Raw genomic sequence first — 57,158 nt, forward strand, 5'->3', positions numbered from 1 at the left:
CCACCTTCTCCCCTTGTGGGAGAAGGTGGATTGGCGCGCAGCGCCGAGACGGATGAGGCGTGCTGGAAGGAATGAGACGCCGGCGCTCCCTGGAACACCGCTCATCCGATCGAGCTTCGCTCGGCCACCTTCTCCCACAAGGGGAGAAGGAGAGGTTGGCGCCCTACTTCCCACGTGCCCGCTCCTCGGCCTGCGCTGCCAGGATCTTCTTCACCTCGGCGAGCAGCTCGCTCTCCGCCACCGTGACCTGCGCCGGGCGCGCGGCGCGCCATTCCGCGTTATCGGTGATCTCGGCCGACAGGCGCGCGCCTTCGATCAGGTCCTTGATCTGCACCTCGCCCTTGACGCGCTCGTCGCCGCCCTGGATGACGGCGACCGGGCTGCCGCGGCGGTCGGCGTATTTCAGCTGCGCCTTCATGCCGGCACCGCCGAGATACATTTCCGAGCGAATGCCGGCGGCGCGCAGATCGGCGACCATCTTCTGGTAGCGGCCGAGGCTTTCCGTATCCTTGTCCATGACCAGAACCACGACCGGAGCAACGACGTCGGAAGTGTCGAGCTTGCCGAGGTTCTTCAGCGCCGTCATCAGCCGCGAGACGCCGATCGAGAAGCCGGTCGCCGGTACCGGCTCGCCGCGGAAGCGCGAGACCAGCCCGTCATAGCGGCCGCCGCCGCCGACCGAGCCGAAGCGCACGATCTGGCCGTCCTCGTTGGGGATCTCGGCCAGCAGCTCGGCCTCGAAGACCGGGCCGGTGTAATATTCGAGGCCGCGCACGACGGAGCGGTCCATCGCAACGCGGTCCTCGCCATATCCTGCAGCCCTGACCAGAGCTTCAATCGTTGCAAGTTCGCCGACGCCTTCCTGATACACAAGGTTGGCACCGACGGTGGAATCCTGGCCAGCCTGTCCCTTCCTTGCCGTTGCGAGAAGAACCGCTTCGGCCTGCGCGTCATTCAGCCCCGCGCCCTTTGCGAAATCGCCTTCGCCTTCCTTGCCGCCATCCCATCGTCCCGGGCCAAGCAGCAGCCTCACGCCTTCCGGCCCGAGCTTGTCCAGCTTGTCGATGGCGCGCAGCACCGTCAGCCTGCGCCCGGCATTCTCCTCACCGCCAAGCCCAATCGCCTCCAGCACACCGTCCAGCACCTTGCGGTTGTTGACGCGGATGACGTAGTCGCCGCGCTTGATGCCAAGCGCCTCCATCACGTCGGCCATCATCATCGCCATCTCGGCGTCGGCGGCGACGCCCGGCGCGCCGATGGTGTCGGCGTCGAACTGCATGAACTGGCGGAAGCGGCCGGGGCCCGGCTTCTCATTGCGGAACACCCAGCCGGACCGGTAGCTGCGATAGGGTTTCGGCAGGCGGTCGTAATTCTCGGCGACGAAACGCGCCGTCGGAGCCGTCAGGTCGTAGCGCAGCGACAGCCACTGGTCGTCATCGTCCTGGAACGAGAAGACGCCTTCGTTCGGGCGGTCCTGGTCGGGCAGGAATTTGCCCAAAGCATCGGTATATTCGATCATCGGCTGGTCGACCGGCTCGAAACCGTAAAGCTCATAGACCGACCGTATGGTAGCCATCATCTTCTCGACGGCGCGAATGTCTTCTGCGCTGCGGTCGGCAAAACCGCGCGGCAGGCGCGCTTTCGTCTTTTCCGATTTGTCGGCCATGGATGGGTCTTTTCGCTGTCTGAACGCTGACTTATTTCGAGCGGGCGTGTCCTAGACGATACCGCCTTGGGCGGCAAGGGTTGGGGCCTTTCCCTTCTCCTTGTGCGAGAAGGAAAGGCCGCGCCTTCGAAACAAAACGACGCCAAGAACGAAACAATTGCGTCACCGGCGCGGCATGCTGCCGACACAATCGAGGACCACAAAGCGCGCCGAAACAAGGGGTTCGGGCCATGACGACCACGGAAGACATCATCGAGAGCAAGCCGGTTGCCAAGCTCCGGCCGGCCGGCAGCGCCACCCCCAAGCCGGCGCAGCAGCCGGCAGGGCCGTTCGAGGTCGTGGCGGAAGCCCACAAGCCGACGGTGCGCGACGCGCTGGTGACCGGACTGCTGGTGATCTACCCGGCCTTTGCTGCCGTGGCGGCCATCATCGCCGGGCTGTTTCTGACAAGCGCCGGTAGCCTCTGATCTTCCGCACCCTACAATCTGAGGACGCGTAGCGTCGGAGGCGATGAGCTCGGTTTTGCGACCCGACCCGCGCCTTCGGCGCGACCTGCCCACAAGGGGCCATAAGGGGCGGGTAGAGGTGACGCTATTTCGGTCTCCTGAACCTCTGCCGCTCGGCCTCCACCTCTGCCCGGCAGACACAGCCTTCGAGATGGTCGTTGACCAAGCCCATCGCTTGCATAAAGGCGTAGACGGTCGTCGGGCCGACGAAGCTCCAGCCGCGCTTCTTCAGTTCCTTCGAGATCCGGACCGAGACCGCCGTCGTCGGATTGGCGCGCAGATGCGCAAGGTCGACAACCGTCGGCCGCTCGTCAGGCCCCGGCTCGAACTTCCAGAACCAGGCGGCCAGCGAGCCGAATTCATCTGCCATTTCACGGGCGCGGCTAGCGTTGTTGATGGTCGAGACGATCTTGCCGCGATGGCGGATGATGGCGACATTGCCGAGCAGACGCTCGACATCCTTGTCGGTGAACGCCGCCACCTTGTCGAAGTCGAAATTGGCGAAAGCCTCGCGGAAATTCTCGCGCTTGCGCAGGATGGTCAGCCAGGAGAGACCGGACTGGAAGCCTTCGAGGCAGATCTTTTCGAAGAGCCGGCGATCGTCCGCCACGGGCCGGCCCCATTCATGGTCGTGATAGTGCAGATAGTCCGGCAGATTGCCGTGCCAGAAGCAGCGCGTGATACCGTCGGGGCCGTCGAGCAGGCCGGCATGTTCTTGTTCCATTGTCGGAAATCCGTCCGTTAATGCGCCAAAGCGTCGGTTTTACGGTGGCTTTACCAGATTCCTGAACCGGCCGGTAACCACACCACAAAGTTTACTGACAAGTCGGCATTTTACGCATTTCGATTCATGTTTTGCTTGCCGCTCAGCGCCAAGGATCGCGACGCCGAGGCCTCTTCCCTGCCCTCGGACGAGTTCGACGATCAAGGTGCGTTCCGATGAAGACAGCGTTCACTTTCGTGCTCGGCGCAGCCGCGGTGCTTGCCGCCGGCGCGACGACCTCTTTCGCCAATGACCGTTATGCCGACAGGCCGCCCGTGATGGTGAGCCCGGACCTTTCAGCGCCTTGGGTGCTGCAGCTCGGCCATGCGCCAGGGATCGTGCGCCCGAGCCGCCAGGCGACCCAGCAGCCGCTGCGACGGCTTTTCCAGGCGCAGCCCGACCAGCGGCGCACCGCAGCCGTGCGGCAGCCTGCCAAGCGCATGGTGATGCGGCCACAGATCAACCCGATCTACCTGCCTCAGGAAGTCGCCTATGACGGGCCGCAGAAGCCGGGCACGATCGTCATCGATACCCACCAGAACTTCCTTTATCTGGTCGAGAAGGACGGCAAGGCGCGCCGTTACGGCGTCGGCACCGGCAAGCCCGGTTTCGAATGGTCGGGCACGCACAAGATCACCGACAAGAAAGTGTGGCCGGACTGGCGCCCGCCGGCGGCAATGATCGCCCGCGAGGCGGCCAAGGGCCGCTACCTGCCGACCTATCTGGCCGGCGGCATCGAGAACCCGCTCGGCGCGCGCGCGCTCTATCTCGGCACCACGGAATACCGCATCCACGGCACCAACCAGCCCTGGACGATCGGCGGCGCGGTGTCCTCCGGCTGCATCCGCATGCGCAACGAGGATGTTGTCGACCTCTACGAGCGCGTCAATGTCGGAACAACCGTCGAGGTGATATAGTAATTGCGAATCAGCCGGTTAGGCGGCGCTGAGCAGTTTTGGCGGTTGCTGTTGCCCCCAAGCCATAGCGCGGTTTGGCGAGACATGCTTAGACTGGCATCGAGCTAACGGGGGACGGGCCGTGTGGGGATACGGTCAGTCACGAAGGGCAGCACGGGAGACCGCGCTGCCCTTTTCGTTTCAAGCCCGTCAACGGGTCGCCCCGGAAGCAGCATGTTTCGCATTCGGGGCTGATTTCCCAGCGCACCTCTGCTATTGCAGCGCACAATCTTGGTTTTACGCAATTCCGGACGGAAAACCGCCCTTCTGGAGTTGCTCCAGAAGGCAGAGGTCCACCTATGACCCGGTCCGACGACAGCCGCTATCTCAGGGGCGGTCCGGTCGCCCAGCGCATCATCGCTTCGGTACGCGAGGAAGCGGCCATCGCCACAGCGGAAGGCTTCCCGCCGAAGCTGGTCTCGATCACCGTCGGCGACACCGACGCGGTCGACGTCTATGTGCGCAACCAGCGCGCCAAGGCCAGGCTTGCCGGCATCGGCTTCGAGGAACGGCGCTTTGCCGCCGACATCACGGCGGGCGAGCTGGAAGCCGCCATTCACGGCCTCAACGCCGATCCGCGCGTCACCGGTATCATCATCCAGCGGCCGGTGCCGGCGCATATCCCGATCAAGACGCTGCAGGCGGCGGTGCACCCGCTGAAGGACGTCGAGGGCATGCATCCGGCCTCGATCGGCAACATCGTCTACAACCAGCTCGATCTCGCGCCCTGCACGGCGGCCGCATCGGTCGAGCTTCTCAAGGAGACCCGCCTGGACCTCAAGGGGCTCGAGGTGGTGGTGGTCGGCCATTCCGAGATCGTCGGCAAGCCGATCGCCTTCCTGCTGATGAGCGAGGGCGCGACGGTGACGGTGTGCCATCACATGACGCGCTCGGTGGCCGCGCATGCGCGGCGCGCGGACGCGCTGTTCGTCGCCGTCGGCAGGCCGCGACTGATCAAAGCCGAGATGGTGAAGCCCGGCGCCTGCGTCATCGACATCGGCATCAATTCGGAAATCGGCCCGGACGGCGAGAGCCGCATCGTCGGCGATGTCGACACCGAGAGCGTCAAGGAGGTCGCCTCCTGGATCACGCCGGTGCCGGGCGGCGTCGGCCCGCTGACGGTGGCGATCCTGCTGCGCAACACCATGGTGGCGCTCAGCCGTCAGCGCGCGCTCTACCGCGCGACCTACGGTGTGGCGGACCAGCTGGCGGCTGAGTAGCTATTCCGCGCCACCCAGGCTGTTCTCGGAAACGCCATCGGGCTTCGGGCCGCCATAGGCCCAGTCGAGCAATTTTATCGTGTGCACCACCGGCAGCTTCGCCGCGGACGCGATCTGCGTGATGCAGCCGATATTGCCGGTGGCGACGATCTCGGCGCCGGTCGCTTCGATATTTTTCACCTTGCGGTCGCGCAGCTTGGCCGAAATGTCGGGCTGCAGGATGTTGTAGGTGCCGGCCGAGCCGCAGCAGAGATGCCCCTCGCGCGGCTCGCGCACGACGAAGCCCGCCTTGGCCAAAAGCTCCTTCGGCTGACGGGTGATCTTCTGGCCGTGCTGCATCGAGCAGGCGGAATGATAGGCGACGATCGTGCCCGGCTTGCGCACCGGCTCAGGCAGGTCCAGGGCAGCGAGATATTCGGTGATATCCTTAGCCACCGCCGAGACACGAGCCGCCTTTTCCGCATAGGCCGGATCGAGACGCAGCATGAAGCCGTAATCCTTGATGGTGGTGCCGCAGCCGGACGCGGTGATGATGATGGTGTCGAGCCCGCCCTGGTCTATCGCGCGCGTCCAGGCGTCGACATTTTGCCTAGCCGACGCAAGGGCCTGATCCTCGCGGCCCATGTGGTGCACCAGCGCGCCGCAGCAGCCCTCGCCTTCCGGCACCACGACCTCGACGCCGAGCCGCGTCAGCAGCGAGACGGCCGCCTCGTTGATGGCGGGATCGAGCACCGACTGGGCGCAACCGGTGAGGATGGCGACGCGGCCGCGTTTCGTGCCCTGCCCCGCATGCACCCCGGGCGAGGCGATCGGCGATGCCGGCGGGGTCGACGACGGCGCAAGCTTCAGCATGGCGGCGAGCGGCTTCAGGGTCGGCAGCTTTTCCAACAGGCCGATGAGCGGCCGGCCGAGCTGGGCGAGCTTCAGCGCGGCGCGGAAGCGGCCCGGATAGGGGAGCACGAAAGCCAGCATGGCGCGGGTCAGCCGGTCGAGCAGCGGCCGTCTGTAGGTCTGCTCGATGTGGGCGCGGGCATGGTCGACCAGATGCATGTAATTCACGCCTGACGGGCATGTCGTCATGCAGGCAAGACAGGAGAGGCAGCGGTCGATATGGGTGACGATCTCCGTGTCCGCCGGCCGGCCGTTCTCCAGCATATCCTTGATGAGATAGATGCGGCCGCGCGGCGAATCCAACTCGTTGCCGAGCGTTACATAGGTCGGGCAAGTCGCGGTGCAGAAGCCGCAATGCACGCATTTGCGCAGGATCTTCTCCGATTCCGCGACATGCGGGTCAGCGAGCTGCGCGGCTGAAAAATTGGTCTGCACGAAAAATGTCCTTATCGTCTAAGCATGATCTTTTCCGCAAACCAGTTTCCACTTTGCTGGATCATGCTCTCATTGACCGAGAAGCCAGCTTTGCGGGTCCCTGATCGGCTCGCCACGCTGCAGCGCCTGCAGGCCGAGAATGCAGCGGACGATGAACCAGACGGCAACCGCAAACATCAGCAGGAAGCCGATCGCGAGCATCATCAGGACCACCGAGATCAGCGCGTAGAGAAGGCCGATCCAGAACGTCCTGATCAGGAATGTGTAGTGGCTTTCGACATAGCCGCCCGCCTTGCCGCGATTGATGTAGGCAAGCACGAATCCGATAATGCCGGTGACGCCGACCACAAGGCTGGCGAGATAGAGAATGTAGATGACCAGCGCGTTGGTCTGGCCCGGCTCAAGCCAGCGATCGGTCTGGCGCGAGCCGCTGCCCGGGCCTGGATTGGCATTGCTCATGGTGCTGCTCCCTCCGTTGACTGAGGAAGAGTAGCAGAGCTGGAAGTAGGCGCCATGCGGCCGGGGTTGAGAATGTGCTTCGGGTCAAACTCGGCCTTGACCCGCGCGGAAAGCGCCGCCAGATGCGGCGGTTGCGGTTCGAAAACGGGGAGCGCCGCGCGATGCGAGGCAGACGCGCGCGCCAGCGTGGCGTGGCCGCCGCCATATTTGCGAATAAGACCGCGCAGCAGTTCCGCCTCTGGGTCGTCCTCGCGCATCGAAAGCCACACCAGCCCGCCCTGCCAATCATAGAAGGCATCGACCGCCGCCTGCATGCGCAGCGCCATCACCATGTGATGCGCCTCAGACGGCGGCATCGAGACGCGCCAGACCGGCCCTGCGCCGCCATCGGCAAAAGGCACACAGTCGCGGATGTCGCGCCAGATCGCCTTCGACGCTTCGCCGGCAATTTCCTGCAGCGGGCCGGCCTTGCTGAGCAGGTTTCGCAATGCCTCGGTACGGTAGACGACCGAGGGGCCAAAGCCTTCGACGCGCAGCAGCGTCGCGGCATCGCTGCCGAGATGGCCGGCGGCGACGCGCGCGGTGATCCGCTCGGGCAGGTGCGCGGCGCTCGAGACCTCGGCGCTGGAGCCCAGCGCCAGCGCCATAGCCGCAACGGCAGCATCGTCGAGCAGGCCTCGAATGGCCAAAGTCACCTCGGTTTCCGCCGCCGGCAGCACCTTGAAGGTGACGTCGGTCAGCACGGCAAGCGTGCCCCAGCTCCCCGCCATCAGCTTGGAAAGGTCGTAGCCGGTGACGTTCTTGACGACCCGGCCGCCGGACTTGAAGGCTTCGCCGCGGCCGGAAACCGCCGATATGCCGAGAATGTGGTCGCGTGCCGCACCCGCCTTGAGCCGGCGCGGACCGGATAGGTTCGAAGCCAGCACGCCGCCCAGCGTTCCCTTACCCGGCTCGCCGCCGAGCAGCGGCCCGTAATCCATCGGCTCGAAGGCGAATTGCTGGCCGTTCTCGGCAAGCAGTTTTTCGACTTCGGCGAGTGGCGTGCCGGCGCGTGCCGAAAGCACCAGCTCGGCCGGCTCGTAGAGCGTGACGCCGGTGAGCGTCGACAGGTCGAGCGTATGCTCGGTCTGCAGCGGCCGGCCAATGCCGCGCTTGGAGCCATGGCCGAGGATTTCGAGCGGGCTTTCCTCCGCGGCGGCCCATTGGATGGTGGAGAGGACTTCGGCGGGGTTGGATGGGGTGAAGGTGGTCATTGCAATCTCCGGTTCCTCCCCCCGCGAAGCGGGGGCGAGGAACCCAGGTTCTGAGACGTTCCCATCAAAACCTCGGAATGTCCGGAAACGCCACCTGGCCCCGATGCACGTGCATGCGGCCGAGCTCGGCGCAGCGGCGGAGCTGCGGGAAGACCTTGCCGGGGTTGAGCAGATGGCTGGGATCGAAGGCGCATTTGACGCGCATTTGCTGCTCGAGATCGGTCTGGTTGAACATTTCGGGCATCAGATCGCGCTTCTCGACGCCGACGCCATGCTCGCCGGTGAGCACGCCGCCGACCTCGACACACAGCCGCAATATGTCGGCGCCGAAACTCTCGGCCTTGTCGAGCTCCCCCGGCACGTTGGCGTCGTAGAGGATCAGCGGGTGCAAATTGCCGTCTCCGGCGTGGAAGACATTGGCGACCCCCAACCCGTATTTTTCGGAGAGATCGCGCATGCCGGCGAGCACCCTCGGCAGCTCCTTGCGCGGGATGGTGCCGTCCATGCAGTAATAGTCGGGCGAGATGCGGCCGACGGCCGGGAAGGCCGCCTTGCGTCCGGCCCAGAAGCTCAGCCGCTCCTGCTCCGACTGCGATATCCGGCAGGTGGTCGAGCCATTGCGGTAAGCGATCGCCTCTACGAGACCGATCAGATGATCGACCTCGACGCTCGGCCCGTCGAGCTCGACGATCAGCAGCGCCTCGACATCCAGCGGATAGCCGGCATGGACGAAATCCTCGGCCGCGTGGATCGCCGGGCGATCCATCATCTCCATGCCGCCCGGGATGATGCCGGCGCCGATGATGTCGGCGACGCATTGGCCGCCCTGCTCGCTGGTCGGAAAGCCGATCAACAGCGCGCGTGCCGTCTCCGGCTTCTTCAGGACGCGCACCGTCACCTCGGTGACGACGCCGAGCAGGCCTTCCGAACCGGTCATGACGCCGAGCAGGTCATAGCCTTCCTGATCGAGATGGCTGCCGCCGAGCCGCACCACCTCGCCATTTATCAGCACCATCTGGATGCCCAGCACATTGTTGGCGGTAAGCCCGTATTTCAGGCAATGCACGCCGCCGGAATTTTCCGCGACATTGCCGCCGATCGAGCAGGCGATCTGGGAGGATGGATCGGGGGCATAGTAAAAGCCCTCGTGCTCGACGGCGGCGGTGATGCCGAGATTGGTGACGCCCGGCTGGGCGACGACGACACGGTTCGGATAGTCGATCGCGAGGATGCGGTTGAAGCGGCTCATCACCAGAAGCACGGCATCTTCGAGCGGCAGCGCGCCGCCCGACAGCGACGTGCCGGAACCGCGCGGCACGACGCGGATATTCCGCTCGTTGCAATATTTCAGCACGCGGGAGACCTGCGCCACCGTCTCGGGCAGCACGACGACCAGCGGCAGTTGCCGATAGGCGGTCAGGCCGTCGCTCTCGAAGGCGCGCATCTCGGTGGCCGTGTCGACAACGCCCTCGCCCGGAACGATGATGCGCATGTCGGCGACGATCTCGGCGCGCCTGCGCAGCGTCCCGGCATCTGGCTTGGGCATGGCAAGGCCGGACATCGAAGCCTCCTCCACTCGACTGGTCAAAATCTTTTACCAGCCGGGAGCATTCCTTGCAAACGCTGCTTTGGTCGAAATCGGATGGCGAACGACGGCCGAGCTTTCGCAGCGGCAATCTGCCGCTGGCTTTCTCCCGCTTGAGGGACCCTCGAGGGGTGATGGCCGCGAAGCGGTCAGGGGGGTCGCCTCACGTAACCGCCGGCTCGTCTGGCGTCGAGGACGATCCTGGAGCTTCTCGCGCCGCGGCCCTCTCTGTGGTCTTCGGGAAATCTCCCGGTCGAGGGGAAGTTCACTCGCCCGGATGCTTGGCCGGCTCGGAGTGCATCTTCCGCACGCGGCGCACGCCCCACCAGACGAGCAGGATGGCGACCGGCACCGAAGCCGCGGTGACGACTTCCGGCGCGAAGGCATGGCCGAAGCTCGACGCGCCTTTGGCGACATAGCCGATGAGGCCGACGACATAATAAGAGACGGCAGCGACGGAGAGGCCTTCGACCGTCTGCTGCAGGCGCAACTGCAGCCTGGCGCGATTGTTCATCGAGGCCAGCAGGTCGCGGTTCTGCTTCTCGACGTCGACATCGACCCAGGTGCGCAGCAACGTGGTGGCGCGGGTGAGTTTTCGCGAGAGGTTCGCCTGGCGCTCCTCCACCGAGCGACAGGTTCGCATCGCCGGCGCCATGCGCCGCTGCAGGAAGCCTGCCCAGGTGTCGTAGCCCTGTACCGACTCCTCATCCAGCGCCTCCAGGCGCTCGCTGACGATGCCGTCATAGGCGCGGCTGGCGCCGAAACGGTAGAGGCTGGATGCCGCATCGGCCTCCAATTCGGCGGCAAGTTCGGTGAGGTCGGCGAGCAAGGTCTGGCTATCGCGGGTCTCGACCGCCTTCATTTCAAGCGTCGTCTGCGCCAGCCGGTCCTCGATGCGGCGGGCGCGCCCAGACAGCGTCAGCGCCAGCGGCAGGCCAAGCATGGCGAGCGTCCGGTAGGTCTCGATGTCGATCAGCCGTTGCGACAAGGCGCCGGTGCTGGCCGGCGTCAGGCCGCGGTCGAGCACCAGCATGCGGGTCAGCCCGTCACCATCCTGGCGAAAGTCGGTGACGATGGCCGCCGCACCGCGCTCGACCAGCGAATAGCAGAGGCTGGTCGGATCGAAGCCGGCGATCAGCTTCTCGCTCGCCTGCGTCCATTTGCGGATTTCGAGCCGGATGCCGGAGATCACCGTTCCCGGCGGCGAGAAGCCGTTGCCGAAAGGCGAGTCCTCCTGGCCCCGGCTGCTTTCGGCCAGCGGCCCTTCCCAGAGATAGGTCGAGAACTCCGTGTGCCGTTCCCAGCGCAAGGTGCCCTTGCCCCATTTCATGGCATGGTGGCGGGCATGGCGTTCGGGCGCTGCGATGCCCAAGCGCCGCGACAGGTCCGACAGCACGGCAAGGTCGACGGCCGAGCCGCCTTCGGTCATGAACGAGAGTTGGATGAGCACGCGCGGCTTCTCGACCAGCGGGTGCGGACGAGCATGGACCTCGCCTAGCGCGCCGGGGCGACCCTCATGGGCCGGAAAGCCCATGACGCTGCCCTGGGCACGCGGCTGAGATTCGAGATTGGCGTCCGACACGGCTGGTCCCCCTGGTTTCGACCCTTCGTGCAATCGCGTTGTCTTGCGGCAATCGGCAGGGGCCGTAAATAGCAAATTTCAGCTGCAGCCGATTCACAGAGCCGCCGAGGAGTCGACCTGATTCGGCGAATTGGATAAATAATTTGACCAGTTGGCGACGGAGGCTTAGATCTGCGCGACATCCATTCCGTTTCCAGGCGCGCTTCCATTGAGCGATATCTTCTCCAGGATCGAGCATTCGCGCACCGCCGACGAGGTGGTGCAGCAGATCGAGAGCCTGATCCTCGAGGGCGTGCTGCGCACCGGCGACCGGCTGCCGGGCGAGCGCGAGCTGGCGCGTCAGTTCGACGTGTCGCGGCCGATCCTGCGCGACGCGCTGAAGGCGCTGGAAGGACGCGGGCTGCTGACCACCAGACCGGGCGGCGGCACGCATGTCGCCGACGTCATCGGCCAGCTTTTCACCAAGCCGGTGACCGATCTGATCTCGATGCACCGCAAGGCGGTGACCGATTATCTGGAATACCGGCGCGAAGTCGAGGCAATCGCGGCCGAATACGCGGCGCGGCGAGCGACGCCCGAGGATCTGGCGCTGCTCGACCGCATCATGGCGCGCATGGACGAGGCGCACCGTACCGGCGACTTCGACGACGAGGCGGAAATCGATGTCGAATTCCACCACGCGGTCTGCGAATGCGCGCACAACATCATCCTCCTGCACACGCTGCGCTCCTGCTACCGGCTGCTCTCCGAGGGCGTGTTCCAGAACCGGTTGCTGGTCTTCACCGTGCCCGGCGCGCGCGAGGCGTTGCTTGAGCAGCACCGGGCAATCCACGCCGCGATCAAGGCGGCGGATCCTGCCGCAGCCCGCAAGGCGGCGATGGACCACATTACCTATGTCGAGCGCTCCATGGCTGAGGCCGAGCGCAGCGGCGACTGGCAGCGCGTGTCACGGCTGAGGCTCAGGCAGCGCTCGGAAGCCGGCGACATCGAACCGACACGCAAACGCTCCTAAGCACTGATCACGCGGGGACTACCATGAGCGACATCCTCACCATCGCCGACCTCAAGGACATGGCGCGCCGCAAGGTGCCGAAGATGTTCTTCGACTATGCCGATTCCGGCGCCTGGACGGAGAGCACCTACCGCGCCAACGAGGAGGACTTCGGCAAGATAAAATTCCGCCAGCGCGTGCTGGTCGACATGAGCAACCGCTCGCTGGAATCGACCATGATCGGTGAGAAGGTGGCGATGCCGGTGGCGTTGGCACCGACCGGGCTGACCGGCATGCAGCATGCCGACGGCGAGATGCTCGCGGCGCAGGCGGCTGAGGAATTCGGCGTGCCGTTCACGCTCTCGACCATGAGCATCTGTTCGATCGAGGATGTCGCCTCGGTGACCAAGAAGCCGTTCTGGTTCCAACTCTACGTGCTGCGCGACAAGGATTTCGTCGTCGATCTCATCGACCGCGCTAAGGCGGCGAAATGCTCGGCGCTGGTGCTGACGCTTGACCTGCAGATCCTCGGTCAGCGTCACAAGGACGTGCGCAACGGGCTGTCGGCACCGCCCAAGATGACGCTCGCCAACATTATCGATCTCGCCCTCAAGCCGCGCTGGTGCCTGGGGATAGCGGGCACGCCGCGCCGCACCTTCCGCAACATCGTCGGCCACGCCAAGGGTGTCGGCGACGTTTCTTCGCTGTCGTCCTGGACGACGGAGCAGTTCGACCCGCAGCTGTCCTGGAAGGATGTCGCCTGGATCAAGGAGCGCTGGGGCGGCAAGCTGATCCTGAAGGGCATCCTCGACAAGGAGGATGCGTTGATGGCGGCCGAGACGGGAGCCGACGCGATCATCGTGTCCAATCATGGCGGGCGGCAGCTCGACGGCGCCGCCTCCTCGATCTCAGTGCTGGAAGAGATCGCCGACGCTGTCGGCGATCGGATCGAGGTGCATATGGATGGCGGCATTCGCTCGGGTCAGGACGTGCTCAAGGCGCTCTGCCTCGGCGCCAGGGGCACCTATATCGGCCGGCCGTTCCTTTACGGACTCGGCGCGATGGGCAAGGCGGGCGTCACCAAGGCGCTGGAGATCATCCGCAAGGAGATGGACATCACGCTGGCGCTGTGCGGTAAGCGTCTGGTAACCGACATGGGCAAGGACCAGCTGCGGCGCTAGGGGCTTATTCACCGATCCGCCCTAGTTTCCCGTGATGACAGACACGGGAAGACGTCGCCTTGACTGAAGCCGGCATCCACTATCTCGACGCGCGCGGGCCGAAAGGCATACGCATCTATGCCATCGGCGACGTGCATGGCCGTCATGACCTGCTCGCCGCCATGCACAGCCGGATAGCAAGCGATCTGGAGTACGGACCAAAGTCCGATTGGCGCATCATCCATCTCGGCGATTATGTCGACCGCGGACCGGACTCGAGGAACGTCATCGAATTCCTAATTGAGGCGCGGAGCCGTGATCCCCGCAACATCATGCTTGCCGGCAACCATGACATCGGCATGCTCGATTTCCTTGCCAAACCCGATCCGGAGGGTCTGTTCATGCGCTATGGCGGCGTCCAGACGGCGGCGTCATACGGGGTGAAGCTCTCGACCGGCAGCAGCTGGTTCGGCAGGTCGGACGAGGCGCTGGCGCACGGACACGCGGCCTTGGTCGAAGCAGTGCCGCAAGCCCATGTCGACTTCCTGCGCTCGCTGTCTTTTTCAGCGTGCTTCGGCGACTTCTTCTTCTGCCATGCCGGCATCCGGCCGGGGGTGCCGCTCGAAAGCCAGAACGAGCAGGACCTGATCTGGATTCGCGACGTCTTCCACAATTACCCGGGGCTGTATCCCAAAGTGATCGTGCACGGGCATACGCCGGTGCCGGACGTCGAGGTAATGGCCAACCGCGTCAATCTCGACACGCTCGCCTGGCAGGCGGGAACGCTCAGCGCACTTGCCGTCGACGGCGCTGAAAAGCGCATTCTGACGGTCGAGGGAATGGCGTTCTGGCCATGACCCCAAGTGTGGGATCAGCTTTCCCTTTGTCGGGAAGGATCAGGCTCTAGCGAAGCGCGGCGGTGACGCCGTAGCCGTCGACGGCCTGGTGATTGTTTGCAGCGTCGGCAGAATAAATGCCGAGGCCGCAAACGACGATGGCAGACAGCATTACAAAGGACAAAAGCGCTGCTTTCACGGACGTCATCTCTGGTTGAGCTTTCTGCATCTGTGCACGAGGCGGTTACCAATGCGTTGAAACGATAAAATGCGTCTCAATGTTTCGACGATTTCGCGCTTCTAAGCAGATTCTGTATCGCCGGTGTGTCGCTTGGATCACACAACAGGTTCATCGCGGTTGCACGGACGATACAGAGGGCGCCCTCTTAGGCGGGCGGCCGGACACAAACCAAGAATGAAGTGCGTTTTCCCCAGGCGGAACTGCCGCCGCGTGCCAATTATGTCACGCTCCGCGGCGGTGCGACGGTCAGATCGTCGCCACCCAGGCACGCGCGATCGCGAGCCCTGCGGCGTCGGCGTGCGGTCCGTTGCTAGCCATCTCGTAGTCGAGCCTGCCGGTCCAGTCGGGATGGCGCTCGGCGATCAGCGCCGCGAAGGAGGTGCTCCAGTCGCGCACCAGCGGGCGATCCGCCTCGAAATGGAACTGGAAGCCATAGACGGCGCGGCCAATACGAAAAGCCTGGTTCGCCGCGACATCATTGCCCGCAAGACGCACGGCCTTCTCGGGTAGGTCGAACGTATCGTCGTGCCATTGGAAAGTCGGGAACTTTTCCGGCAAGGTGCCGAGAACAGGGTCGTGCTTGGCTTCGGCCGTCACCGACACCCCGCACCAGCCGAATTCAACCGCACCGCCGATGTGGTTGTCGGCGCCAAAGGCGCGGGCGACGAGCTGGCCGCCGAGGCAGATGCCAAGCACCGATCGGTCCTTGCCGGCGAAATCGCGCGTCAATTCGAGCAAGGCGGGAAAATAGGGATAGTCGTCGTCGGCCAGCGCATTCTGCCCCCCGCCCAGAACCACCATGGCATCGTGACCGTTCGCGTCCCGGGGCAGCGGATCGCCTTGGTAGGGGCGGCGCAAGTCAAGCTCGGCGCCAGCCTCCGCGAGAGCGGCGCCGACTTGGCCGAGGCCGGTATTGTCGTAGTTCTGGACCACCAGCACCCGCATCCCCGAATCCCTGCTGACATGAAAATGACGGTGGGAGCGATATCATGCCGCCTCGGTTTCAGCCAAGCCGCGCGCCGGAGAGAAAGCTATGCCACTGCAGAACCGGGTCGATCCGTTCGGCGTCATCCATGCCGTGCCCGAGCGCGGCCTCTTCACCGGTAATCGCGGTATCGTCCATGACCCCGAGACTAAAACGCTTCTGAGGAAGCGTTGGGCGCTGCCGGCCTGGATCATCTGCGTCTGCCAATTCCGCGGCGTGCGACGCGAGCCGATGGGCCGCAATCGGCCTGGAGGAAAGGCCGGCTGGACCGAACTGTTCTTTCTCGACGAGGTGACGGCGCTCGCGGCCGGTCACCGGCCCTGCTTCTACTGCCGGCGCGACCAAGCGAGAGATTTCGTGCGGCGCTTCGGAAAGGTCTTCGGCATTGCCGAACCGCGCGCGCCGATGGTCGACAAGCGGCTGCACAAGGAGCGGCTGGCCTCCGGCGGGCGTCCGCCGACCGTCTCATCGGACGAACTCGCCGGTTTGCCGGATGGAGCAGTCGTGGCCGAGGGTGAGACCGCCTACGCGCTCCGCGCCAGCAAGGCGCTCGAATGGTCCTTCGCAGGCTATGCCGAGCCCGTCTTGTTCAATCGCCTCGCCGGGCGATCGCTGCGACTGCTCACGCCTGCCACAAGTGTTTCGGTGCTGAGACATGGTTACGCGCCGGTCTGGCATCCGTCCGCCGATACTTGACGACAACCCGCGCCTCGCCCATTGCTCGGCCATGCGCGCCAACTACAAAATGCAGCGGCTGTTCGTGCCGGACGATCTCGGACCGGGCTTCGAATTCGATGCTGGACAGCAGCAGAGCCACTATCTCGCGCATGTGATGCGGCTCGGCGAAGGCGCGAAGGTCCTGCTCTTCAACAGCCGCGACGGCGAGTGGTCGGCTTCGATCGCCGCCAAGACCAAGAAAGCCGTGCGGCTCAAGGTGCTTACCCTGCAGCGGCCGCAGCCGCCGCTGCCCGATCTCGTCTATTGCTTCGCCCCGCTAAAGCAGGGCCGGCTCGACTATCTGGTGCAGAAAGCGGTCGAAATGGGCGCCGGCATCCTGCAACCGGTCATCACCCAGCACACACAAGTGGCCAAGCCTGGCATCGATCGGCTGCGCGCCAATGTCGTCGAAGCGGCCGAGCAATGCGGCATCCTGGCGGTGCCAAAGGTGTGCGAAGCAGAGAAGCTGGAGCGGCTGCTCGGCGGCTGGGACAAGGAACGGCGGCTGATCTTCTGCGACGAGGATGCCTCGACCAACAATCCACTGCCAGCCTTGCAGAAGGTAAGCGAGAAGAAACTCGCGCTGCTGGTGGGGCCGGAGGGCGGCTTTTCCGATGACGAGCGCAGGATGCTGCGGGCGCTGCCCTTCGTCAGCGCCATTCCGCTCGGGCCGCGCATCCTGCGCGCCGACACGGCGGCGGTCGCGGCGCTCGCGGTGATGCAGGCGACGATCGGCGACTGGTGATCAAATCCAGTTGAGGCGTGGCTCAGGATTTTTCGCTTGATCGGCTACTGACATTTCGTCCATCTAGCGCCCGGCGGCTAGCTGACGGCTGCGGAGGGCTTTCTTATGGCGCGCGACACAACCGATATCCAGCCCATCGAAGGCATCGACGAACTCGTCGGCTATCTGGCGGCGGGCAACAAGCCGCGCGACAAATGGCGGATCGGCACCGAGCACGAGAAGTTTCCCTTCTATGTCGATGGCAACGCGCCGGTGCCCTATGGCGGCGAGCGCGGCATCCGCGCCATCCTGGAAGGCATGCAGGAAAAGCTCGGCTGGGATCCGATCATGGATGCCGGCCGCATCATCGGCCTGGTCGAGCCGACCGGCCAGGGCGCGATCTCGCTGGAGCCGGGCGGGCAGTTCGAGCTCTCCGGCGCGCCGCTGGAGACGATCCACCAGATCTGCCGCGAGGGCAACGCGCATCTGGCGCAGGTGCGCGAGATCGCCGAGCCGCTCGGCATCCGCTTCCTCGGCCTCGGCGGCAGCCCAAAATGGTCGCTTGCCGAAACGCCGAAAATGCCGAAGTCGCGCTACGAGATCATGACTCGCTACATGCCGAAGGTCGGCTCCAAGGGCCTCGACATGATGTATCGCACCTGCACGATCCAGGTGAATCTCGACTTCGAAAGCGAATTTGACATGCGCCGCAAGATGCAGGTGTCGCTGAAGCTGCAGCCGCTGTCGACGGCGCTGTTCGCCAATTCGCCCTTCACCGAGAGCCGGCCGAACGGGCTGCAGAGCTGGCGCGGCGACATTTGGCGCGACACCGACAACCAGCGCTCCGGCATGCTCGAATTCTGCTTCGCGCCGGATTTCGGGTTTGCCGACTATGTCGAATGGGCGCTCGACGTGCCGATGTATTTCGTCATCCGCGACGGGCAGTATCACGACATGACGCGCTACACCTTCCGCCAGTTCATGGCGGGTGCCGCGCGCACGCAAGTGCCCGACGGCCTGCCGACGATGGGCGACTGGGCGAACCACCTCTCCACCCTCTTCCCCGATGTGCGGCTGAAGCGCTTCCTCGAGATGCGGGGCGCCGACGGCGGACCGTGGCGGCGCATCTGCGCGCTGCCGGCTTTCTGGGTCGGCCTGCTCTATGACGAGCAGGCACTCGACGCCGCGGAGACGCTGACCTCGAGCTGGACCTACGAAGAAGCGCTGGCGATGCGCAACGCCGTGCCGGAGCACGGGATTTCGGCGCCATTCCGCAACGCCACCTTGCGCGAGGTTGCCCGCGACGTGCTGGCCATCGCCCGCACGGGTCTGAAGAACCGCGCCAAGAAGAACCGCGACGGCTATGACGAGACCTCGTTTCTCAACACGCTCGACGAGGTCGTGGCGCGCGGCACCACCAGCGCCGAGGAGATGCTTTCGGCATATCACACGCGCTGGGGCGGCTCGATCGAGCCGGTGTTCATGGAATATGCCTACTGACCGTTCGCCGGCCACCTGAGCCGTGGCTCGGCAAAAGCTGCTTCAATCGGTGATGGAAACGCAATAGGCTCCTCCGTGAGGATATTGCGGAGGAGATCTCATGCCTTCCCTGTTCGATATTTTTTTGCAAGCCCAGAACGGCGCCGGCATGCAGGCGCTGGCCCAGCAGTTTGGCCTTTCGATGCAGCAGGCGCAGGCCGCGGTGCAGGCGCTGCTGCCGGCCTTCTCACAGGGGCTTCAGCGCAACACCGCCGATCCCTATGGAATGGGCGCTTTCATGACGGCGATGGCGAGCGGCCAGCACGCCAAGTATTTCGAGGACGCGACCCGGGCCTTCACGCCGCAAGGCATCGATGACGGCAACGGCATTCTCGGCCATCTGTTCGGCTCGAAGGACCTGTCACGCGCTGTCGCGGCCCAGGCCGCGCAGGCGACCGGCCTTAGCCAGCAGGTGCTGCAGCAGATGCTGCCGGCGATGGCGTCGATGATGATGGGCGGATTGTTCAAGCAGACCAACAGCCAGATGCAGGCCGCCGGCGGCTTCGGTGGCGGCGGCAATCCTTTCGGCGAGATCATCAAGGAGATGATGCGGCAGGCGGGAGGCGGCGCGCAGGCCCCGCAGCCGGCGCCAAATCCCTATGGCGACAATCCGCTCGGCAAGGTGCTGCAAGACATGTTCGGCGGCGGCGCCCAACAGCCGCAAAGCCAACCGCAGCAGGCGCCGAACCCTTACGGCGACAATCCGCTGGGCAAGATGTTCGAGGAAATGCTGCGGCAAGGCGGCGGTTTCGGCACGCCAGACGGACAGCAGGCGCCGCAGCAATCCCAGCCGCAGCCGCAAACCAATCCGAGCGGCCGGCCGAGAAATCCATTCGACGACATCTTCGGCAGGATGTTCGAGAGCGGCGCGCAGCAGCGCGAGGAATATCAGAAGGGCATGGAGACGATCTTCGACCAGTTCAAGCGCGGGATGGACCGACGGTAGGGCGCTCAACTCAAAAGAAAAATGCCCGGTCCTGGAGGGGAACCGGGCAATGTGCAGGCAGGCCGGCGGGGAACCGGCAGGGAGTGTGCGAGCCTGCATGAAACTTGGTCGCGCCGAGCCCTCGAAAGGTTCAGCGCGAGGGCAAACGCAGCCGGCGACGCCGCTCAGGCGACCTTGCGGGCAAGATCCTCGATCATATCGGCGCGCTCTTCTGCGATTGCGCGCAGCTTCACCGTCGGATCGCGGCCGAAAGGCACGCTGACGGCGACGTGGAGGTCGGCGCGGGTCAGGCCGATATCCGCAAGCTCGGCATCCGACATCTCGCCAAGGCGATAAAAGGCGCGGCGGTTTTTCCACGCGCGAAAGGCATCGGCGACCGCATTGAGCACGCGGGTCGCAACGGCCGGACGCGTGGTGATGCGCGGGGTCTCGGAGGCGAATTCGATCGTGGTCATGTCAGTCTCTCCTTCGGAGTCGAGCGGACGAAACCATGCAATCGGCGCCTGGGAGGAGCGCCGTTGCGGTCTCGATACAGTTAACGTGACGCATGTCGTTGCCCCCAACACCGGGAGGCCACTTTTGGGCGACATGCTGTGCCTTCATGTGGACAATGGCAATTTGCCACGCCGCGATTGATTAATCCAACGAATGTTTCTAATCTTTATCATCAACACGAATGATGGATTGGACCGATGAAAGCGCCGCTCGATCTCGATCAGTTGCAGACCTTCATCTCGATTGCCGACACCGGCAGCTTCACGCGGGCTGCCGAGGAGGTGCACCGGACACAGTCTGCGGTGTCGATGCAGATGCGCCGGCTGGAGGAGCGGATCGGCAAGCCGCTGTTCGAAAAGGATGGTCGCACCAACAAGCTGACTGAGGAAGGCGAGAGGCTGCTTTCCTATGCAAGGCGGCTGATCTACCTCAACCGCGAGACTTTGGCGGCCTTCGACGACCAGCGGCTCGAAGGCACGATCCGCATCGGCACGCCGGATGACTATGCGGACCGCTTCCTGCCCGAGATCATGGCGCGCTTCTCGCGCTCCAACCCGCGTGTGGAGCTTACCGTCATCTGCGAGCCGACGCCGGGGCTGGTCGAGCACATCAAGCGCGGCAATCTCGATCTCGCGCTGGTGACGCATAACGACACGCGCGGGCAGTCGGAGGTGGTGCGCCGCGAGCCGCTTCTATGGGTCACCTCGGCCAACCACGCCACGCATGAGCAGGAAATCCTGCCGATGGCGTTCGGCCGGCCGAACTGCATCTGGCGGCGCGCGGCGGTCGACGTGCTCGACCGGCAGAACCGCGAATACCGCGTGCTCTTCTCCAGCTTCTCGGCGACCGTGATCACCGCCGCCGTGCTTTCCGGCCTCGCCATCTCGGTGCTGCCGGAATGCGCGCTCAGGCCCGGCATGCGCGTGCTCGGCGAGGCCGACGGGTTCGACGCGCTGCCGGATTGCCGCATCGGCATCATGCGCGGCCAGACCTCGCAGCCGGAGATCGTCGATGCTCTGGCCCGCCATATCGCGGAAAGCCTGGACAATATTTCCGTGCCGGTCAGCGAAGAGACGGGAAGCTTCGACTTCGCGGCACTCGCCTTCGCCAAGATGAAGCGGACCAAGGCAAACCAGATCCTGCCTGGATGGTAGGGGTTCAGGCGCGAGCGGCGGCGGGCTGAATCTCGTCCGGCGAAGCTAGGCCAGAAAGGCCGAGCAGTTGGACCGGCTCAAGCGGCGGCGACAAGAAATAGCCCTGGAGTTGCCGGCAGCCCATTGCGACCAGCAGCATCTTCTGCGCCTCGGTCTCCACGCCCTCGGCGGTGACGTCGACCCCGAGCGCCATGGCAAGATCGATCAGGGCCTTGACGATCGCGGCCGAGTTGCCGTCGCCATCGAGAAGCCGCACGAAGGAGCGGTCTATCTTGAGCTTATCGATGGCGTGGCGACGCAAGTAGCTGAGCGATGAATAGCCGGTCCCGAAATCGTCCAGAACGATGCCGACGCCCAACTGCCGCAAGGTGGTCAGAGCCGCCCTCGAAGCATCGCTGTTGTCCAGAAGCACGCTTTCGGTGATCTCGAACTGCAGGCGCTGCGGCGCCAGCCCGGTGTCGGCAAGGATCGACGCGACCTGTTCGGGAAAGCCGGCGTCGCGCAACTGCAGCGGTGATACGTTTACGGCGAGCCACGGCAGGTCGGTTCGCACGGCGAAACGGCAGGCCTCCTGCAGCACCCACGCGCCGAGTTGGCCGATCATGCCGCGCTCCTCGGCGATGGCAATGAATTGCGCCGCCGGCAATGCGCCATGCACGTCATGCCCCCAGCGGATCAGCGCCTCCGCGCCGAGGATCGTCTTGCCGTTCGCCGCGAACACCGGCTGGTAGGCGAGCCTGATGCCGGAGCCGCCGTCGAGAGCCTTGCGAAGCTCGGTCTCGACTGTGCGCTTGCGCAAGAGCAGATCGTCCATGTCGCCGGCGAAGACCTGGTGCCGGCCCCGGCCGTTCTTCTTGGCTTCGTAAAGCGCGATGTCGGCCTTGCGCAGCAGATCGTCGGCATCCGTTTCGCCGCCGTCCGATAGCGCGATGCCGATCGAGGCGCTGACGAAGACCTGATCTTCCATGAGCTTGAACGGCTCCTGCAACTTCTGCAGCAGCCGCTCGGCGATATCCTCGGCGGCACGGATATCGCGGATGTCGACGAGGATCAGCGCGAACTCGTCGCCGCCCAGCCGCGCCACGGTATCCACCTCGCGAACGGTGTGCTGGAGCCTGGCCGCTGTCTGACGCACAAGCTCATCGCCTGCCGGATGGCCGAGCGTGTCATTGATGTGCTTGAAGCGGTCGAGATCGAGATAAAGCAGCGCCACCCTTCCCATCTCATGAACCGCCATATCCTGGCTGGTCCTGAGCAGGGCCCGCCGCAAGCGGTCCTCGAACAAAGCCCGGTTGGGCAGGCCGGTGAGCGTGTCGTGGAAAGCGAGAAATTGCGCCTCGTCCTGGCTTGTCTGCAGTGCGGACGAGGCGCGGCGGAGCCTGCGCAGCAGAAACGCCAGAACGCCGGCCGCGACAAGCAGCGCCAAGGCCAGCGCCGGGGCCATCTTGCGCACCAGCGTGAGACCTGGCCGTTCCTGGTCCCAGCCGACATAACCGAGGATGATACCGCGGGAATCGACCAGAGGCACCGCAGCGGCTCCGACCGATTGCGACAGCGGCACGAGACGCGCGCCGTCGAGCAGATATTTTTTGGCGATCTTGCCGATGACCGCGTCGTTGATGAACTCCACCGAAACGTGCAGATATTCGGTTCCGGGCGCCTGCGTGACCCGGTCCGTACTCGGCACCAGCGCCATGACGCTCAGGATCGCCGGTTTTCCCTGGAGCGACACAAGGTCCTCCGCGACCATCTTGGCCGGCTGGCCGGAAGCGTCCGCCTTCTGTGGCTCAGCCAGCATGCGGCGCAGCTTCTCGATGGATGGCTGCAAGGCAGGCTTGTCATCGCCATAGGCGGACGCATCGACCACCTTACCTTCCTGCATGGCATGGACCGGACGATTGGCGGCATCGAGAATGTAGACCCGGTTGTGACCGTAATAGGTATACATCCAGACGCTGAGGTTCTCCTCGATCCAGGTCCAATTGCCGGCCCTGACATTGGCGACCGCGTCATCCCAGACCGCAACGCTTTCCTGCTCACGCTGAACAGACGCAATCTGGTCCTTCAAACCCTCGTCGATGAATATCTTCTGCCGTTCGAGCGAGGCGTTGTCAGCCTGAGCCGCCGCGTAGATGCCGAAGCCGACGACCATGGCCAGCGCGAAGACGGCCAACGTCAGCACGGTCAGCGTCACCTGATGCGTCAAAGGTCTGGTGTTGGCGGTTGCGCTCATGTGTTTCCGGCTGGCTCTTGCTACCGCCAGTCAAAGCAAATCGGGCTTAAGATCGCGTTATAATATTAGCGAGATTTCAGCTCTGCCTTGACGCCGCCCGATAAGCGTTCCCCAATCAGAGCATGAGCGAAGCAGCAACCGAATCACGCAGCAATGCCACCGAATATACGGTGAGCGAGATTTCCGGCGCGTTGAAGCGCACGGTCGAGGATGCTTTCGGCAATGTGCGGGTGCGCGGCGAGATTTCCGGCTACCGCGGCCCGCATTCCTCCGGACACGCCTATTTCGCGTTGAAGGACGACCGTGCGCGGATCGAGGCCGTGGTCTGGAAGACCACGATGGCGCGGCTGAAATTCCGCCCCGAGGAAGGGATGGAAGTGATCGCCAGCGGCAGGCTGACGACCTATCCCGGAAAATCCAACTACCAGATCGTCATCGACAATCTGGAGCCGGCCGGCGCCGGCGCGCTGATGGCGCTGCTGGAAGAGCGCAAGCGGCGGCTGCAGGCCGAAGGCCTGTTCGATGCCGGCCGCAAGCGGCGGCTGCCATTCATGCCGCGCGTCATCGGCGTCATCACCTCGCCCACGGGCTCGGTGATCCGCGACATCATCCATCGCATCAAGGACCGTTTTCCGCTCACTGTGCTGGTGTGGCCGGTCCGGGTCCAGGGCGACACGACCGCAAAGGAAGTGACCGCAGCCGTCAACGGCTTCAACGCACTGACCTGGGACGGCGCAATCCGCCAGCCCGATCTCCTGATCGTGGCGCGCGGCGGCGGCAGCCTCGAGGACCTTTGGGGTTTCAACGACGAAGGGCTGGCGCGCGCCGTCGCCGCCTCGCGCATCCCGATCATCTCGGCCGTCGGACACGAGACCGATTGGACGTTGGTCGACTTCGTCGCCGACATGCGGGCGCCGACGCCGACGGGCGCCGCCGAGATGGCAGTGCCGGTCAAGGCGGAGCTCGAAGCGACACTGGCAAATCTCGGCGCGCGGCTTAGTGCCTGCACCTCGCGGCACCTGGATCGCAAGCGCCAGGCGGTGCGCGCCGCGGCGCGGGCGCTCCCCTCACCCGACCAGCTGCTGGCGTTGCCGCGCAGGCGCTTCGACGAAGCGACGAGCCGGCTCGGCCGCGGGCTGACGGTGAGCATCGAACGCAAGCGCGCAAGGCTGGAACGGCAGCGGCTGACGCCGGCCACCTTGTCGCGCCGCCTCAATGAGACGCGCAGGCTGACAGGCCGCGACATCGCCCGCGCGCGGGCCGCGTTCTTCGCAATCGTGCGGCAAAGCCGGGCGCGCTTTCAGCGCAACTCGGCAAGGCTGTCGCCGGCGCCGGTCGTCAGGCGCCAGAAGCTGCAGGCCGACACGCTGGCCGGACTGACCCGCCGCCAAGAGCAGGCGATGGCGCGGCGGCTTGACCGCCTGCGTGCCGCTCTTACCCAGGCCGACCGGCTGCTCACCACGCTGTCGCACAAGGCCGTGCTGGCGCGCGGCTTCGCGCTGGTCAAGGACGCCGATGGGACCGTCGTCAAGCGCGTCGCGGAGCTGGCGCCGGGTGCGGCGCTGCAGCTGGAGTTCGCCGACGGCAATGCAGAGGCCATCGCCACCAGCGGCGGCGCGCGGCCGAAGTTGGCCGCCAAGCCCTCGGGCAAGGCCAAGGAGCCGGGCAACCAGGGCTCGTTGTTCTGAAATGAGCAGGAGCGACCCGCATCTGCGCACGCCGTCGGGCAAGCCGCGCCTGCGCTCGTTCAACATCGCACTGGACGGCACGCCCGGCCGCTTCAACGCCATCACCGACGTGCCGGGCGTCGCGGTCGGCTATACGACGCTGATTGCTGGCGGGGGCCCGCTGCAAGTCGGGATAGGACCGGCGCGCACCGGCGTGACTGCGATCCTGCCGAGACCTGTCGGCGAACTGGCGACGCCGGTGTTTGCCGGCGTGTTCAGCCAGAACGGCAATGGCGAGCTGACCGGCACGCATATCATCGAGGAGACCGGCGCCTTCAACCTGCCGGTTACCATCACCAACACCCATTCCTGCGGCCTTACGCGCGACGGAACGCTGCGTTGGATGAGCCGGGTGCTGCCGGCGGCGCTCGACAGCGCCTGGGGCCTGCCGGTGGCGGCGGAGACCTATGACGGCTTCCTCAACGACATCAACGGCCACCATGTGAGCTTCGAGCATGTCGCCTCGGCGCTCGACGGCGCGACGGACGGCGCGATCGAGGAAGGAAGCGTCGGCGGCGGCACCGGCATGATCTCGTTCGGCTTCAAGGCCGGGTCAGGCACCGCCTCGCGCATCGTCGAATGGCAAGACAGAAGCTACACGCTCGGCGTGTTCGTGCAGGCGAATTTCGGCAAGCGGCGCAACTTCACCATTCGCGGCCGGAACGTCGGGCCGGAACTCACCGAACCGGCGATCGGCGAAGCCACGCCGCGCGCCGAAAAGGGCTCGATCATCGCCGTCGTCGCTACGGATGCGCCATTCCTGCCGCACCAGATGAAGCGCCTCGCCAGGCGCGTGCCGCTCGGCATCGCCCTGGCCGGCGGCTACGGCTACCACAGCTCGGGCGATATCTTTCTTGCCTTTTCGACCGCCAATCCCGAGGCCGCGCTGGCGGCTTCAGGCCGCGTCGCCCGCGCGGAGTTCATTCCGGATGTCGATATCGACCCGTTCTTCGACGCTGTGGTGCAAGGGGTGGAGGAGGCGATCCTCAACGCGCTCGTCGCCAACGAGGATATGACCGGGCGCGACGGCAACTTCGTGCCGGCGCTGCCAAAGGTGTGGCTGAAGGACAATTTCAGCTAAGCCGGTCGCCCGGCTGAGGTCAGACAAACCGCCCTCGCGGTATCTTATTCGGACGGCTTGTCCGACGTCGTCTGTTGCTCGCTCTCCTCGGCGACTTCCTCAAGGCGCGAAGCGATCAGTTCCTGGATGTCGCCGACCTCTTCCTGGATGTCTTCCAGAAGGATGCCTTCCTCGGCGGCCTTGGCGCAGCACTCCTTGGCGAGAGTTTCGGCCTGCTCGTCGATCTTCACCGGCGAATGCTGGCATTGGACCTTTTCGCCAATCCATCCGCGCAAGAACTCGATCGCATGTTCACTCATACTGCTTTTCCCTAGCGGCAATGCCGGTTGGTAGTCATGAACGCTCGCGTCCCGCCACGGGACGCAGGCCCATTCGAGCCGAGTCGGCCTCTGCCGGCAAGACGTCTTGCCAATGGGACAAGATGCCTTGCCCATGGGACAAGATGTCTTGCTCAGGGTCCGCGGAGCCGAAGGACTGGAAAGGTTCGAGGGACACGTTCAGATTGTTGAGGATGATGCTTTGGCCAGGACCGTCAAAGATCCGCTCTGTTGTTTTTACTTGCTTTCTTCCGGTTTTTCAGACCGATTTCCGTCACAACACCACGCATTTACGGCGATCTCGCAGGCGCAGCCAAGGTGCGAGAAACCGAAAGCCGCCGCTATATAGTGATATCCCCATACAATGTCGACTCTGATCGTCGTGCCTGCTTCTTTCCGCCGCGTCAGGCAGGTGGCGGCCAGCCTTCGGGGAAAGGTCTCGGCACCCCTGCTGCGCATCTGGGCATGACGCTGCGCCATACTTGGCAGGTGGCGATGACCATCGCCTCGACTTTCGTTGCCGCGACGCTGCAGCTTCTCATTCCACATTCGTTGCGGCGCGCCATCGACCAGGCGCAGGGCGTTATGGTTGCGGGCGGCGGGACGGCTGCCGAACAGGCGCTTCGGAACACGGCCCTGACACTGCTTGCAGTCAGTGTCGTGCAGGTCTTTTCACGATGGCGCAGAACGAGGCCGTCGGCCATCAGACCGGCTATGAGCTGCGCCTGGCCTTCTGCGAGGTGCGCGGGCTGCTCAGCCTGAGCTGCCCTTCGTCGCCCGGCGATGCTTCGTCACCCATTAGAGGAATGGGACGCGGCGGCCGGAAAAGCGACGTGACCGCCAGGAAATCGATGGTACCGTTGGCTGGGCTCGAACCAGCGACCCCCAGATCCACAATCTGGTGCTCTAACCAACTGAGCTACAACGGCACATCCGCCTGAGCGCAATCCGAGGAGAAAATCATTCCCCGTGTCCGCTCCGTCGTCGGCGATGCGTCCAATACGGATTATCGGAGTCTAATTCAAGGCCTTTGATGAGGCAAAGATCCGATGAACGAACCCGCGCAGTCCTGATTGGGCAAAAGAAAAGGCCGGCGGGAGGAGGTGCCGGCCTTTTCCTGTTACGAGCCAGCGGGAGGAGGAGCTGGCTGGTCACCCCGGAGAGCAAAGGGAGGAGGTTTCACACTCCGGGTATTCATCTCATCAATTCATCGCACATCTATTTGTCTGACGAAATGCGACGTTTTGATGCATCGTTGAGTTGCGCCTGAAATCAGGCCGCCTTGATGTCCTTGAACGCCTTCTCGAAAGCGGTCTTCACCGGCTTCGAGACGTCCTCGACAGCCTTGGAGGCGACGGCCTGAAAGTCCTTGGCCTGCTCGACGGCCATCTCAGCGCGCTTGCGCAGGAAGGCAGTCTGCAGCTCGACGACTTCCGACAGCGTCTTGGCGCCGACCAGGGCTTCAAGGTGCGAGAAGCTGGCCTCGGCATTGGCGCGAAGGATGGCAATGGTCTTCAGCGAGACATCGCCGGAAACGGTCTTGGCGGTCTCGTAGGTCGACTCCAGAACCTTCTGGGTCTCCTCGGCGCCGTTCTTCAGTTTGGTGTAGGCCTCTTTCGACTGCTCGACGCCCTTCTCGGCGAAGGCGCGGATCTGGTCGGTGGCTTTGGAAGCGTCAAAGCTCGGGAATTCAACGTTCTCGATGGTCTCGGTCTTGGCAGTCTTGGACATTTTCCAACCTTTCAAGGGCAGCGGCTTTGACGGAAAGCCGTCTCGTTCATGTATGATGGCAATATAAAGGCAAGTTTTGTGCATTGCAATATCTTTGTTGCACTGCACCATAAAAAATCGCCCCGCCATTAACCAAGAGCCCAGAGATTTCGGCCGATACACGGCATGGCTTGTGGACCTTGGTCCCGTACGCTTTTATTAACAAAGCGTTAACTCAAAAAGCCCACCTGGAAGGTCTGCCAGCGCATGCCGCCTGAAAACTACTCCTTCCTCGACGTCGCCGTGCTCGACGCGGTGCGCCAGCGCTTCGCCGCCGGCGACGCGCTTGCCATACTGTCGGCCGATCTCGAGCAGGTGATCTGGGCCAACGGGCCAGGTGCCGCGGTATTCGGCTATCCGGAAATCGAAGCAATCATCGGCGCTTCCGCGCGGCTGCCGCTAATTGCCAGGCGGCAGATCATGGCGACCAGCGGCTTTCCGGATATCGGCAGCGACCGCGCCGTCACCGTGCGGCTGGCGACCGGCATGGTCAGCCGCGCCGTCGGCTTGCTCGCCAGCGCGGTAACGATGCCGGACGGCGAAAAGGCGATCATGCTGGCGATGCCCGCGGCGCAGACCGGCTCGCGCGGCGCCGCCGAAATAGCCAGCCGCGCCATTGGCGGCTTCACCGAGGCCGGACATTTCATCGCCTTCGTCGACGCCCAAGGCCATGTCGAGGCGGCTTCGGAGGGATTTGCCGCGCTCGGCATCAGGCCGGAGACGCTCGCTGCCCTGGTCGCGGACGTGGCAAGTGCTGGAGACCGCATCGTCAAGCGGCTTGTTCCCGGCGCAAGCACCTCGTACCCGGCCGGGCTTGCGCGCTTGACCGACGCGCGCCATCTCCTGGTGGTGATCGACGAAGACCAGCTCGACGGCGAGCGGAACGACCAGCCCGACGCCGGTAAGTCGGCAGCGCCGGAAGGCGCGCCCACCGTCTCCGAAGACAAAAACACCACAGTCATCGCCGAGCCGAGCCGAGAGAACAATACCCAGTCTCCGGCCGCGGCAAAGGGCGAAAAGGCAGACGCGGTCCCGGCAGCGGCCACGGATGACGCCCAGCCAACGCAAGGGACCGCGGCCACGGCCGACCACGCGCCGGATGCTGCGCTGGCAGGCGGTGCCGGCCCGGCGCAGCATGACCATTGGTATTTCAATGCCGGCGGCGACGACGTGAAGGGGCCGGAGAGGCCGCCACAGATCGGACCGGCGGAGGTCGCGGCCGGAAGCCGGCAGCACACCGCCGGAACGGCGGCGGCCGAGCCGAGCGCGGCGCGCAAAATCGACCGTTCGGCGCCGCCGCTGCGTTTCGTCTGGCGGACCGACGCCGAAGGCAAGTTCAGCGCGCTGTCGCCGGAATTCGCCGATATCGTCGGCAAACCCGCCGCCGATGTGATCGGTCGCCGCTTCAGGGATGTCGCGACGACTTTCGGCCTCGACGCATCGGGCGAGATCGCCACTCTGCTCGAGCGGCGCGATACCTGGTCGGGACGCTCGGTGCTGTGGCCGGTGGCGGGGACGGACCTGAAGATCCCCGTCGATCTTGCGGCGCTGCCGGTCTATGGCCGCAGCCGCGCCTTCGAAGGCTTCCGCGGCTTCGGCGTCGCGCGCAGCGCCGACGCCGTTGTCGACCCGGAAGCGCTCGGCATTGCGCTGGTGCCCAATGGCGCCGCTCCGACAGAACCCGAACCTGCCGCCGGGCAACCCGCGGCCGAGCCGGCGAAACCTGCCGACCCGTTCCTGGGCGAAGTGCCGGCGCTGACCATCGTGCCCAAGCCGGAGCGCCGCTATGCCGACAAGGTGATCCGGCTGGCCGAGCACAGGCAGCCGGCCAACGACAAGCAGCCGGGAAATGACAGGCCGGCGAGTGAGAAAGGGCTGTCGATCCTCGAGCGCAGCGCCTTTCGCGAGATCGGCGAGCGGCTGCGGAAGGACAGTTCGGGACCGGCCGAGCCGCCAAGCGGCGCAACCGCGGGTGCTCAAAAGCAATCAGATGCGGCTGCAACCGCCGACAAGGCTGCTCCCACGGCCGAACAACCGTTGGCCGGTGAGAGGAAGACCGACCACTCCGATCTGAACGCGACTGACGCCACCTCGCCTGAGCCGGCCATGCCGGAAGGCAACGAGGCCATTGATACGGCCGAAGCGGAGACCGAGGCGGAAGATCAAAAGGATCTGGCTCGGCTCGACGGCCTCGCTGTCTCCGGCTCGTTGCTCAACTATGCCGGGCGCGAGAAAGCCGCCGATGAAGCGCAGGAAGCGGCGGGTTCCGACACCCGCCAAACCGCAGCGGCGGACAGGGCAGCCGAATCGACGGCCGAGCGGCCGGCAGCCGAAGCCCCTGCCCCAGAGGCAGGCGCTGGCGACGACGACGGTATGACCGCCGACGATTTTCGCGACGCGGAAGACAGCGAGGACTGGGCCGGTTCCGACCGGGACGGCGCCCTGCCTGCGCCTGAACAGCCTGGCGAAGCAAAAGCGCGGCCGGAAAGGCCGCGCCTCACGGTGCCGCCGCTCAAGCTCGAGGGCTTCGTGCCCTCGGCTTTCTCAACCGGGGAAGACGGAAGGGCTCCCGACACGTCCATCCTCGCCAGGCTGCCTGTGCCGCTGCTCATCCATTCCGGCGACGTGCTGCACTATGCCAATGAGGCGTTTCTCGAGATCACCGGCTACGACGCGCTGGAAGACCTTGCCGGTGCTGGCGGGCTCGGCGCGCTGTTCGCCGACCATTACGCCGATGATGGCGAGACCGACGAAAGCGACCGTTCGCTGAAGCTCACAACCCGCCAGGGCCAGGAATTCCCGATCGATGCGCTCCTGCGCTCGGTGCCGTGGCGCGGCGGCAAGGCGCTGATGCTGGTGGTTCGTCGCTCGGGCGAGGACGAGGCGCCCTCCTCCCATCTCAGCGCGGCCAATGACGAGCCGAACCAGCAGCCGGACGTGTCCGAACTGAAGTCGCGAATCGCCGAAATGCGCACCATCATCGACACCGCCACCGACGGCGTGGTGCTGATCGGCCGCGACGGCAACATCCGCTCGATCAGCCGCCCGGCTGAAGCCCTGTTCGGCTTCGACAGCGACGAGATCGCCGGCAAGCCCTTTGCCTCGCTGTTCGCCATCGAGAGCCAGCGCGCGGCGCGCGACTATCTCGTCGGCCTTTCCGAACCTGGCGTGGCGAGCTTGCTGAACGACGGGCGCGAGGTGATCGGCCGCGAGGCGCAGGGGCGCTTCATCCCGCTGTTCATGACCATCGGCAGGCTGCCCAACGACAGCGGCTTCTGCGCCGTCGTGCGCGACATCACGCAGTGGAAGCGGGCCGAGGAAGACCTCACCCAGGCGCGCGCCGTGGCCGAGCGTGCCTCCTCGCAGAAGACGGATTTCCTGGCCCGCATCAGCCATGAGATCCGCACGCCGCTCAACGCGATCATCGGCTTTTCCGAACTGATGGTGGACGAGAAGTTCGGCCCGGTCGCCAACGACCGCTACCGCGACTATCTGCGTGACATCAACCGTTCGGGCAACCATGTGCTCGACCTCGTCAACGACCTGCTCGACATCTCCAAAATCGAGGCCGGCCAGCAGGAGATGGCCTATGAGGCGGTGTCGCTCAACGACACGCTGGCCGAAACGGTGGCGATGATGCAGCCGCAGGCCAACCGCGAGCGCGTCATCATCCGCTCGAGCTTCGCCTCGCGGCTGCCGGAAGTGGTGGCGGATTTGAGGAGTGTGCGCCAGATTGCGCTGAACATACTTTCCAACGCCATCCGCTATACCCAGGCCGGCGGCCAGGTGATTGTGTCCACCGCCTACGAGACCTCCGGCGACGTCGTCATGCGCGTGCGCGATACCGGCATCGGCATGACGCCGGCCGAGATCGAGCAGGCACTGAAGCCGTTCAAGCAGATCAATGCGCTCAAACGCGGCCGCGGCGACGGCACTGGCCTCGGGCTGCCTCTGACCAAGGCGATGGTGGAGGCCAACCGTGCCCGCTTCACTATCACATCGACACCTGGCGAAGGCACGCTGGTCGAGGTCGTCTTCCCATCGACGCGCGTGCTGGCCGAATAACGATCCGCAAGACCGAGCTTCGGCCAAAGAAAAAGGCGTCCTGGAGGACGCCTTGGAAAATGGGATGCTGTCACAAAACGGGGCTTGAGCTGAACCTCAGGGGACGAGGAACGGGATTTCTCCCTCAAGTTACACGCGACTATCGGCGCCGTCCCTTAACAAGTCCTTACCGGGAGCCAAAAAAATTTACGAATGTGTACCACTCGTGAAATCTAGGTAAATTGGACCAACACTATTTCTTAACCATGCCGGGGAGGCCTAATCAGCAAGCTGCGGCAGGTTCCTGAACAGCTCCAGCGCCTCCGGATTGGCGAGCGCTTCCTTGTTCTTGATGGCGCGACCATGCACCACGTCGCGCACGGCAAGCTCGGTGATCTTGCCCGACTTGGTGCGCGGGATGTCGGTGACGGCAACGATCTTCGCCGGCACATGGCGGGGGCTGGCGCCCGAGCGGATTCTGGCGCGGATGCGCTTTTGCAAATCCTCGTCGAGGCTCACGCCGGCGGCCAGCCGCACGAACAGCACGACGCGCACGTCGTTGTCGAAATCCTGGCCGATGCAGAGCGCCTCCAGGATTTCCGGCATCTGTTCGACCTGGTTGTAGATCTCGGCCGTGCCTATCCTCACCCCGCCTGGATTGAGCGTGGCGTCGGAGCGGCCATGGATGATCATGCCGCCATGCGCCGTCCATTCGGCGAAGTCGCCATGGCACCAGATGTTGTCGAAGCGCTCGAAATAGGCCGCGCGGTACTTCTTGCCTTCCGGATCGTTCCAGAAGCCGATCGGCATCGACGGGAATGCCTTGGTGCAGACGAGTTCGCCTTTCTCCTGCCGGACCGGCTTGCCGTCGTCGTCCCACACGTCCACTGCCAGGCCGAGGCCCGGCCCCTGGATCTCGCCGGTCCAGACCGGCTCGGTCGGGACACCCAGCACGAAGCAGGAAACGATGTCGGTACCGCCGGATATCGAGGCGAGATGCACGTCCTTCTTGATGCCGTCATAGACGAAGCGGAAATCCTCCGGCGACAGCGGCGAGCCTGTGGAAGAGATGGTCCGCACGCTTGCAAGGTCGTGGCTGTCGATCGGCTTCAGCCCTGCCTTGCGTACGGAATCGATGAATTTCGCCGAAGTGCCGAAATAGGTCATCTTCTCGGCATCGGCGAAATCGAACAGCGCATTGCCGTCGGGGTAGAAGGGCGAACCGTCATAGAGCAGCAACGTCGCCCCCGAGGCGAGGCCCGAGACCAGCCAGTTCCACATCATCCAGCCGCAGGTGGTGAAGTAGAAAAAGCGGTCGCCGTCCAGCAGGCCGGCATGCAGCCGCTGCTCCTTGACGTGCTGGATCAGCGTGCCGCCGGCCGAGTGCACGATGCATTTCGGGATTCCGGTCGTGCCGGAGGAGAACAGAATGTAGAGCGGGTGCGAAAAAGGCAGCCGCTCGAAGGCGAGCGGCCTGGCGGCAAAGGGCGAGAGCGCTCCTTCCAGCGCCTCGGCCTTGTCGATGGTGGCGGCGACATCGGCCGACGTGCCGAGATAGTCGACGATCAGCACCTTGCGCACGGTCGCGAGCTTCTCGGCCACCGCGCGGATCTTGTCGGCGACCTCGATGGCTTTGCCGTTGTACCAATAGCCGTCAGGCGCGATGAAGACGACCGGCTCGATCTGGCCGAAACGGTCGAGCACGCCCTGTTCGCCGAAATCAGGTGAGCAGGAAGACCAGACCGCGCCGATCGAGGCGGCAGCCAGCATGGCAGCGACCGTCTCCGGCATGTTCGGCATCATGGCGGCGATGCGATCGCCCTCTCTGACGCCGATCGACAGGAAGAGCTGCTGCAGGCGCGAAGTGAGCGCATGGAGCTCGTTCCAGGACAGCCGGCGCTCGACCTTGTCCTCGCCCCGGAACACGATAGCGAGGCTGCCGCCGGTTTTTTTCAGAAGGTTCTCGGCGAAATTGAGTTTCGCGTCGGGAAAGAAGGCGGCGCCAGGCATCTTCTCGCCATCGACCAGAGCCCGCTCGCCCTTGTCGCCGACAAGTCCGCAAAAGTCCCAGACGAGGTCCCAGAATGCCTCGCGGTCGTCGATCGACCAGCGGTGGAGCTCGGCATAGTTGGAGAAAGCCTGGCCAGACTTCGCAACCGCAGCTTTCATGAAGGCGGTCATGGGCGCGGAGGCGATCCGGTCCTGCGTCGGCGTCCACAAGGGGGTGTCGGCAGCCATATCGTTCCTCCCAAAGCGCGTCGCGATTGCGGCAATTAAGCCTGATGTCGCCTGCGTCGTTGTCCCAAAACCGGCGTGGCGTTGGCGGACCGGACGGGTTTATCGCTTATGCATACCGCAGCGCAGCAGAGCAAGATTTTGTTGAAATGGCCGGCAAGGACACGGCGCAAACGCCATCGGAGGGCCATAAAGACTTGAAAAGCGTCGGCGCTCGGCTACACCCGTCGGGCGATTTGTCGGCAATGGAAACTCACGGGGCGAGATGAGATCATCTTTGATCCGGCGCGGGGTATGGGTAATCGGCGTTGCGGTGCTGGTCATCGCGCTCGCCGTCGCCGCCTTGCCGCTGATTGCCTCGACGCGCATCGTACGCGACCGCATCGCTTGGGAATTGAGCGCCTGGAGCGGCTTTCGCGTGACGATCGACGGTTCGCCGCGCATCGAGGTGTGGCCTAAGTTCCGGGCCATCCTCAGCGATGTGACGCTGTCGCAATGGACGGAAACCGACGCGCCGCCGGTGATCGAAGCCGAGCGCGTCGAAGTCGATCTCTCGGCCATGGCCGCCGTGCAGGGCGACGTCCAATTCTCGACGGCAAGGCTGGTGCGGCCGACGATCAGGGTGGAGCGCAAGGCGAGCGGCCTCTATCTGCCGCCGCTGCCGACCGGCGGCCGCATCACCCGCTCGATCGACACTGCGCGCGGCGTGGTCACCGCGAACCCGCAGAAGCCCGACCTCGGCAGACTCCCTTCCGATCCGTTCGGCATCGTCGAGTTCCGCGACGGCCGCGTCGTGACCTCGGTTGGCGGCAAGGATACCGAGATCCTGAGCAGCCTCAGCGGCCAGGTGAACTGGGCGGCGATGAACAGCGACGCCGCGCTCACGGCGACCGGCATATGGCGCGGCGAAAGCGTCCAGATCGATTTTTCCTCGGCGAAGCCGCTGGTGCTGTTTGCCGGAGGGGTCGCCCCCGTCACGCTCGCCTTCAAGGCGGCGCCCGCCACACTTTCTTTCGACGGCGTCGCCTCGATGTCGGAGAACGGCTATCTGGACGGCCAAGCGAGATTCACCGCCCCTTCGCTGCGACGCCTGCTTGAATGGTCGCAGGCCGGCATGGCGCCTGGTGCTGCGATCGGCTCTGTCTCGGTCGCGAGCAAGGTGGCGGCCTCGGCGGGGCGCGCGAAGTTCGAGAACACGACGGTGGCGCTGGACAACAACCCCGGCATGGGAGCGCTGGACTTTTCGTTCAGCGAGCCCCTTCCCGTTGTTTCCGGCACGCTTGCGTTCGATGCGCTCGATCTTCGATCGGTCCTTTCCGCTTTCACGCCGATCGCTCCGGCCGGCCAGGCAGGCCCCGGCGAGTTCGACACCGGTTTCGCCGACAAGATCAACCTCGATCTCAGGCTGTCGGCGGCGCACGCCACCGCCGGCCCGATCCAGCTTGCCGATGTCGCCGCGACCGCGCAGGTCAAGAACGGGCTTGCCGTCTTCGACATCTCCGACGCGTCGGCCTTCAACGGCAATATCCAGAGCAGCCTGCGCTTCGACCGCAAGCCGGACGGCACTCAGGTCGAGTTGCGGCTTTTGGCATCGGACGTCGACACCGGCGCCTTCGCCACCGCGGCGGGGATGACGCGGCTGGTGCCGGCCGGAACCGGAACCGTCTCGGTCATTCTGAAGGGGCCGGGCAAGGCCTGGGACTCGATCTTCGAGAACGCCGACGGGTCTTTCTCGGCGACGTTCGGGCCGGGCTCGCTCAACGGCCTCAACCTGCCTGCCTTTCTCAAGCGCAACGAACAGGGCGGATTCTTCGCCCTCGACGACGTCGCCGACGGCTCGCTGCCCATCGACGGCGCCGAGATCAAGGCGAGCATCTCGAAAGGTGTGGCGCGGCTGGACAAGGCCGAGGTCAATGCACAGAAGTACAAGATCTGGCTTTCGGGCATCGCCTCCTATACCGGGCGCGGGCTGGCGCTCTCGGGCGGCATCATCCCGAACGGACAACCTGCGCAGCAACAGCCGGCCCAACAACCGGCTACCGCCGGTCAGACAGCGGTGCAGGCGCCGCAGCCCTCAAAGCAGTCGTTGTTCTTCGTCGGCGGCAACTGGAGCACTCCGTTCATCTCGCCGATCAGCCGCGGCGTTTCAGGCCAATAGAACCAAGGCGCAGGTCGCGCCCGTCTTTGTTCCCTATCCGCGCTGCGCCGCCTGCTCATCGCGCTGGCGCTGGACCGCGCGGCGCTTGTTGGCGATCGAGGCAATGATGACGCCGATCGCGACGACGGCGATCAGGATGGTGCAGGCGGCATTGATCTCAGGCGTCACGCCGAGGCGCACCTGGCTGTAGATCTTCATCGGCAGCGTCGTGGCGCCGGGGCCCGAGGTGAAGGAGGCGATGACCAGATCGTCGAGCGAGAGCGTGAAGGCCAGCATCCAGCCGGAGATGATCGCCGGCAAGATGACGGGCAAGGTGATCTGAAAGAAGGTCTTCACCGGCGTCGCGCCGAGGTCCATCGCGGCTTCCTCCAGCGAGCGGTCGAAGGAGACGAGGCGCGACTGCACAACGACGGCCACGAAGCACATGGTGAAGGTGATGTGGGCGAGCGTGACGGTGAAGAAGCCTCGGTCAAGTCCGACGGCCACGAAGAGCAAGAGCAACGACAGGCCGGTGATGACTTCCGGCATCACCAGCGGCGCAAAGACCATGCCGGAAAATAGCACCCGCCCCTTGAAGCGTGTGTAGCGGGTCAAGGTGATCGCCGCCAGCGTGCCGAGCACGGTGGCAACGGTCGCCGAGATGACGCCGACGCGGGCTGTCACCCAGGTGGCGTCCATCAGGCCCTGGTTGTGGAACAGCGACACGTACCATTTCGTCGAAAAGCCGCCCCAAACGGTGACGAGCTTGGATTCGTTGAAGGAAAAGACGATGAGAAGCACGATCGGCAGATAGAGAAAGGCAAAGCCGAGCACGATCGAGGTGATGTTGAAGCGGCTCCAGGTGGCGTTCATTTGCCTTGCTCCTGGGCTTTCGCTTGAGCCTGCTGGAAGAACATGATCGGGACGGTCAGCACCAGGAGCAGGATGACCGCCACCGCCGACGAGACCGGCCAATCGCGGTTGGCGAAGAATTCGTTCCACAGCGTCTTGCCGATCATCAGCGTCTGCGAGCCGCCGAGAAGGTCCGGTATGACGAACTCGCCGACCGCCGGGATGAAGACCAGCAGGCAGCCGGCAATCACGCCCGGCAGCGACAGCGGGAAGGTGATCTTCCAAAAGGCGCCGATCGGCGGGGAGCCGAGATCCTGCGCCGCCTCGATCAGCGAATAGTCCATCTTCTCCAGCGACGAGTAGAGCGGCAGCACCATGAAGGGCAGATAGGAATAGACGATGCCGATGAAGATCGCGGTGTAGGTGTTGAGGATGACCAGCGGCTGGCTGATCAGGCCAGTGGCGAGCAGCACCTGGTTGAGCAGCCCTTCGGGTTTCAGGATGCCGATCCAGGCATAGACGCGGATCAGGAACGAGGTCCAGAACGGCAGGATCACGAGCATCAGCAAGGTCGGCCGGATCGTCGCCGGCGCGCGCGCCATGCCATAGGCGATCGGATAGCCGACGACCAGCGTCAGCACCGTCGAGATGCCCGCGATGATGAGGCTGGTCACATAGGCGTTGAAGTAAAGCGCGTCCTGGGTCAGCCACGTGTAATTGTCGAAGTTGAGCTCGCGAAAGCCGGCGAAGAATCCGGAAATACCGTCGCCGAAATCGAGCACCGGGGTGTAAGGCGGCATCGAGATCGCCGTCTGCGACAGCGAGATCTTGAAGACGATGATGAACGGGACAAGGAAGAAGAACAGCAGCCAGAGATAGGGAATGATGATAACGAGACGGTCGACGAAGCCCTTCGCCAGCTTGGTCGGCAACTGAGCGGCGGTTTCAGCCGAGGAAGGGGCGGCGGCGATATTGGTCATGGCCGCCCTGTTACCTTGTCAGCACGACGCCGGCGTCCGGCCGGAAGGAGACCCAGGCGCGATCGTTCCAGGTCAGCGGGTCCTCGCTGACGCGGGCAGCGTTCAACGCGCTTGCCCGCACCATCTGTCCGTCGTCGAGCTTGATGTGGTAGACGGTCATGTCGCCAAGATACGCAACGTCATAGACTTCGCCCTCCAGCGCATTGACGGCATCGGCCGGCTTCCTCGACGAGACCTTGATCTTCTCGGGCCGGATCGCGAAAACGATGTCGGCGCCCTTGGTGGTATCGGTGGCATTCTCGACAACGATCTGCGCACCGGTCGCGCCGGTGATGCGCGTCGTATTGGCTGCCCGCTCGGCAACCTTGCCCTCGAACATGTTCACATTGCCGACGAAATGCGCCACGAAGCGCGACGTCGGGGCCTCGTAGATTTCCGCCGGCGTCGCCACCTGCATCACCTCGCCCCTGTCCATGATGGCGATGCGGTCGGCCATGGTCATGGCTTCCTCCTGGTCGTGGGTGACGACGACGAAGGTAAGCCCAAGTTCCTGCTGCAGGTCCATCAGTTCGAACTGCGTCTCCTCACGCAGCTTCTTGTCGAGCGCGCCGAGCGGCTCGTCCAGCAAAAGCACCTTCGGCCGCTTGGCGACCGAGCGGGCAAGCGCCACGCGCTGGCGCTGACCGCCGGAAAGCTGGTGCGGCTTGCGCTTGGCGAACTGCTCGAGCTTGACCAGCCTGAGCATCTCGGCGACGCGCTTTTCGATATCGGGAGCGGGCATGCCTTCCTGCTTGAGGCCGAAGGCGATGTTCCTTTCCACCGTCATATGGGGAAACAGCGCATAAGACTGGAACATCATGTTCACCGGCCGCTTATAGGGCGGAATGCCGCGCAGGTCCTGGCCGTCGAGCAGAATGCGCCCCGCGGTCGGCTCCTCGAAGCCGGCGAGCATCCTGAGCAGGGTCGACTTGCCGCAGCCCGAGGCGCCGAGCAGGGCGAAGAACTCACGTTCGAAGATGGTCAGCGACAGATTGTTGACAGCGGTGAAGTCGCCAAACTTCTTGGTCACCTTGTCGAACTGGATATACGGCTTGGCGCTCGGATCATTCCATGGCGCGAAATCCCTGCGGATGCTGCCAAGCGATTTCATGTCCCACTCCGGGTCTGTTTCGTTCCGCTGGAACGGTTCATGGTTTCGAGAAAACGCCGAACCGCTCCAGCTTTTTGTTTTTGACGCAATTCCGGGGGCGGAAAACCGTCCCACACTGTTGCTGGAATTGCTTCTAAAGAAAGCGACCCCGGCAGTTTCTGCCGGGGTCGCGTCTCGATGCTTATTGGCCGGTGACGATCTTGGTCCAGGTGCGCGTGATGATGCGCTGTGTCTTGGGATCGTAGGGCTGCACGGTGTAAAGCTTCTTGGTCGTCTCCTCGTCCGGATAGACCGAGGTGTCCTCCAGCAGTGCCTTGTCGACGAACTGCTGCGAGGCCTTGTTGCCGTTGGCGTAGAGCACATAATTCGAGGATTTGGCGATGACTTCCGGGGTCATCATGTAGTTGATGAACTCATGCGCTTCCGCGACATGCGGCGCGTCGGCGGGGATCGCCATCTGATCGAACCACATCTGGGCGCCTTCCTTGGGCACCGAATAGCCGATCTCGACGCCCTGCTTGGCCTCCTCGGCGCGGTTTCGCGCCTGGAACACATCGCCCGACCAGCCGATCGCCAGGCAGATGTCGCCGTTTGCCAGCGCGTTGATGTATTCCGAGGAATGGAACTTGCGAATATACGGGCGGACCTTGAGCAGGGCCTCCTCGGCCTTGGCGATATCGTCGGGCGAGGTGCTGTTTGGATCGAGGCCGAGATGTTTCAACGTGGCCGGAATGATGTCGGAGGGGGAATCCAGCACATAGACGCCGCAATCCTTGAGCTTGGCGAGGCTCTCCGGATTGAAGAACACGTCCCAGCTGTCGATCTTGTCGGTGCCGAGTGCCGCCTGCACCTTCTTGACGTTGTAGCCGAGGCCGACCGTGCCCCACATATAGTTGACCGAGTACTCATTGTTCGGATCATACTTTGCGGTGCGCTCCGAAATGACATCCCACATGTTGGAGATGTTCGGCAGCTTGGACTTGTCGAGCTTCTGGAAGACGCCGGCCTGGATCTGGCGCGCCAGGAAATTGGCGCTGGGCACCACGACATCATAGCCGCTGCCCCCGGCCAGCAGCTTCGTCTCCAGGATCTCGTTGGAATCGAAAGTGTCGTAGACGACCTTGATGCCGGTCTTCTTGGTGAAGTCCTCGATGATCGAGCTGTCGATATAGTCCGACCAGTTATAGACGTTGACGACGCGGTCGTCGGCATGGCCGCTCGCGGCGAAGAGCGCCAGAAAGGCCGAAGTCGCCGAAAGCAAAAGCGCTTTGCGGATCATGATATTCTCCTTTGGTGAGTGTTCCCGTGCCGGCTCGTCGCGACATGGGCGCGGGACGGCGTTTGTTTCAGACTATGGAGATTTCCGGAGAGCCACAAGCGCGCGCGCCTGGCAGTGCGCCGGATCGTTGAGTGACGGGCGCCGCCCTTGCCTCCTTTCCAGGAAGCTGTTCGGACGGCCTCAGCGGCGTTGGCCGCGGCGTAAGCAGAGATGTAACGATGCGGTCCGGCCTCGATGAGGCCGGCGGAGTCACTTGGCAAGATACGCCTGTCTTGTTGTTGCCGTAATTGCAGCCTGCCCGGCCCGCAGCGGAGTTGTCAATGGGGAAGACACGCGAGCATCAATTGGGAGACGGCAGCCCGGTGATGCCCGGCCGCTCGGGCCGGGTCTGCCGCTTGAACTCAAACGCAATATGAACAAGCAGCGCGGCGATGACGACCGCGCCGCCGATGATGGTGCGCCCCGACGGCACCTCGGAATGGACGAGCCACACCCAGATCGGACCGAGGATCGGCTCGAAAGTGCCGAGCAGCGCCGCGACGGCCGCGGGCACCAGGCGGGCGCCCATGGCGAAAAAAGCAAGACCGACGCCGAGATTGATGACGCCGAAGGCGAAGAGAAAGCCCATGTCGCGCCCGGAGACGGTGAATTCCGTGGCTTGCGAGGCAGCAAAAGCACCGGCGAGCAATGCGCCGAGGCAAGTGGCCGGCACCATGCGCACATGGGCAAAGCGCCGGGTGATCACGGTCGCGAACGACAACATCACCGCGATCAGCAGCGCCAGGCCATCGCCGATCGGCGAGACGGCGCCGTCAAGCGATTCCGAGACCATGATGGCCACGCCGGTGATGACGGCGGCAATGGCGACCCAGGTTCCTGGGGTCACGCGTTCGCGAAACAGCACCCAGGCGAGCATGGCCGCCAGAAGCGGGACACCGGCCTGCATCAACAAGATGTTGGCGACCGTCGTGTAGGCGAGCGCGACGATGAAGCTCGTGGAGGCGGTGGCGAAGCAGAGAGCGACGCCCAGCCCAGGCAGGCCCATGTCGCGGAACAATCTCCAGGTGCCGCGCCAGCCGTCGCGCCAGAGCATGAAGGCGACGAGGAAGCCCACCGCCCAGATCGAGCGCCAGAACACCACGGTCCAGCTGTCGCCGACATGGATGAAGCGAGCGATGGTGCCGCCAAAACTCCACATCAGCGCCGACAGGAAGACCAGCAGCATGCCGATCCGCTCCTCGCGCGGCGAGACGGCGGCCAAGGCAACGCGAGACGAGGCGGTATCGGTCATAGGCGAGACTGTCAGCGATTTGCCGGCGGCACGATCCACCACGGACGACCACACCATATCCCATTCGCGTAGCGCAAATGCTCGAGCCAGGCGTGATCCAGCATCCGCTGAAATGTAGGACAAAGCCGGCTTGCGGGCCGCCGAACCGCTGCGGCTGGCGGGGGTGCTACCCCTGGAAATCGAAGGCGCTGAGACCCGTCACCATCTCGTCGAGGCCAAGCGGCCGGGTCACCGGCGGCTCGGCGCGCGCCAGGCAGCCGACGCGCTCGCAGAGCCTGCAGGCCGGGCCGACCGGCGTTGCATATGCCGTGCTCTGCGCGGCCTTGGCGGCGGACGGTCCGGGCAGCGCCGCGCTGTAGACGATCTCGTCGCGAAAGCCGATGTCGCAGCCCAGCAGAAGCGCCGTGCGCCGCGGCCGCTCGGAGAAGGCGCCTTGCGGCCCTTCGAGCGTGCGGGCGATGCAGAGGAACTCGGCCCCGTCCGGCATTTCCACCGCCTCGACCAGGATCCGGCCCGGCTGCGAAAAGGCCGCATGGACAGGAAGCTTCGGACAGGCGCCGCCGAAACGGCTTTGCGGATAGCCCAGGCTGCCCGCCTTGCGGAAGCGGTTGCCGGCACTGTCGACCTCCAGCATGAAGAACGGTACGCCTGAGGCGCTCGGCCGCTGCAGCATGGTCAGGCGGTTTGCCGCCTGCTCGAAGGAGACGCCGAAGCGCGAACGCAAGACGTCGATGTCGTAGCGGGCGCGGACGGCCGCTGCATGAAAGGCTTGATAGGGCATCATCAGCGCGTGCGCCGCATAGCGGCCGAGCTCGAAACGGGCTAAGCGGCGCGCTTCGTCCGTGCCGAGCTTCAACGTCTGGATCTCGCCCGCCACGGCCACCGTCATGCGCATCAGGCTCGCCTCCATGGCGACCTCGCGCAGCTGATCGAAGGGGGAGAGCCGCTCTGACAGGAACAGGCGTTGCGAATGGCGATCGTAGCGCCTGCGCCAGTTTGGCATGGTGGCCACCGGCAGCACCTTGACCACGATGCCGTGCTCGCGCCTTAGCCACGCCTTCAGCGTGCCGAACAGGTCGTCGCCTGGATCGAGCAGCGAAATGAAGGCCTCGGCTTCCTCCTCCAGCGCGGCGAAATGGTTCGGCCTGCGCTCGAAAGTCTCGTGCACTTCGTCGACAGGCAGGCGCGTGCCGGACAATGCGGTCGCCCTGCCCTCCCGCGCCAGGAGTTCATTGAGATCCGACAGCCGATCGGCCTGCTCGCGATAGGCGCGAAACAATTTCACCATCGCGGCGGAAGCGTTCGGCGCGATCTCGGCGAGGTCGATCAGTTCCTGGTCGCCCAGCAGTTCGCCGGCCAGCAGCGGATCGCCGAACACTTCCTTCAGCGCCGCGATCGATCCTTTGGTCTCGCCCTGCAATTCGTGCGGGTCGATCTTGTAGGCCGACGCCAGCTTGAGGATCAGCTGCACCGTCAGCGGCCGCTGGTTGCGCTCGATGAGATTGAGGTAGGACGGCGAGATGCCCAGGCCTTCGGCCATCGCCGTCTGGGTCAGGCCCTTGGCGTTGCGAAGCCGGCGGATGCGCGGCCCGGCGAAAATCTTCTGCTCGGCCAATCGGCTACCTTGAAAAGAGTTTTACATAACGGCGCGCCGTCGCGGGCTCATCCAGCTTTTTACAATCATGACAGATTTACAGCCCCGACCTGTCAAACGCAACACCAGTTTTCCCGTATTTTAGCTGGCAAGTTCCGGTTTTTCTGGCGACTTTTGCGGCGCAATGTAAACAATGTAACACGTGAACGGCCCACAGATACGTCCCTCAAACGGGCCATCTAAACAAGCAAGACTGACCTGGAGCAATCGATGACTGATTTTTACAACCTCGTCCCGTCCGCGCCGGAAGGCCGTTTCGACGGCATCGAACGGCCCTACTCGGCGGAGGACGTGAAGCGGCTGCGCGGCTCGGTCCAGATTCGCCATACGCTTGCGGAGATGGGCGCGAGCAGGCTGTGGAAGCTGATCCACGAGGAAGATTTCGTCAATGCGCTCGGCGCCATGTCGGGCAACCAGGCCATGCAGCAGGTCAGGGCGGGCTTGAAGGCGATCTATCTGTCGGGCTGGCAGGTCGCGGCCGACGCCAACACCGCGTCGGCCATGTATCCGGACCAGTCGCTTTATCCGGCGAATGCGGCGCCGGAGCTGGTCAAGCGCATCAACCGCACGCTGCAGCGCGCCGACCAGATCGAGACATCCGAAGGCAAGGGTCTTTCGGTCGAGACCTGGTTCGCGCCGATCGTCGCCGACGCCGAAGCCGGCTTTGGCGGGCCGCTCAACGCGTTCGAGATCATGAAGGCTTTCATCGAGGCCGGTGCCGCTGGCGTCCACTATGAGGACCAGTTGGCGTCGGAGAAGAAGTGCGGCCATCTCGGCGGCAAGGTGCTGATCCCGACCGCAGCGCATATCCGCAACCTCAATGCGGCCCGGCTTGCAGCGGACGTGATGGGCACGCCGACGCTGGTGGTGGCGCGCACCGACGCGGAAGCCGCCAAGCTGCTCACCTCCGACATCGACGAGCGCGACCGGCCTTTCGTCGACTATGACGCCGGCCGCACGGTCGAGGGCTTCTATCACGTCAGGAACGGGATCGAGCCCTGCATCGCGCGCGCCGTCGCCTACGCGCCGCATGCGGACCTGATCTGGTGCGAAACCTCGAAGCCGGATCTTCAGCAGGCAAGGAAGTTCGCTGAAGGGGTGCACAAGCACCACCCGGGCAAGCTGCTCGCCTATAATTGCTCGCCGTCGTTCAATTGGAAGAAGAACCTGGACGACGCGACCATCGCGAAGTTCCAGAAGGAACTCGGCGCCATGGGCTACAAATTCCAGTTCATCACACTGGCCGGGTTCCACCAGCTGAACTTCGGCATGTTCGAACTGGCCCGCGGCTACAAGGAGCGCCAGATGGCGGCCTATTCGGAACTGCAGGAGGCGGAATTCGCGGCGGAGGTCCATGGCTATACCGCGACCAAGCATCAGCGCGAAGTCGGCACCGGCTATTTCGATGCCGTTTCGATGGCGATCTCCGGCGGCCAGTCTTCGACCACCGCCATGCATGAGTCGACCGAGCACGCCCAGTTCAGGCCGGCGGCCGAGTAATGACAACAGCAGAGGAAACGCCCGAAGGGCACTTACGTCGAGGAGAACAGCAATGGCATCGATAAGCCGGGTCAAGGAACGGGCCGAAGAACAATCAAGCGCGATGAGCGTCGATCAGCAGGCGACGATCCGCATGCTTGCCAACGACCTGCACAGGCTCAACCAGTCTGTGATGAAGGCGGTCGAAGCAGGTGTGTCCGTCGAGCTGGTGCGCTCGGCCAGGCACCATGGCGGAGACGGCAACTGGGGTGATCTTTTGATCCCAGTGATCGTCACCCATCAGAGCCAAGGCTGACGTAACGTCAACAATCACTCGCGAGTGTCTCCCGTGCGCTATACGTTCCGGGAGACGTTCGTTTTTTCGAATTGTGGCCGTGGCGCCGGGGAGAACTTGCGCCGGTTTTTAGCAATTCTTGCTATATTATCATTTTCCACTATTTTTGCTTGACACCGCTGGCGATCTCGCGCCAATTGCGCGCTTAAGGTTTCAACCCTGCATTGAACCAGAGCCTCCGCCAGACATGTGTCCCGCCAATCGTGACGACTCTGAAAAACCAATGAAACCGGCGGACCGTGGCGCGGCGGCCCGGCTGCCGGCGGATATCTCCAAGGTGCTGGTGGTCGGCAAATCGTCGATCAACCGGGTCGTCGTATCGAAAATCGTGGAAAAGTCCGGGCTGAAGCCGATTTCGGAGCCGCCGGAGGCGGCCGAGAAAGCTTTGGCCGGCCTGGTTCCCGGCGCAATCATACTCGACGGCGGACCCGACGACAGGGATTGCGACAGGCTGCTGTCCGGCATCGACGCGCTGCGGCGCGCTTCCGGCAAGACGCGGCCCGCCGTGATCCTGCTTTCAACCAGGAATGGCACGCCGGACAGCCTCGGCCTGTCGAGCGTGGTCGACGCGGTGGTCACCAAGCCGATCACGCCCGAAAGGCTGCAACCAGTAATCGATCGCCTGGTCGGCCGCGGCTAGGCAGAGGCGACGCTCAGCCGGGCTTCGCTATTGCCTCGACCAGTGCCGGCAACTCGCCCAGATCTGCGATCTCGCGAAAACGCGGCTCCGCGACAGGCGCCTCGGCGTGTTCGATCGCCCAGGTCAATTCGTGCGGCACATGGATGCCCCAGCCACCGGCCTCGATGGCGGGAACCACATCGGACTTGAGCGAGTTGCCAACCATCATGCTGTTCTGCGGACCGTCGCCATGGCGGCTGAAGATGCGGGCATAGGTGGCTGCGCTCTTGTCGCTGACGATCTCGACGGCATCGAAGAGATCACCCATTCCCGACTGCGCGAGCTTGCGCTCTTGATCGAAGAGGTCGCCCTTGGTGATCAGCACCAGATGGTAGGAGTCCGCCAGCTTTTCGACCGTCTCGCGGGCATGCGGCAGCGGCTCGATCGGATGGCTGAGCATCTCGCGGCCGGCAGCCAGGATTTCGCCGATGACCGAACCGGGCACCTCGCCGTTTGTGATCGCGACGGCCGTCTCGATCATCGACAGCGTAAAGCCCTTAATGCCGAAGCCATAGAGGGCGAGGTTGCGCCTTTCCGCTTCGAGCAGCCGTGCCGCGATGTGCTCATGATCGCCGTGCTCGGCCAGCAAGGCGGCAAAACGCTTCTCGGTCAGGCGGAAGAACTGCTCGTTCTGCCACAGCGTGTCGTCGGCATCGAAGCCGATGGTGGTCAAACGTGGAGCGGACATGTGCGACCCTTTGCTTACAGGCTCATCTAGACCCTGTGGCGCTGCGCCGCCAGCAAGAAGACAGGCACGCCGGTTCCTTTGGGCTGCGGCTCGGCTTGCCTGTGGCGACGCGGGCGCCTCCCCTTTCCTTCCGCCACGGCGCCCGGCTATACTTTGAAATCCGCAACACAATCTGGTGAATGATGCCGCCTGAAAAAAAGGAAGTCCGTCCGTCGAGCCGGGGGGGACGCGCCCGCACGCCTGCCTTCTTGAAAAACGAACGCGGTGTGAAGAACTGGAAGGAAGCCAGCGCCTGGCTGGAATGGCGCGGCATCGAGGACATCGAGTGCATCACGCCGGACCAGGCCGGCGTCGCCCGCGGCAAGATGATGCCGTCGAAGAAATTCACCTCCAACACATCGCTGGCGTTGCCTTCGGCCGTCTTCATGACGACGATATCTGGCGGCTATCCGGAAGACGGCAATGGCTTCCACTATCCGGAGGACGACGGCGACCTGAAGCTCTTGCCCGATCTCTCGACACTGACCGTCGTGCCATGGGAGGAAGATCCGACCGCCGCGGTGATCTGCGACCTCGTCCACCAGGATGGCCGCTCCGTCGAATTCACGCCGCGCAACGTGCTGAAGCGCGTGCTGGCCGCCTATGACGACCGGGGGCTGAAGCCGGTGGTGGCGCCCGAGATCGAATTCTATCTGGTACGCAAGAACCCCGATCCGGACTATCCGCTGACGCCGCCCGTCGGGCGCTCAGGGCGGCCGATCGGCGGCGGCGCCGGCTATTCGATCGCGGGCGTCAACGAGTTCGACGAACTGATAGACGACATCTACCATTTCTCGGAGCGGCAAGGCCTAGAGATCGATACGCTGATCCACGAGGAGGGCGCCGGCCAGCTCGAGATCAACCTGCGTCACGGCAATCCGATCGAGCTTGCCGACCAGGTCTTCATGTTCAAGCGCACGATCCGCGAGGCGGCGCTGAAGCACGAAATCTACGCCACCTTCATGGCCAAGCCGATCCAGGGGCAACCTGGCTCGGCCATGCATATCCACCAGTCGGTGGTCGACAAGAAGACCGGAAAAAACATCTTCTCGGCCGAAGACGGCGCCGAGACGGATGCGTTCTTCCATTTCATCGGCGGCATGCAGAAACACGTGCCGAACGCGCTGGTGATGCTTGCGCCTTACGTCAATTCCTATCGGCGGCTCACGCAGGCAGCGTCGGCGCCGGTCAACAACAAGTGGGGCTACGACAACCGCACGACGGCTTTCCGCGTGCCGCGTTCCGATCCCGCGGCGCGGCGCGTCGAAAACCGGATTCCGTCCTCGGACGCCAATCCCTATCTGGCGCTTGCCGCCTCGCTTGCCTGCGGGTTGATCGGCATGAACAACAAGGTCCAGGCCGAGCCGCCGGTGCTGACGACCGCCAACGAGGACGAGATCGACCTGCCGCGCAGCTTGCTCGAGGCGGTGGACCTCTTCGAAGCCGACGAGGAGCTTGGCGCCATCGTCGGCAAATCCTTCGCAGCCACGTATGCGGCCATCAAGCGAGCCGAGTTCGAGACATTCATGGAAGTGATCAGCCCTTGGGAGCGGGAGTATCTGTTGCTGAATGTGTGAGCGGCCACTCGAGTGAATGGGTGAATAGTGAATGGTGAGTAGTTTCATATTGGATGGGTGAACGCAGCCAGAGCGCTCTCGCAAAGCATTCACTATTCACCATTCACCGGCGTTTCCGCATGCCTCGATGGGCGGCTATTCCGGACACGGCGTCATGCTGGCCAACTTCTTCGGCAAGCTCTATGCCGAGGCGGTCGCAGGCAATCGCAACCGCCTGAAGCTGATCGAGGATCTGAAGATTCCGGCCTTCCCGGGCGGCCGTCGTTTACGCGCACCGCTGCTGTTTCTTGCGCTCAACTGGTTCGCACTGCGCCGCAGGATCTGAAGCCGGAACATGTGCAGAAGCTGTTAATTCGACAAGTCCGCTTCCCTAACGGCACGTTGCGGAATCCTTAACAAACGCGCAGAATTTCGCAAAAAGGCGCACTGATGCCATAATCGGCGGTAAAAGATGCCGGTTCTGGGCGATAAGATGGGGATTTGCGCGGGCCTGCCCGCTGGAAATTTCGGGACCGATGCCGATCAGCCGCGAACCGTTTGCGGCAAGATCGAAAGAACGTCGGCCCGGTTGTTGGAGGTGGTTTAGGTGAACGAGCCCTTCAGTTTCGGTGCGCCGGAACGACGGCACTTTGCCGTGCGGTTCGGCTATGACATGCGGCCCTCGTTCTGGCAGGGCCTGCAGTCGAACGCGCATCTGGTGATCGCGGCCGTCGGCACCGCGGCGCTGCTTGGCGTAGCGGCGGTGGCGCTTTGGCTCGCCTTGCCGGCCAATGAGCGGCAGGCGATCGCGAAAACGGAGCAGACCGTCCCCGCGATCCCGGTCAAGACGAAGAAAATCGCTCCGACGGTATCGAGCGCTGTCAGTGTCGCCGCCGCGCCGCAAGCCGCGCGCAAGGCCGATGCGGTTTCGCCCATGACTGCATCCCGAGAAGCCGCCATCCCGGCACTGGCTTCCAACAATCCCCGCTGGAACGGCACGGTTGGTGAGCCTGCGCCCGCGGCGGATGCTCCGCCGGCCTCATCCGCTCAGGCCGCGGAGAAGCCGGCGACGCAGAACGACAAACCGGCCGTTGCCGCCTTCGCCGAATCCGCGTCCGGAAACGATGCTTCGGCCGCTCTGGCTGAGGTCGCGGCGCCTGCGCCGGCGGCTGCCCAAGCGGCAGGCGCAAAAAAGCCTGACGACAAAATGGATGCGGCCCAGACCGCCGCCATCCCGGACGCGAAGCCCCAGGTTGCCGAGGCTCAGCCGGCGGCACCCGACGATGCGGCCCAGGACGAGCCGAAGCCCGAAAACGCCGGCACTGGCACCAATGGACGCGTCCTGAGGGCTGTTACCATGCGTTCCGGCCCGAAGAACGGCGCCGCCGCGATCGTCACTGTGCCTGCCAAGTCAGCTGTGCAGGTGATGAGCTGCAAAAAATGGTGCGAGATCGTCTATAACGGCAAACGCGGCTGGATCTACAAGAGCTTCGTCAAGACCGGCGCCTGATCTGGACGCTCTTGGCGGCCTGCAGCCGCCGCGACCTCGGTTCAGATGCAGCGCCCGCCGTCGACTTCCAGCGCCACGCCGGTGATGAAGGCCGCCTCGTCCGAAGCCAGCCAGAGGGCCGCGTTGGCGATGTCGAGCGGCGTCGACAGCCGGCCGAGCGGGATAGAGGCGCGGAATTTTTCACGGATCTCCGGCGTGTCGGCGCCCATGAACTTCTCCAGCATGCCGGTCTCGCCGGCGACCGGGCAGAGGCAATTGACGCGGATGTTCTTCGGGGCGAGTTCGACCGCCATCGACTTGGTGGCGGTGATCGCCCATCCCTTGGAGGCGTTGTACCAGGTGAGGCCCGGCCGCGGCCTGATGCCGGCTGTCGAAGCCGTGGTCAGTATGACGCCGCCGCCCTGCCGGTCCATGATCGGCACCACGGCAAGCGCGGCATGATAGATCGCCTTCATGTTGACAGCGGTGATCAGGTCGAAGGTTTGCTCGTCGACGCCGAGCATGTCGCCGTTGCGATGGGTGTAACCGGCATTGTTGACCATGATGTCGACACGGCCGAAGGCGCTCTTGGCGGCATACACCATCTCGTCGAATTCGGAGCGTTGCGAGACGTCGGTCTGGGTCCAGATCGCGTTGTCGCCGATTTCCTTCGCCACGCGCGCGGCGCCCTTGGCGTTGAGGTCGGCAACCACGACGCGCGCGCCTTCCTCGGCAAAGCGCTTCGCCATGCCCTCGCCGAAGCCCGACGCCGCGCCGGTGATGATGGCAACCTTGTTTTGCAGACGCATGGTTTTCCCCATCATTGAAGGGCCGGCGGTCGCCATTCTCCCTTAGCTTTCGTCACATTCAGGTTCTATGTTGCAGGCGCGAACGCTTCCGGAAAGCTGTTGCTTGCCGACAAGCCTCCCGGTGGCGCCAGTGTCAAGGCCGCATTTGGGCCCAATCGATTGTCCAGCGATTGGTCTCGGATGTGACACCATGACACTGGACGATTTAAATCGATTAGAATATATCAGCCCCGCTACCGGCTAGCGGCATCAAACCGGACTGACCATGACCAGCCAGATCATCCCTGTCGAGCCTTTCGACTTCATCATCTTCGGCGGTACCGGCGACCTGTCGGAGCGCAAGCTTCTGCCCTCGCTCTACCACCGCCAGCGCGACCACCAATTTTCGGAGCCGACGCGCATCATCGGCACGTCGCGCGCGAAGATGAGCGATGCCGAGTTCCAGACCTTCGCCAAGAAAGCGATATCGGACCATGTGAATCCGGCCGACATCGAGCCGAAGGAACTGGACACATTTCTTGCTCGGCTTTCCTATGTCTCGGCGGACGCCACCTCCGGCGTCGGCTTCGACAAGCTCAAGAAGGCCATCGGCGACAGCGACCGCATCCGCGCCTTCTACCTCGCGGTGGCGCCGGCGCTGTTCGGCGACATCTCGCATCAGCTCAAGGAACACAAGCTGATCACCCCGAACTCGCGCATCGTGCTGGAGAAGCCGATCGGCCGTGACCTCGCCTCGGCACGGGCGCTCAACGACGCCGTGGGTGACGATTTCCACGAAAGCCAGATCTTCCGCATCGATCACTATCTCGGCAAGGAAACGGTGCAGAACCTGATGGCGCTGCGCTTTGCCAACGCGCTTTATGAGCCGCTGTGGAACTCCGCCCATATCGATCATGTGCAGATCACCGTGGCCGAGACCGTGGGTCTCGAGGACCGCGTCACCTACTACGACAAAGCCGGCGCGCTGCGCGATATGGTGCAGAACCACATCCTGCAGCTGCTTTGCCTGGTTGCCATGGAAACACCGTCCTCGATGGACGCGGACGCCGTGCGCGACGAGAAGCTGAAGGTGCTGCGGGCGCTGAAGCGCATCAACGGCAACGAGGCGCCGAAGCACACGGTGCGCGGCCAGTATCGCGCCGGCGCCTCCGCCGGCGGGCCGGTCAAGGGCTATGTCGAGGAGCTCGGCAAGGACAGCAACACCGAGACCTTCGTCGCCCTCAAAGCCGAGATCGGCAACTGGCGCTGGGCCGGCGTGCCTTTCTATCTCAGGACCGGCAAGCGGCTGGCGACCCGCGTTTCGGAAATCGTCATCGAATTCAAGCCGATCCCCTATTCCATCTTCGGCGACAGCGCCGGGCCGATCTTCGCCAACCAGCTGGTGATCAGGCTGCAGCCGGACGAAGGCGTCAAGCAGTACATCATGATCAAGGATCCGGGGCCGGGCGGCATGCGGCTGCGCCAGATCTCGCTCGACATGAGCTTCGCGCAATCCTTCCACAGCCGCGCGCCGGACGCCTACGAGCGGCTGATCATGGATGTGGTGCGCGGCAACCAGACGCTGTTCATGCGTCGCGACGAGGTCGAGGCGGCCTGGAAGTGGATCGATCCGATCCAGAACGCCTGGGAAAGCGCCAGGCAGGAAGCGCAGGGCTATACGGCCGGCACCTGGGGTCCGTCGGCCTCCATCGCGCTGATCGAACGTGACGGACGGACATGGCACGAGAGCAATTGAGCGGGGCCGCTTACGCCTGGAACGGCTTTGCCGACCGCCAGCAGCTGGCGGCGGCCCTTGCCGGCCACGTCGCCGCCCGCCTGACCAAGGCGATCACCGACCGCGGCACCGCATTCCTCGCCGTATCCGGCGGCACGACGCCGGCAAAGTTTTTCGCCGCGCTCTCTTTAATCCCGATCGCCTGGGACAAGGTCACCGTGACGCTGGTCGACGAACGTTTCGTGCCGCCCTCCTCGCCGCGCTCGAATGCCGGGCTGGTGGCGGCCAACCTGCTCCAGAACAAGGCAGCGGCAGCGCGCTTCGTGCCGCTCTACCATGAGGCGGCGACCATCGAGGACGCAGCGGCGTCGGACAGCGAGCCCCTGCAATCATTGCCCTGGCCTCTGGATGTGGTGGTGCTTGGCATGGGTGCCGACGGCCACACGGCCTCCTTCTTTCCCGATGCCGGCAATCTCGCCGAGCTCATCGACCCGTCCTCACCGCGGATCGTGCTGCCCGTGCATGCGCAAAGCGCCGGCGAGCCGCGGCTGACGCTGTCGATGGCGCGGATCGTTGCCGCCGGTTTCATCGCGCTCCACATCGAGGGAGAGGACAAGCGTATTGCCTTCGACGGCGCGATGGGAGCGGGCATGAAAAAGCCCATCCGCAACGTGCTCGAAGCGGCGCCGATACCGGTAGAGGTGTTCTGGGCACCCTAATTTCACCAAAGGAACAGCCCCGGAGGCTGTGGGAGGACGTTTTCCGGGGCCAGAAAGGACCAGCCATGACAGCCAGACGCGACGTCGAAGCCATCACCGAACGCATCCGCCAACGCTCGAAGGCCGGCCGCGAAGCCTATCTCGGACGCATCGCGGAGGCGTCGGGGCGCGCCGCCAACCGCGCGGTGCTCTCCTGCGGCAACCTCGCCCACGGCTTTGCCGTCTGCAGCCCATCGGAGAAGGTGGCACTCGGCGGCGATTGCGTGCCCAACCTCGGCATCATCACCTCCTACAACGACATGCTGTCGGCGCATCAGCCGTTCGAGACCTTTCCGGCGCTGATCAAGGACGCGGCACGCGAAGCAGGCGGCATCGCCCAGGTCGCCGGCGGCGTGCCGGCGATGTGCGACGGCGTGACGCAAGGCCAGCCAGGCATGGAGCTGTCGCTGTTCTCGCGCGACGTGATCGCCATGGCAGCGGCGATCGGCCTTTCGCACAACATGTTCGACGCCGCCGTCTTCCTCGGCGTCTGCGACAAGATCGTGCCCGGGCTGGTGATCGCGGCGCTCACCTTCGGGCACCTGCCGGCCGTCTTCATTCCGGCCGGACCGATGACGTCGGGCCTGCCGAACGACGAGAAGGCCAAGGTCCGGCAGCTCTATGCCGAGGGCAAGGCGGGCCGCGCCGAGCTGCTCGAGGCGGAGTCCAAATCCTATCACGGGCCGGGCACCTGCACCTTCTACGGCACCGCCAATTCCAACCAGATGCTGATGGAGATCATGGGCCTGCACACGCCCGGCGCCTCCTTCGTCAACCCGGGTACGCCGCTGCGCGACGCGCTGACCAGGGAGGCGGCGAAGCGCGCGCTGGCGATCACCGCGCTCGGCAATGCCTATACGCCGGTCGGGCGCATGATCGACGAGCGCTCGATCGTCAACGGCGTGGTCGGCCTGCACGCGACCGGCGGCTCGACCAACCACACCATCCACCTCATCGCCATGGCCGCGGCAGCCGGAATTTCGCTTACCTGGCAGGACATCTCCGACCTGTCGGAGGCCGTGCCGCTGCTCGCCCGCGTCTACCCGAACGGACTCGCCGACGTGAACCATTTCCACGCCGCCGGCGGGCTCGGCTTCCTGATCCGCGAGTTGCTCGACGAAGGCTTGCTGCACGAGGACGTGCAGACGGTCTGGGGCGAAGGCCTGCGGCCCTATGCTGTCGAGGCAAAGCTCGGCGCCGACGGCAGCGTCGTGCGTGAAGCGGCGCCGCTCGAGAGCGGCGACGAGAAGGTGCTGGCGCCGTTCAAGAAGGCGTTCCAGCCGACCGGCGGACTGAAGGTGCTTGCCGGCAACCTCGGCCATGCCGTGATCAAGACCTCTGCGGTCAAGCCCGAACGGCGCGTCATCGAGGCGCCGGCCAAGGTGTTCGACAGCCAGCAGGGGCTGAACGAAGCTTTCAAGTCGGGCACGCTGACCGGCGACTTCGTCGCCGTGATCCGCTTCCAGGGGCCGAAGGCCAACGGCATGCCGGAACTGCACAAGCTGACCACCGTGCTCGGCGTGCTGCAGGATCGCGGCCAGCGCGTCGCGCTGGTGACCGACGGGCGCATGTCGGGTGCTTCCGGCAAGGTGCCGGCGGCGATCCATGTGACGCCGGAAGCGGTCGAGGACGGGCCGATCGCCAGGATCCATGACGGCGACATCATTCGCCTCGACGCCGACGCAGGCACGCTGGAGGTGCTGGTGCCGGGAACGGAGTTCGCGCTGCGCCGCACGGCGGATGCCGACCTGATCGGCAACGAGTTCGGCTTCGGCCGCGAGCTGTTCGCCGGCTTTCGCCAACTGGTTGGCCGCGCCGACCACGGCGCCGCCGCCTTCGCAAATGCCTAACCTCAATCTGCTAAAAAAAGAGCGGCTCGGTGCCGCCGCTCGGAGCCGCCCTTTGTCGTAAGAGGTGTGCCATCGGCACCTAGACAAGAGGTCTCACGAGGTATTCTTGCCACTGAAGACCTCCGCCAAATAATCAATAAACACCCTGACTTTACGTGGGGTGTGACGTCGCTGAGCGTAGAAGGCGAAGATCGGTTGCTCCATGGGTTCATGATCCGGCAGCAGCCGCACGAGGCGGTTCTCCGCTATATCCTGGGCGACCATGAAATCGCCCAAGAGGGAGTACCCCCCTCCCGCTAGGCAGGCGTTTCTCACCGCTCGCGCTGAGTTCATTGTCAATTGCTGCGGCACTTCGAAGTCAATGACCTTTCCTTGATGCGAAAACTTATGAACGCGCCCCCATTCCCCGCTGACCTGAGTAACGGATGGGCACGCTCTGATCTCGTCCAAGGTCCTGGGTGTCCCATATTGCTGGCAAAACTGGGGTGTCGCGACGAACACGATCCTCTGCGTGAAAATCCTCTGCGCAATCAGGGATGAATCGTTCAACGGTCCTACCCGGATGGCGAGATCGAAGTGCTCGCCAATGAGATCAACCAAACGATTGCCAAGGTCGATTGAGACATCGAGCTGCGGGAACCGTCGCACGAACTCAGGAACTACTGGTGCCAGGCACTCATTACCAAAGGCCGTTACGCAGGAGACGTGGAGTTGGCCGCGAGGAGTTTCGTGGCGTTCGCGTACTGCGCTCCGCATCTGATCAAGCTCCTCCAGGAGGCCGGTGCTCTTTTGCACGAACTCCATCCCGGCATCCGTCAGATTGATCTGCCTGGTGGTGCGGTTAAAGAGACGTACGCCGAGATCGGTCTCCAAGTCCGCCACAATGCGGCTTACCGAGGCAGCGGAAAGGCGCAAATCCCGGCTCGCAGAAGAGAAGCTGTTATGCCTGGCGACTGCCACGGCCACCTTCATGGCCTCGATCATATCCATCCGCCATTCTTCCGAAATTCAGAATAATGTCTCTCACCGTGCGCTCTTTAACACGGAAGCCGAAATCATGCATCAATGGGGCGAACGCTCAAATTGAGGAGATGGACATGTCCAAAAATCCTAGCTGGATACTTCGCAGCTACCCTTCCGCAATGCCCTCCGTCGAGAACTGGAGCCTGGAGGAGCGTTCAATTCCCGATGCCGCGAATGGTGAGCTGCTGGTGAAAACTCTGTGGCTCTCCGTCGATCCCTATATGCGCGGTCGGATCAGCCCCGCGAAGAATTATGCTGCTGGTTTTAGAATTGGCGATCTGATGTGTGGCGGCGGAATTGGCGAGGTAATTACGTCTGAGTCTCCAGACTTCAAGCCAGGCGACCTCGTGATGAGCGATCATTTTGGTTGGCAGCCGTTCAGCGTGATCCCGGCCGCGTCAGCCAAGCCCGTGACGACAACCGACGCTCCGATTCAGGCCGTACTGAGCTATCTCGGCATGCCCGGTCTCACCGCCTACTTTGCCCTCCTCAAAACCGCAACTCCGAAGGTGGGGGAAACGGTGTTGATCTCTGCCGCTTCAGGAGCTGTGGGGCAGATTGCGGGACAGATCGCGCGGATCAAAGGGTTCGACCCAGTCGCTGTTGCGGGCTCGGACGAGAAGCTGGAATGGTGCAGGGAGCTTGGATATCGGACTGGCGTCAATCATCGACGCTCCGCTGATCTCGTGGCAGATGTCGCGACCGCATGCCCTAGCGGCGTCGATGTCTTTATCGACAACACCGCCGGGCCGATTCACGATGCAGCCATGTTAAACCTCAACATCTTTGGCAGGGTGGTGGTTGTCGGGACTATTGCCTTGGCCAACCGGTTTGACCAGCCTGATATCGGTGTCAGGCATCTCAG

General features: G+C 64.1%; 47 protein-coding genes, 1 tRNA gene and 2 pseudogenes (1 of these 50 running past the window's edge). 26 read left to right on the top strand and 24 right to left on the bottom strand.

Features of this window, described 5'->3' with window-relative positions:
- Window positions 1–163: 163 nt before the first annotated feature.
- Window positions 164–1,666 carry a histidine--tRNA ligase gene (hisS, locus tag EOA49_RS05815; RefSeq protein ID WP_127239654.1) on the bottom strand — a complete coding sequence of 501 codons (1,503 nt, stop codon included), beginning with the start codon at window positions 1,664–1,666 and terminating at the stop codon, window positions 164–166.
- Between the two features lie 230 nt (window positions 1,667–1,896).
- On the opposite strand from hisS, the gene EOA49_RS05820 reads away from it, so the two are divergent.
- On the top strand, window positions 1,897–2,133 hold the full coding sequence (locus EOA49_RS05820; RefSeq protein WP_066989234.1) for a hypothetical protein: 237 nt from the start codon (window positions 1,897–1,899) through the stop codon (window positions 2,131–2,133).
- A 124-nt stretch (window positions 2,134–2,257) separates the two neighbouring features.
- Here EOA49_RS05820 and EOA49_RS05825 read toward each other — a convergent pair whose 3' ends face one another.
- On the bottom strand, window positions 2,258–2,896 hold the full coding sequence (locus tag EOA49_RS05825) for a DNA-3-methyladenine glycosylase I (RefSeq protein ID WP_127239653.1): 639 nt from the start codon (window positions 2,894–2,896) through the stop codon (window positions 2,258–2,260).
- Window positions 2,897–3,111: 215 nt separating this feature from the next.
- On the opposite strand from EOA49_RS05825, the gene EOA49_RS05830 reads away from it, so the two are divergent.
- Both EOA49_RS05830 and EOA49_RS05835 read left to right on the top strand, forming a co-directional pair.
- Window positions 3,112–3,852 carry a L,D-transpeptidase gene (locus EOA49_RS05830; protein WP_095781900.1) on the top strand — a complete coding sequence of 247 codons (741 nt, stop codon included), beginning with the start codon at window positions 3,112–3,114 and terminating at the stop codon, window positions 3,850–3,852.
- A gap of 338 nt (window positions 3,853–4,190) precedes the next feature.
- On the top strand, window positions 4,191–5,111 hold the full coding sequence (locus EOA49_RS05835) for a bifunctional 5,10-methylenetetrahydrofolate dehydrogenase/5,10-methenyltetrahydrofolate cyclohydrolase (protein WP_127215717.1): 921 nt from the start codon (window positions 4,191–4,193) through the stop codon (window positions 5,109–5,111).
- Here the strand turns inward: EOA49_RS05835 and glcF are convergent, their stop codons facing one another.
- The 5 genes from glcF to EOA49_RS05860 all read right to left on the bottom strand — a co-directional run bounded on the left by glcF (window position 5,112) and on the right by EOA49_RS05860 (window position 11,316).
- Window positions 5,112–6,437 carry a glycolate oxidase subunit GlcF gene (gene glcF, locus EOA49_RS05840; protein ID WP_127215718.1) on the bottom strand — a complete coding sequence of 442 codons (1,326 nt, stop codon included), beginning with the start codon at window positions 6,435–6,437 and terminating at the stop codon, window positions 5,112–5,114.
- 69 nt (window positions 6,438–6,506) lie between these two features.
- Complete coding sequence (locus EOA49_RS05845) at window positions 6,507–6,896, bottom strand: DUF4870 domain-containing protein (RefSeq protein WP_095801080.1); 390 nt, start codon at window positions 6,894–6,896, stop codon at window positions 6,507–6,509.
- Window positions 6,893–8,149, bottom strand: coding sequence for a glycolate oxidase subunit GlcE (glcE, locus tag EOA49_RS05850; protein WP_127243089.1), 1,257 nt, complete (start codon window positions 8,147–8,149; stop codon window positions 6,893–6,895). Before glcE ends, EOA49_RS05845 begins: the two co-directional genes overlap by 4 nt.
- A 64-nt stretch (window positions 8,150–8,213) precedes the next feature.
- Window positions 8,214–9,710 carry an FAD-linked oxidase C-terminal domain-containing protein gene (locus EOA49_RS05855; RefSeq protein ID WP_127240016.1) on the bottom strand — a complete coding sequence of 499 codons (1,497 nt, stop codon included), beginning with the start codon at window positions 9,708–9,710 and terminating at the stop codon, window positions 8,214–8,216.
- A gap of 289 nt (window positions 9,711–9,999) precedes the next feature.
- Window positions 10,000–11,316, bottom strand: a complete 1,317-nt coding sequence (locus tag EOA49_RS05860) for a DUF3422 family protein (protein ID WP_127240017.1) — start codon at window positions 11,314–11,316, stop codon at window positions 10,000–10,002.
- A gap of 208 nt (window positions 11,317–11,524) precedes the next feature.
- Between EOA49_RS05860 and EOA49_RS05865 the strand changes: the two genes are divergently transcribed.
- Genes EOA49_RS05865 through EOA49_RS05875 form a run of 3 tightly spaced genes read left to right on the top strand, consistent with a single transcriptional unit; the run spans window position 11,525 to window position 14,324 of the window.
- Window positions 11,525–12,328, top strand: a complete 804-nt coding sequence (locus tag EOA49_RS05865; protein WP_067327345.1) for an FCD domain-containing protein — start codon at window positions 11,525–11,527, stop codon at window positions 12,326–12,328.
- A 23-nt stretch (window positions 12,329–12,351) separates the two neighbouring features.
- On the top strand, window positions 12,352–13,488 hold the full coding sequence (locus EOA49_RS05870) for an alpha-hydroxy acid oxidase (protein WP_095801084.1): 1,137 nt from the start codon (window positions 12,352–12,354) through the stop codon (window positions 13,486–13,488).
- Window positions 13,489–13,547: 59 nt separating this feature from the next.
- Window positions 13,548–14,324: a metallophosphoesterase family protein gene (locus EOA49_RS05875; protein WP_067327338.1), complete on the top strand. Its 777-nt coding sequence runs from the start codon at window positions 13,548–13,550 to the stop codon at window positions 14,322–14,324.
- 46 nt (window positions 14,325–14,370) lie between these two features.
- Here EOA49_RS05875 and EOA49_RS33925 read toward each other — a convergent pair whose 3' ends face one another.
- Window positions 14,371–14,502: a hypothetical protein gene (locus tag EOA49_RS33925; protein ID WP_275955501.1), complete on the bottom strand. Its 132-nt coding sequence runs from the start codon at window positions 14,500–14,502 to the stop codon at window positions 14,371–14,373.
- Window positions 14,503–14,790: 288 nt separating this feature from the next.
- Complete coding sequence (locus EOA49_RS05885; protein ID WP_127240018.1) at window positions 14,791–15,489, bottom strand: type 1 glutamine amidotransferase; 699 nt, start codon at window positions 15,487–15,489, stop codon at window positions 14,791–14,793.
- 88 nt (window positions 15,490–15,577) lie between these two features.
- On the opposite strand from EOA49_RS05885, the gene EOA49_RS05890 reads away from it, so the two are divergent.
- The 4 genes from EOA49_RS05890 (at window position 15,578) to EOA49_RS05905 (ending at window position 19,455) form a co-directional block, all read left to right on the top strand.
- Window positions 15,578–16,225, top strand: coding sequence for a hypothetical protein (locus tag EOA49_RS05890; protein ID WP_095825788.1), 648 nt, complete (start codon window positions 15,578–15,580; stop codon window positions 16,223–16,225).
- 31 nt (window positions 16,226–16,256) lie between these two features.
- Complete coding sequence (locus EOA49_RS05895; protein ID WP_127240023.1) at window positions 16,257–16,991, top strand: 16S rRNA (uracil(1498)-N(3))-methyltransferase; 735 nt, start codon at window positions 16,257–16,259, stop codon at window positions 16,989–16,991.
- Window positions 16,992–17,096: 105 nt separating this feature from the next.
- Complete coding sequence (locus EOA49_RS05900; RefSeq protein ID WP_127240019.1) at window positions 17,097–18,470, top strand: glutamate--cysteine ligase; 1,374 nt, start codon at window positions 17,097–17,099, stop codon at window positions 18,468–18,470.
- Window positions 18,471–18,570: 100 nt separating this feature from the next.
- Window positions 18,571–19,455 (top strand): DUF937 domain-containing protein, encoded by an 885-nt coding sequence (locus EOA49_RS05905; protein WP_067327320.1) that lies wholly within the window; start codon window positions 18,571–18,573, stop codon window positions 19,453–19,455.
- Window positions 19,456–19,619: 164 nt separating this feature from the next.
- Here the strand turns inward: EOA49_RS05905 and EOA49_RS05910 are convergent, their stop codons facing one another.
- Window positions 19,620–19,910 carry a DUF1127 domain-containing protein gene (locus EOA49_RS05910; RefSeq protein WP_067327317.1) on the bottom strand — a complete coding sequence of 97 codons (291 nt, stop codon included), beginning with the start codon at window positions 19,908–19,910 and terminating at the stop codon, window positions 19,620–19,622.
- 237 nt (window positions 19,911–20,147) lie between these two features.
- Between EOA49_RS05910 and EOA49_RS05915 the strand changes: the two genes are divergently transcribed.
- A complete protein-coding gene (locus tag EOA49_RS05915) occupies window positions 20,148–21,104 on the top strand; it encodes a LysR substrate-binding domain-containing protein (protein WP_067327315.1) in 957 nt (318 codons plus the stop codon).
- Window positions 21,105–21,108: 4 nt separating this feature from the next.
- On the opposite strand, the gene EOA49_RS05920 is transcribed toward EOA49_RS05915, so the two are convergent.
- Window positions 21,109–23,337: an EAL domain-containing protein gene (locus EOA49_RS05920; protein ID WP_127240020.1), complete on the bottom strand. Its 2,229-nt coding sequence runs from the start codon at window positions 23,335–23,337 to the stop codon at window positions 21,109–21,111.
- A gap of 122 nt (window positions 23,338–23,459) precedes the next feature.
- Here EOA49_RS05920 and xseA point away from each other — a divergent pair, with 122 nt between their 5' ends.
- Window positions 23,460–25,025, top strand: a complete 1,566-nt coding sequence (gene xseA, locus EOA49_RS05925) for an exodeoxyribonuclease VII large subunit (RefSeq protein WP_127240021.1) — start codon at window positions 23,460–23,462, stop codon at window positions 25,023–25,025.
- 1 nt (window position 25,026) lies between these two features.
- Window positions 25,027–26,145 carry a P1 family peptidase gene (locus EOA49_RS05930; RefSeq protein ID WP_127243090.1) on the top strand — a complete coding sequence of 373 codons (1,119 nt, stop codon included), beginning with the start codon at window positions 25,027–25,029 and terminating at the stop codon, window positions 26,143–26,145.
- 44 nt (window positions 26,146–26,189) lie between these two features.
- Here the strand turns inward: EOA49_RS05930 and EOA49_RS05935 are convergent, their stop codons facing one another.
- On the bottom strand, window positions 26,190–26,444 hold the full coding sequence (locus EOA49_RS05935; RefSeq protein WP_067327302.1) for a DUF768 domain-containing protein: 255 nt from the start codon (window positions 26,442–26,444) through the stop codon (window positions 26,190–26,192).
- A gap of 483 nt (window positions 26,445–26,927) precedes the next feature.
- Between EOA49_RS05935 and EOA49_RS05940 the strand changes: the two are divergent.
- Window positions 26,928–27,202: pseudogene (locus EOA49_RS05940) on the top strand (ABC transporter ATP-binding protein); the annotation flags it as partial.
- Between the two features lie 112 nt (window positions 27,203–27,314).
- On the opposite strand, the gene EOA49_RS05945 reads toward EOA49_RS05940, so the two are convergent.
- Both EOA49_RS05945 and EOA49_RS05950 read right to left on the bottom strand, forming a co-directional pair.
- Window positions 27,315–27,391, bottom strand: a tRNA-His gene (locus EOA49_RS05945).
- Between the two features lie 343 nt (window positions 27,392–27,734).
- Window positions 27,735–28,193, bottom strand: coding sequence for a phasin (locus tag EOA49_RS05950; protein ID WP_066989279.1), 459 nt, complete (start codon window positions 28,191–28,193; stop codon window positions 27,735–27,737).
- A 246-nt stretch (window positions 28,194–28,439) separates the two neighbouring features.
- On the opposite strand from EOA49_RS05950, the gene EOA49_RS05955 reads away from it, so the two are divergent.
- Entirely contained in the window at window positions 28,440–32,297 is a 3,858-nt protein-coding gene (locus EOA49_RS05955) for a PAS domain S-box protein (RefSeq protein WP_127243091.1), read from the top strand.
- 258 nt (window positions 32,298–32,555) lie between these two features.
- On the opposite strand, the gene EOA49_RS05960 is transcribed toward EOA49_RS05955, so the two are convergent.
- On the bottom strand, window positions 32,556–34,514 hold the full coding sequence (locus tag EOA49_RS05960) for an acetoacetate--CoA ligase (protein WP_127243092.1): 1,959 nt from the start codon (window positions 34,512–34,514) through the stop codon (window positions 32,556–32,558).
- 262 nt (window positions 34,515–34,776) lie between these two features.
- Here EOA49_RS05960 and EOA49_RS05965 point away from each other — a divergent pair, with 262 nt between their 5' ends.
- Entirely contained in the window at window positions 34,777–36,669 is a 1,893-nt protein-coding gene (locus EOA49_RS05965; RefSeq protein ID WP_127240941.1) for an AsmA family protein, read from the top strand.
- Window positions 36,670–36,702: 33 nt separating this feature from the next.
- Here the strand turns inward: EOA49_RS05965 and EOA49_RS05970 are convergent, their stop codons facing one another.
- The 6 genes from EOA49_RS05970 to EOA49_RS05995 all read right to left on the bottom strand — a co-directional run bounded on the left by EOA49_RS05970 (window position 36,703) and on the right by EOA49_RS05995 (window position 43,815).
- Window positions 36,703–37,521 carry an ABC transporter permease subunit gene (locus EOA49_RS05970; RefSeq protein WP_127240940.1) on the bottom strand — a complete coding sequence of 273 codons (819 nt, stop codon included), beginning with the start codon at window positions 37,519–37,521 and terminating at the stop codon, window positions 36,703–36,705.
- Complete coding sequence (locus tag EOA49_RS05975) at window positions 37,518–38,480, bottom strand: ABC transporter permease subunit (protein WP_127240939.1); 963 nt, start codon at window positions 38,478–38,480, stop codon at window positions 37,518–37,520. Before EOA49_RS05975 ends, EOA49_RS05970 begins: the two co-directional genes overlap by 4 nt.
- 10 nt (window positions 38,481–38,490) lie before the next feature.
- Complete coding sequence (locus EOA49_RS05980) at window positions 38,491–39,630, bottom strand: ABC transporter ATP-binding protein (RefSeq protein WP_127240938.1); 1,140 nt, start codon at window positions 39,628–39,630, stop codon at window positions 38,491–38,493.
- A 181-nt stretch (window positions 39,631–39,811) separates the two neighbouring features.
- Window positions 39,812–40,909: a polyamine ABC transporter substrate-binding protein gene (locus tag EOA49_RS05985; protein WP_095801099.1), complete on the bottom strand. Its 1,098-nt coding sequence runs from the start codon at window positions 40,907–40,909 to the stop codon at window positions 39,812–39,814.
- A 340-nt stretch (window positions 40,910–41,249) separates the two neighbouring features.
- Entirely contained in the window at window positions 41,250–42,200 is a 951-nt protein-coding gene (locus EOA49_RS05990; RefSeq protein ID WP_067327997.1) for a DMT family transporter, read from the bottom strand.
- Window positions 42,201–42,366: 166 nt separating this feature from the next.
- A complete protein-coding gene (locus EOA49_RS05995; protein ID WP_127240937.1) occupies window positions 42,367–43,815 on the bottom strand; it encodes an XRE family transcriptional regulator in 1,449 nt (482 codons plus the stop codon).
- Between the two features lie 249 nt (window positions 43,816–44,064).
- On the opposite strand from EOA49_RS05995, the gene aceA reads away from it, so the two are divergent.
- The 3 genes from aceA to EOA49_RS06010 all read left to right on the top strand — a co-directional run bounded on the left by aceA (window position 44,065) and on the right by EOA49_RS06010 (window position 46,328).
- On the top strand, window positions 44,065–45,354 hold the full coding sequence (gene aceA / locus EOA49_RS06000) for an isocitrate lyase (protein WP_067327261.1): 1,290 nt from the start codon (window positions 44,065–44,067) through the stop codon (window positions 45,352–45,354).
- Window positions 45,355–45,406: 52 nt separating this feature from the next.
- Window positions 45,407–45,649, top strand: a complete 243-nt coding sequence (locus EOA49_RS06005; RefSeq protein WP_067327258.1) for a hypothetical protein — start codon at window positions 45,407–45,409, stop codon at window positions 45,647–45,649.
- Between the two features lie 262 nt (window positions 45,650–45,911).
- A complete protein-coding gene (locus EOA49_RS06010) occupies window positions 45,912–46,328 on the top strand; it encodes a response regulator (protein ID WP_067327255.1) in 417 nt (138 codons plus the stop codon).
- A 13-nt stretch (window positions 46,329–46,341) separates the two neighbouring features.
- Here the strand turns inward: EOA49_RS06010 and EOA49_RS06015 are convergent, their stop codons facing one another.
- Complete coding sequence (locus EOA49_RS06015; RefSeq protein WP_095825802.1) at window positions 46,342–47,055, bottom strand: HAD family hydrolase; 714 nt, start codon at window positions 47,053–47,055, stop codon at window positions 46,342–46,344.
- Window positions 47,056–47,237: 182 nt separating this feature from the next.
- Here EOA49_RS06015 and EOA49_RS06020 point away from each other — a divergent pair, with 182 nt between their 5' ends.
- From EOA49_RS06020 to EOA49_RS06030, 3 genes and pseudogenes are all read left to right on the top strand, one after another.
- Complete coding sequence (locus EOA49_RS06020) at window positions 47,238–48,671, top strand: glutamine synthetase family protein (protein WP_066989433.1); 1,434 nt, start codon at window positions 47,238–47,240, stop codon at window positions 48,669–48,671.
- Window positions 48,672–48,795: 124 nt separating this feature from the next.
- A pseudogene (locus EOA49_RS06025) lies at window positions 48,796–48,996 on the top strand (FAD-dependent oxidoreductase); the annotation flags it as partial.
- Window positions 48,997–49,257: 261 nt separating this feature from the next.
- On the top strand, window positions 49,258–50,160 hold the full coding sequence (locus EOA49_RS06030; RefSeq protein ID WP_127243093.1) for an SH3 domain-containing protein: 903 nt from the start codon (window positions 49,258–49,260) through the stop codon (window positions 50,158–50,160).
- Between the two features lie 41 nt (window positions 50,161–50,201).
- Here EOA49_RS06030 and EOA49_RS06035 read toward each other — a convergent pair whose 3' ends face one another.
- Window positions 50,202–50,948, bottom strand: a complete 747-nt coding sequence (locus EOA49_RS06035; RefSeq protein WP_095801133.1) for an SDR family oxidoreductase — start codon at window positions 50,946–50,948, stop codon at window positions 50,202–50,204.
- 265 nt (window positions 50,949–51,213) lie between these two features.
- Here EOA49_RS06035 and zwf point away from each other — a divergent pair, with 265 nt between their 5' ends.
- The 3 genes from zwf (at window position 51,214) to edd (ending at window position 55,270) form a co-directional block, all read left to right on the top strand.
- A complete protein-coding gene (zwf, locus tag EOA49_RS06040) occupies window positions 51,214–52,683 on the top strand; it encodes a glucose-6-phosphate dehydrogenase (RefSeq protein WP_095801102.1) in 1,470 nt (489 codons plus the stop codon).
- Window positions 52,665–53,381, top strand: coding sequence for a 6-phosphogluconolactonase (pgl, locus tag EOA49_RS06045; RefSeq protein WP_095801103.1), 717 nt, complete (start codon window positions 52,665–52,667; stop codon window positions 53,379–53,381). Before zwf ends, pgl begins: the two co-directional genes overlap by 19 nt.
- A 65-nt stretch (window positions 53,382–53,446) precedes the next feature.
- Window positions 53,447–55,270, top strand: a complete 1,824-nt coding sequence (gene edd, locus EOA49_RS06050; RefSeq protein ID WP_127214511.1) for a phosphogluconate dehydratase — start codon at window positions 53,447–53,449, stop codon at window positions 55,268–55,270.
- Between the two features lie 93 nt (window positions 55,271–55,363).
- Here edd and EOA49_RS06055 read toward each other — a convergent pair whose 3' ends face one another.
- Window positions 55,364–56,260, bottom strand: coding sequence for a LysR family transcriptional regulator (locus tag EOA49_RS06055; RefSeq protein ID WP_127239872.1), 897 nt, complete (start codon window positions 56,258–56,260; stop codon window positions 55,364–55,366).
- A gap of 107 nt (window positions 56,261–56,367) precedes the next feature.
- Here EOA49_RS06055 and EOA49_RS06060 point away from each other — a divergent pair, with 107 nt between their 5' ends.
- A protein-coding gene (locus EOA49_RS06060) for an NADP-dependent oxidoreductase (protein WP_127239871.1) crosses the window boundary here: on the top strand, window positions 56,368–57,158 show its 5' portion. It continues 214 nt past the right edge of the window; 791 of the gene's 1,005 nt are visible here — the first part of the coding sequence; it begins with the start codon at window positions 56,368–56,370; its stop codon lies off the right edge, out of view.

This window comes from Mesorhizobium sp. M1A.F.Ca.IN.020.04.1.1 (assembly GCF_003997315.1).
GTDB lineage: Bacteria > Pseudomonadota > Alphaproteobacteria > Rhizobiales > Rhizobiaceae > Mesorhizobium.

Excerpts from the sequence above, each read along its gene's own strand:
- hisS (WP_127239654.1), bottom strand. The coding sequence starts at position 1,666 with ATGGCCGACAAATCGGAAAAGACGAAAGCGCGCCTGCCGCGCGGTTTT.
- EOA49_RS05820 (WP_066989234.1), top strand. The coding sequence starts at position 1,897 with ATGACGACCACGGAAGACATCATCGAGAGCAAGCCGGTTGCCAAGCTC.
- EOA49_RS05825 (WP_127239653.1), bottom strand. The coding sequence starts at position 2,896 with ATGGAACAAGAACATGCCGGCCTGCTCGACGGCCCCGACGGTATCACG.
- EOA49_RS05830 (WP_095781900.1), top strand. The coding sequence starts at position 3,112 with ATGAAGACAGCGTTCACTTTCGTGCTCGGCGCAGCCGCGGTGCTTGCC.
- EOA49_RS05835 (WP_127215717.1), top strand. The coding sequence starts at position 4,191 with ATGACCCGGTCCGACGACAGCCGCTATCTCAGGGGCGGTCCGGTCGCC.
- EOA49_RS05845 (WP_095801080.1), bottom strand. The coding sequence starts at position 6,896 with ATGAGCAATGCCAATCCAGGCCCGGGCAGCGGCTCGCGCCAGACCGAT.
- glcE (WP_127243089.1), bottom strand. The coding sequence starts at position 8,149 with ATGACCACCTTCACCCCATCCAACCCCGCCGAAGTCCTCTCCACCATC.
- EOA49_RS05855 (WP_127240016.1), bottom strand. The coding sequence starts at position 9,710 with ATGTCCGGCCTTGCCATGCCCAAGCCAGATGCCGGGACGCTGCGCAGG.
- EOA49_RS05870 (WP_095801084.1), top strand. The coding sequence starts at position 12,352 with ATGAGCGACATCCTCACCATCGCCGACCTCAAGGACATGGCGCGCCGC.
- EOA49_RS05885 (WP_127240018.1), bottom strand. The coding sequence starts at position 15,489 with ATGCGGGTGCTGGTGGTCCAGAACTACGACAATACCGGCCTCGGCCAA.
- EOA49_RS05890 (WP_095825788.1), top strand. The coding sequence starts at position 15,578 with ATGCCACTGCAGAACCGGGTCGATCCGTTCGGCGTCATCCATGCCGTG.
- EOA49_RS05895 (WP_127240023.1), top strand. The coding sequence starts at position 16,257 with ATGCGCGCCAACTACAAAATGCAGCGGCTGTTCGTGCCGGACGATCTC.
- EOA49_RS05900 (WP_127240019.1), top strand. The coding sequence starts at position 17,097 with ATGGCGCGCGACACAACCGATATCCAGCCCATCGAAGGCATCGACGAA.
- EOA49_RS05905 (WP_067327320.1), top strand. The coding sequence starts at position 18,571 with ATGCCTTCCCTGTTCGATATTTTTTTGCAAGCCCAGAACGGCGCCGGC.
- EOA49_RS05910 (WP_067327317.1), bottom strand. The coding sequence starts at position 19,910 with ATGACCACGATCGAATTCGCCTCCGAGACCCCGCGCATCACCACGCGT.
- EOA49_RS05915 (WP_067327315.1), top strand. The coding sequence starts at position 20,148 with ATGAAAGCGCCGCTCGATCTCGATCAGTTGCAGACCTTCATCTCGATT.
- EOA49_RS05920 (WP_127240020.1), bottom strand. The coding sequence starts at position 23,337 with ATGAGCGCAACCGCCAACACCAGACCTTTGACGCATCAGGTGACGCTG.
- xseA (WP_127240021.1), top strand. The coding sequence starts at position 23,460 with ATGAGCGAAGCAGCAACCGAATCACGCAGCAATGCCACCGAATATACG.
- EOA49_RS05930 (WP_127243090.1), top strand. The coding sequence starts at position 25,027 with ATGAGCAGGAGCGACCCGCATCTGCGCACGCCGTCGGGCAAGCCGCGC.
- EOA49_RS05935 (WP_067327302.1), bottom strand. The coding sequence starts at position 26,444 with ATGAGTGAACATGCGATCGAGTTCTTGCGCGGATGGATTGGCGAAAAG.
- EOA49_RS05950 (WP_066989279.1), bottom strand. The coding sequence starts at position 28,193 with ATGTCCAAGACTGCCAAGACCGAGACCATCGAGAACGTTGAATTCCCG.
- EOA49_RS05955 (WP_127243091.1), top strand. The coding sequence starts at position 28,440 with ATGCCGCCTGAAAACTACTCCTTCCTCGACGTCGCCGTGCTCGACGCG.
- EOA49_RS05960 (WP_127243092.1), bottom strand. The coding sequence starts at position 34,514 with ATGGCTGCCGACACCCCCTTGTGGACGCCGACGCAGGACCGGATCGCC.
- EOA49_RS05965 (WP_127240941.1), top strand. The coding sequence starts at position 34,777 with ATGAGATCATCTTTGATCCGGCGCGGGGTATGGGTAATCGGCGTTGCG.
- EOA49_RS05970 (WP_127240940.1), bottom strand. The coding sequence starts at position 37,521 with ATGAACGCCACCTGGAGCCGCTTCAACATCACCTCGATCGTGCTCGGC.
- EOA49_RS05975 (WP_127240939.1), bottom strand. The coding sequence starts at position 38,480 with ATGACCAATATCGCCGCCGCCCCTTCCTCGGCTGAAACCGCCGCTCAG.
- EOA49_RS05980 (WP_127240938.1), bottom strand. The coding sequence starts at position 39,630 with ATGAAATCGCTTGGCAGCATCCGCAGGGATTTCGCGCCATGGAATGAT.
- EOA49_RS05985 (WP_095801099.1), bottom strand. The coding sequence starts at position 40,909 with ATGATCCGCAAAGCGCTTTTGCTTTCGGCGACTTCGGCCTTTCTGGCG.
- EOA49_RS05990 (WP_067327997.1), bottom strand. The coding sequence starts at position 42,200 with ATGACCGATACCGCCTCGTCTCGCGTTGCCTTGGCCGCCGTCTCGCCG.
- aceA (WP_067327261.1), top strand. The coding sequence starts at position 44,065 with ATGACTGATTTTTACAACCTCGTCCCGTCCGCGCCGGAAGGCCGTTTC.
- EOA49_RS06005 (WP_067327258.1), top strand. The coding sequence starts at position 45,407 with ATGGCATCGATAAGCCGGGTCAAGGAACGGGCCGAAGAACAATCAAGC.
- EOA49_RS06010 (WP_067327255.1), top strand. The coding sequence starts at position 45,912 with ATGAAACCGGCGGACCGTGGCGCGGCGGCCCGGCTGCCGGCGGATATC.
- EOA49_RS06015 (WP_095825802.1), bottom strand. The coding sequence starts at position 47,055 with ATGTCCGCTCCACGTTTGACCACCATCGGCTTCGATGCCGACGACACG.
- EOA49_RS06020 (WP_066989433.1), top strand. The coding sequence starts at position 47,238 with ATGCCGCCTGAAAAAAAGGAAGTCCGTCCGTCGAGCCGGGGGGGACGC.
- EOA49_RS06035 (WP_095801133.1), bottom strand. The coding sequence starts at position 50,948 with ATGCGTCTGCAAAACAAGGTTGCCATCATCACCGGCGCGGCGTCGGGC.
- zwf (WP_095801102.1), top strand. The coding sequence starts at position 51,214 with ATGACCAGCCAGATCATCCCTGTCGAGCCTTTCGACTTCATCATCTTC.
- pgl (WP_095801103.1), top strand. The coding sequence starts at position 52,665 with ATGGCACGAGAGCAATTGAGCGGGGCCGCTTACGCCTGGAACGGCTTT.
- edd (WP_127214511.1), top strand. The coding sequence starts at position 53,447 with ATGACAGCCAGACGCGACGTCGAAGCCATCACCGAACGCATCCGCCAA.
- EOA49_RS06055 (WP_127239872.1), bottom strand. The coding sequence starts at position 56,260 with ATGGATATGATCGAGGCCATGAAGGTGGCCGTGGCAGTCGCCAGGCAT.